The sequence below is a fragment of the Micromonospora lacuserhaii genome (assembly GCF_036902735.1).
GTDB lineage: Bacteria > Actinomycetota > Actinomycetes > Mycobacteriales > Micromonosporaceae > Micromonospora.
Genome location: NZ_JBAKHO010000040.1, coordinates 1 through 51,609, shown reverse-complemented (window position 1 = coordinate 51,609; position 51,609 = coordinate 1). Strand labels below are relative to the sequence as shown.

Sequence of the window (51,609 nt, the reverse complement as noted above, 5' to 3'; positions counted from 1 at the left end):
GTCCACCCGGCTGCGGGTGTCGCACGCGTTCCACTCGCCGCTGATGGAGCCGATGCTCGCGGACTTCCGGGCGGTCGCGCGGTCGCTGAGCTACGCCGCGCCGACTCTCCCCGTGGTGTCCACCCTCACCGGACGGCTGGCCAGCGCGGAGGAGCTGACCGACCCCGACTACTGGGTGCGGCACGTCCGGCACGCCGTCCGCTTCGCCGACGCGGTCACCACCCTGGAGGCCGCCGGGGTGACCCGGTTCGTCGAGATCGGACCCGACGGTGTGCTGACCGGGCTGGCCGCGCAGAGCGCCACCGGCGACCGGACCGTCACGATCGCCACCCAGCGCCGCGACCGCGAGGAGGTGGTCACCCTGGCCGCCGCCGTGGGCCGGCTCTGGGCCACCGGCGCGCCCGTCGACCTGACGGCCTGGTGCCCGACCGGCCGCCGGGTCGAGCTGCCCACCTACGCCTTCCAGCGCGAGCACCACTGGCTGCGGCACGCCACCCCGGCCGGTGACGTCGCCGCGGTGGGTCTCGCCGCCGTGGAACACCCACTGCTCGGCGCGGCCGTGCCGCTGCCCGACGGCGGTGTCGTCCTCACCGGCCGGCTCTGCCTCGACGCCCAGCCCTGGCTGGCCGACCACGCCGTGCACGGCACGATCCTGCTGCCCGGCACCGGCCTGGTCGAACTCGCCCTGCGGGCCGGCGACGAGGTCGGCTGCGACACCGTCGAGGAACTCACCCTGCTGGCGCCGCTCGTCCTCACCGCCGGCCGGACCGTGCACGTCCAGGTGATCGTGGGACCGGCCGACGCTTCCGCCGCCCGGGCACTGAGCATCCGGTCGCAGACCGTCGGGAGCGCCACGGCGTGGACGACGCACGCCGAGGGCCTGCTCGTACCGGGCCTCCCGACCCCCGCCGCCGTCCCGGCCGCCTGGCCGCCGCCGGGCGCGACCCCGCTCGACCTGGCCGGTGCGTACGCCCGGATGGCCGGGCAGGGGTACGCGTACGGGCCGGCCTTCCAGTGCCTGCACGCCGCCTGGCGCCTCGGTGACGACGTGTACGCCGAGGTCGCCCTGCCCGAGGCGGCCCGCGCCGACGGCGAGCGGTTCGGCCTGCACCCCGCGCTCTTCGACGCCGCCATGCACGCGGTGGTGCTCGGCGGCACCGACGGGGACACCGCCGCCCTGCCGTTCGCCTGGTCGGGGGTCACCCTGCACGCCGCCGGCGCGACGGCCGTCCGGGTCCACCTGACCCAGCCCGCGCCCGACACGCTGACCGTCACCGTCACCGATCCGGCCAACAATCCCGTCGCGTCGGTCGGCTCGCTGGCCCTGCGGCCCGTCTCCGCCGACCAGCTCGGCACCGCCGCCGACTCCACCCTGTACGCGGTCGACTGGGTCACCGCGCCCGCCCGCGCCGTCCCGGCGGGGGAGTGGCTGACGCTGGCCGCGACGGACGATCCGCTCGACGTCGCGGCCACCGCGAGCGGTTCGCCGCCCGCCGCCGTGGTGCTGGAGTGCGCCGCCCCCGACACGGCGGTACCCGCGGCGGTCCGGTCCGTGCTGGACCGGACGCTGACCGCGCTGCGGTCCTGGCTGGCGGCCGACCGGCTCGCCGAGTCCCGGCTCGTCGTGCTGACCCGTGGCGCGGTACCCGTCGACGGTGAACCCGTGGACGTGCGGCTGGCCCCGGTGTGGGGCCTGGTCCGGGCCGCCCAGGCGGAGCATCCCGGCCGGATCACCCTGGTCGACGTCGACGCGACCGGTGGCCTCGACGACGTGCGCGCCGCCGTCGCCCTCGACGAGCCGGAGGTCGTCGTCCGCGACGGCGTGGCCCGCGTACCCCGGCTCGTCCCGCTGCCGGCGGCGGTCGGGACCGGCGTGCGGTGGGAGGCCGGCGGAACCGTCCTGGTGACCGGCGGCACCAGCGGTCTCGGCGCCGTCCTGGCCCGGCACCTGGTGACGGCGCACGGCGTACGCCGGCTGGTTTTGGCCAGCCGCCGGGGCCCCCGGGCGCCCGGCGCGGCGGCGCTGCGCGCGGAGCTGCTGGCGGCGGGCGCGACCGAGGTGACCGTGCTGGCCTGCGACCTGGCCGACCCGGCCCAGGTGACCGCCCTGGTCGACGGCGTACCCGGACAGTGGCCGCTGACCGGTGTGCTGCACGCGGCCGGGGTCGCCGACAACGCGGTCGTGGAGGCGTTGACCCCTGGCCAGCTCTCCGCGACGCTCGGCCCGAAGGCCGACGCGGCCTGGCTGCTGCACGAGGCCACCCGGCGGCTCCCGCTCACCGCGTTCGTGGCGCTCTCCTCCGCCGGGGGTCTGCTGTTGGCCGCCGGGCAGGGCGGGTACGCCGCGGCCAACGTCTTCCTCGACGCCCTGATGACCGAGCGGCGGCGCGCCGGCCTGCCCGGCACCGCGCTGGCGTACGGGCTGTGGAGCGGAGCCGGGATGGGCCGCGACCTGACCGAGGTGGACCTGGCCCGGATGCGCCGCCAGGGCCTGCCCGCGCTGACCGTCGACGAGGGGGTCCGGCTCTTCGACGCCGGTGTCGGCGCCGGCCGGGCAGTGTCGGTGCCGCTGCGGCTCGACGTGGCGGCCCTCGCCACCGGGGACGTCCCGCCGATGCTGCGGGCCCTGGTGCCGGTGACCTCCCGCCGGGCCCGGGCGGCGGCGGCCGGGCAGGACGGGACGACCGAGCTGCTGCGCCGGCTGACCGGCCTGCCCGGCGCGGACCGGGAACGGGCCCTGGTGGAGCTGGTCCGCGAGCACGCCGCGGCGGTCCTCGGCCACCCGGACGGGACCGGGATCGACGTGGACCGTGGCTTCCTCGACCTGGGCTTCGACTCGCTCAGCGGCCTGGAGCTGCGGGACCGGCTGGCCCGGGCCACCGGCCGCCGGCTGCCGTCGATGCTGGTCTTCGACCACCCGTCGGTGGCCGCGCTCGCCCGCCACCTCGGCACCGTGCTGTTCGACGCCGAGCCGTCCACCCCGGCGCCGCCGGCTGCGGAGCCGGCGGAGGAGGACCTCAGCGACGCCTCGGCGGCCGAGCTGTTCGACATCCTCGACCGGGAGCTGGGCGCCGCCGACCCGGCGGAGTCGCGATAAGGGGAACGGCAGGGGTCCGGTTAGGGGATCCCGCCGCGCCCGGCCCGCATAGGTTCGGTGCCGGCACCGGATCCGCCGGTGCGACGCACCGCAGAGCCGTGGAGGTGGTCGACGTGTCGTACGCCGCGACGGCGAAGGGGACCGTGGAGTTCGGGCCACACCGGACCTGGTACCGGGTGACCGGTGACCTCCGCGCCGGCCGCCCGGCCCTGGTGGTCGTGCACGGCGGCCCGGGCATCACCCACGACTACCTGCTGAACCTCGCGGCGCTCGCCGGCGACGGCTGGCCGGTGGTGCACTACGACCAGCTCGGCAACGGCGGCTCGACGCACCTGCCGGACCGGGGGGCCGACTTCTGGACCCCGGAGCTCTTCCTCGCCGAGCTGGACAACCTGCTCGACAAGCTCGGCGTCGCCGACGACTACGTGCTCTTCGGGCACTCCTGGGGCGGCATGCTGGCCGCCCGGCACGCCGCCGCCCGACCTGCCGGGCTGCGCGGACTGGTGATCGCCAACTCGCCCGCGTCGTACCCGCTGTGGTTGTCGGAGATGAAGGTCCTGCGCGACCAGCTCCCGCCGGGCGTCAACGACACGCTGCTGCGGCACGAGGCCGCCGGCACCACCGACTCCACCGAGTACTTCGCGGCCACCCGGGTCTTCTACGACCGGCACGTCTGCCGCCGTACGCCGTGGCCCGGCGACTACATGGCCTCGTTCTACGAGCTCTACAACGATCCCACCGTCTACCACACCATGAATGGCCCCACCGAGTTCCACGTGGTCGGGTCGCTGCGTGACTGGTCCGTCGTCGACTGCCTGCCCGACATCGCGGTGCCGACCCTGCTGGTCTCCGGCCGGCACGACGAGGCGACGCCGGTGACCCTGCAGCCGTACCGGGGCCTTGTGCCGGACGTGCGGTGGGAGCTGTTCGAGGAGTCCAGCCACACCCCGCACCTGGAGGAGCCGGAGCGCTTCCGCTCGGTGCTCCACGGATACCTGGCCGGGCTACCGCGCTGACGCGGCAGGCCCGGCCGAAGGAGGACCGATGACCGCAGGAGTGTCCGAACGGGCGGCGGACGACCGGGCCGTGGCCGGGTTCCGCGACGCGATGGCCTCGTTCCCGAGCGGCGTGACGATCGTGACGACCACCGACGAGCGCGGCCGCTGGTGCGGGTTCACCGCCACGTCCTTCTGCTCGCTCTCGTTGGATCCGCCGCTGACGCTGGTCTGCCTGGCGCGGACGGCCCGGTGCCATCCCGGCTTCCTCGCCGCCAGCTCCTGGGTGATCCACATGCTGGCGCCCGAGCACGCCGGCCTCGCGATGCGCTTCGCCGACCGGGACGCGGACAAGTTCGGCGGTGGCGAGTTCGTGGCCAACGCCCAGGGCCACCCGGTGCTGCCGGGCGCCTGCGCGGTGCTCGAGTGCGAGGCGTTCGCCCGCTACGACGGCGGCGACCACACCATCCTGGTCGGCCGGGTGACCGCCGCAGCCGTACGCCCCGTCGACCCCGCGGTGTACTTCCGCCGCGGCTTCCACGCCCTGCCCGCCTGACCCGCCCGGCCGCCGTTGACGGGCCGGCGGCGTGGACGGCCGGTCAGGACACGGCGCTGGGCAGCGTCATCATCACGGCGGTCGGGCCACCGGCCGGGCTGATCACCGTCAGCGTCCCGTCGAACGCCTCCAGCCGCCGTCGTACGCCGGCGAGCCCGGTCCCGCCGTCCAGGCTCGCCCCGCCGACGCCGTCGTCGATGACCACCAGGGTGAGGCTCCCGTCCGCGTACGTCACGGTGACCGTCGCCTGCGCGGCCCCGCTGTGCTTGACCACATTGGCCAGCGCCTCGGCGATCGCGAAGTACGCGGCCGACTCGACCGGCGCGGGCGGCCGACCCGGCAGGTCCACCTGCACGGTCACCTCGGTCGGCAGGGCCAGCGCGAGGGCCTGCACCGCACCGGCCAGGCCGCGCTCGGCCAGCACCGGCGGGTGGATACCGCGGACCAGGTTGCGCAGGTCCGCCTGGGCGTGGTCGCTGGTCTCCCGCGCCTCGTTGAGCAGCTGCTGGGCGGCGTCCGGGTCGCGGGCCAGCAGGTCCGCCGCCATGCCCAGGCTGATCGAGAGGGCGACCAGCCGGGCCTGGGCCCCGTCGTGCAGGTCGCGCTCGATGCGCCGCAGCTCCGCCGCCTGGGTGTCGACCGCCGCCGACCGGGTGTCGGTGAGGTGCCGCACCCGCAGCGCCATCGACGCCCCGTACGTGGGGGCGAGCAGAACCTTGGCGAACCGGCCGTACACGGTCAGCAGCAGCGGCGCGAGCAGCGCCCCGCCGACGAGCAGCAGCACCCCCTGCGGCGGCGCGAGCAGCGCCTGCACGACATTCGTGATCGGCCAGAAGACGCCGTAGCCGAAGCCGGGGACGGCGATGCCGAGGATGAACCCGAGCAGGACGCCCTCCAGCCCGTAGACCACCATCATCGCCGGGAGCAGGCCGAGCACCAGGCCGGCCGGGAAGCCGACGAGCAGCCACGCCATGTCCCGCCAGGTCGACGCGTTGCGCAGCGCCCACAGGCAGCGCTGCCAGGCGGCGAGCAGCGCGTTGTCGGACCAGGCCGGCGGCTCGTGGTACGGCAGCTCGATCCGTACGCCGAGCCAGTCGCCGATCAGCCGCCGCTGCCACGTGGTGAGGTCCCGGACCGCGCCCATGGCGACCGGGGTGAGCACCACCCCGACGCCGGCCGCCGGGATCAGCAGCACCGACACCAGCCCGAGCACGAACAGCGCCAGCCCGAGGCAGCCGATGGTGGCCAGCCCCAGCCCGCGGAGGCACCAGGTGCCGGCCTGCCGGACCAGCTGCCCGACCGAGACCCGACCGGGCGTACCGAACGCCTCGTCGAGCGCCTGCCTGCCAGCTCCCATGCCGCACCCCCATCCGCCGAGGCCCGTCGCCGGCCGGTGATCCGCATCGGAGCTCACCCGGCCGGCGCCTCGCGCAAGGTCCATTCTCATCGACACCGCGACGTCACCGAGTAGTGCTAGGCCTACTTCCGGCAGCCCTCTGACCCGCCTCTTCGCCGGGGCGGCGTGAGCGGCTGGGCACGCAGCGTGGCCCCTAGCGGTGTCATTAGGGGTCCGGGCAGCGCCGCTAGTGGTTACCCGCGCCCACACGGGCCGGTTAGCGTCACCTCGCGCCCAGCCGTCGACCGTCCCCGTCGAACCGCGGAGGTTCCCGCATGCCGGAGCACGGTTCCGAGCCCGCCAGCACCCCGGTCTTCGACCCGGCCCTGCCGTACCGCCGATCGCCGCAGGTGGCCTTGCGGCCCGAGCCGTTCGGCGCGCTGGCGTACCACTTCGGCACCCGCCGACTCTCCTTTCTCAAGACGCCGGTCCTGGTCACCGTCGTCGAGTCGCTCGCCGGCCACGCCGACGTGCACGACGCGCTGGACCGGGCCGACGTGCCGACCGACCTGCGCCACAGCTATCTGGCCGCGCTCCGTGGCCTCGCCGAGGCCGGGACGATCGAGCCGCGCTGAGGGCGGGGCAGTGATGGAGGAAGAGCCGCGATGAAACTCGTCGACCACTTCGAGCGGGGGCTGGCCGCACCGATCTGCCTGACCTGGGAGCTCACCTACGCGTGCAACCTCGCGTGCGTGCACTGCCTGTCGTCGTCCGGCCGCCGCGACCCCGCCGAGCTCAGCTTCGACGAGTGCCGGTCGTTCCTCGACGAGCTCCAGCGCATGCAGGTCTTCTACGTCAACATCGGCGGCGGGGAACCGACCGTCCGCCCCGACTTCTGGGAACTGGTCGAGTACGCCACGGCGCACCAGGTCGGGGTGAAGTTCTCCACCAACGGCGTCCGGATCACCCCGGAGCGGGCCCGGTGGATCGCCGCCAGCGACTACCTGGACGTCCAGCTCTCGCTGGACGGTGCCACCGCCGAGGTGAACGACGCGGTCCGGGGCGCCGGCTCGTACGACACGGCCCGCACCGCGATGCGGTACCTGGCCGAGGCCGGCGTCCGCGACTTCAAGATCAGCGTGGTGGTGACCCGGGCCAACGCCGGCCAGCTCGACGCGTTCGCCGAGCTGGCCGATCAGCACGGCGCGCAGCTGCGGCTGACCCGGCTGCGGCCGGCCGGGCGGGGCGCCGACGTCTGGGACGAGCTGCACCCGACCGCCACCCAGCAGGCCCAGCTCTACGACTGGCTGGTCGCCCGGGGCGAGCGGGTGCTGACCGGGGACTCCTTCTTCCACCTCAACCCGCTGGGCGCGAGCCCGCTGCCCGGCCTGAACCTGTGCGGCGCCGGGCGGGTGGTCTGCCTCGTCGACCCGGTCGGCGACGTCTACGCCTGCCCGTTCGCGATCCACGAGCGGTTCCGGGCGGGCAACGTCCGGTCGCCCGGCGGCTTCGCCCGGGTCTGGCGCGACTCGCCGCGCTTCGCCGAGTTCCGGTCGCCGGAGGCGGCCGGTGGCTGCACCGGCTGCGCCGCCGCCGACAGCTGCCGCGGCGGCTGCATGGCGGCAAAGTTCTTCACCGGGCTGCCACTGTCCGGCCCGGACCCGGAGTGCGCCCTCGGCCACGGCGAGGCCGCGCTGGCGGCGGTCACCGCCGGCTCCGCGCCGAGGCCCAGCGTCGACCACTCGCGCCGGCCGGTGCCGGTGCGGATCGGCGGCCCTACCCCCGACGTCGCCGGGCGCGCCTGCGACAGCAGCCCGCTCGTCGGCTGCGGCGGATGACCACCGGGGGCATCGGCCCGACCGACCCGGTGGAGCTGGCCGGGCGCCGGGCGCCGAGCCGGGTGCTGTTCGGGCCGCACGAGACCAACCTCGGCCGGGGACGGGCGTTGTCCCCGGCGCACGTGGGCTACTACGCGCGCCGGGCCGCCGGTGGGGCCGGCGTGGTGGTGGTGGAGACGGCGAGCGTGCACGACAGCGACTGGCCGTACGAGCGGGCCCCGCTGGCCGCCGACTGCGGGCCCGGCTGGGCCGCCGTCGTGGCTGCCTGCCGTCCACACGGGACGCTGGTCCTCGCCGGGCTCGGGCACGCCGGTGGGCAGGGCTCCTCCGCCTGGTCGCAGGGCGCGCTCTGGGCGCCGTCCGGGGTGCCGGACGTCATCACCCGCGAGATGCCGATGGCGATGGAACAGCCGGAGATCGACGCGCTGACCGCGGGCTTCGCGTCCGCGGCGGGGCTCGCCGTCCGCGCCGGGGCCGACGGCGTGGAGATCGACGCGGGGCAGCACAGCATCCTGCGTCAGTTCCTCTCCGCGCTCACCAACGTCCGCACCGACAGGTACGGCGCCGACCGGTCCCGGCTGGTGCGCGAGGTGCTGTCGGCGGTCCGCACGGCGATCGGCGGGGACGCCGTGCTCGGCCTTCGGCTGTCCTGCGACGAGCTGGCCCCGTGGGCCGGCATCACCCCGCAGGCCGCCGCCGAGCTGGCCGTCGAGTTCGCCCCGGCGGTCGACTACCTGGCCGTGGTGCGGGGTTCCGCGTACGGCGTGCCGGCCACCCGGCCGGACCTGCACACCGAGCCGGGCTTCAACCGGGACCTCTGCGGCAGCGTCCGCAAGGCGGTGGCTGACGCCACCCCGGTGGTGTTCCAGGGTTCGGTCGTCGACCCGGCGCGGGCGCAGGAGGCGCTGCGCGACGGCACCGCCGACCTGGTCGAGATGACCCGCGCGCAGATCGCCGACCCGGACCTGGTCGCCAAGTGGCGGGCCGGCCGTCCGGAACGGATCCGACCGTGCGTGCTGTGCAACCAGCGGTGCCGGGTGCGGGACAGCCGGAACCCGGTGGTGAGCTGCCTGGCCGAACCGGCCAGCGGGTACGAGTCCGAGGACGTGCCGGCCACCGAGGGCCGCGACCGGACGTCCCGCGACGTGCTGGTGGTGGGCGGGGGGCCGGGCGGCCTGGAGGCGGCCCGGGTGCTGGCCACCCGCGGCCACCGGGTGGAGCTGGCCGAGCGCGCCGGACGCCTCGGCGGGGCGCTGCGGCACGCCGCGGCGGTCGGCGGCCGGTCCCGCCTCGGCGAGCTGGTCGACTGGTGGGAGCGGGAACTCGGCCGGCTCGGCGTGACCGTGCGGACGGGCGTCACCGTCACCGCGACCGACCTGGACGCCGCCGTGGCGTCGGGACGCGCCGTCCTGCTGGCCACCGGCGGCGTCCCGGGCCCCCGGGACTTCCCGGCCGCGGTCGACGTCGCGGACCTGCTCGTCGCGACGCCCGACGGCGGTACTGTCGGCGCCGCGCTGCCGCCCGGCCCGGTGGTGGTCTCCGACGAGGTGGGCGACGCCGTCGGGGTGGGGGTGGCGGAGCTACTCGCGGCGGCCGGCCGGCCCACCGCGCTGGTCACCCGGGACCCGGTGCCCGGCGTCCAGTTGGCGCTGACCGGCGACCTCGCCGACGCGAACGGCCGCCTCCAACGGGCCGGCGTGCGGCTGCTGCGCCGTTCCCGGGTCCGCGCCGTCGAGTCCGGCCGGGTCGTCGTGGAGGACGTGTACACCGCCGAACGGACCTCGCTCGACTGCGCCGTCCTGGTGCACTGGGGGCACCGGCTCCCGCAACCCGAGCTGGCCGACGTGCACCCCGACGCGCCCCGGGCGGGCGACTGCGTCGCCCCGCGCACCGTGCACGAGGCCGTACGCGAGGGGCGCCGCGCCGCCCTCGCGCTCGTCGGGGCCGGCTGATGGCCACCCGGTTCCCGCACCTGTTCTCGCCGCTGCGCATCGGGCCGGTGGTGGTGACCAACCGGGTGGTCAGCTCCGCGCACCTGACCAACTACGCCGAGGACGGCCTGCCCAGCGCCCAGCACGCCGCCTACTACGCGGCCCGGGCGGCCGGCGGGGCGGGACTGGTCATCACCGAGGAGCAGTCCACCCACCCGACGGACTGGCCGTACGAGAAGCTGATCCACGGCTTCCGGCCCGAGGTGGTGCCCGGGTACCGGCGGATCACCGAGGCCGTGCACGCCCACGGCGTGCCGGTCTTCGCCCAGCTCAACCACAACGGCGGCCAGGGCACCGGGATGTACTCGCGGCGGCCGGTGTGGGCCCCGTCGGCGGTGCCGGACCCGCTGTTCCGGGAGGTGCCCAAGGCGGTCACCGGCGCGGAGATCCGCGAGGTGGTCGACGGCTACGGGGTGGTCGCCGGGCACTGCGCCGAGGGCGGCTTCGACGGCGTGGAGCTGCAGTGCTCGCACTCGTCGATCGTCCGGGGCTTCCTCTCTCCGGCGACGAACCTGCGGACCGACCGCTACGGCGGCCCGCTGGCCAACCGGGCCCAGCTGCTGCTGGAGATCATCGACGCGGTCCGCGAGGCGCTCGGCCCCGACCGGGCGCTGGGGGTACGGCTCTGCGGCGACGAACTCGTCGAGGGCGGCATCGTGCTGGACGAGGCGGTCGAGGTGGCACGGATGGTGGAGGCGACCGGCAAGGTCGACTACGTCAACACCTCGATCGGCGTCGCCACCGCCACCCTGTACATGATCGAGGCCTCGATGGCCGTTCCCCCCGGCTACGGCCTGTTCGTGGCGAACGCGCTGCGCCGGGCGGTCCGGCTGCCGGTCGTCGGGGTCGGCCGGATCAAGGACCCGGTGCAGGCCGAACGTGCCCTCGCCGCCGGCCACTGCGACCTGGTCGGTGTGGTACGCGGGCAGATCGCCGATCCCGGCTTCACCGCCAAGGCCCGCGCCGGGCGGTCGGCGGAGATCCGGGCCTGTCTCTCCTGCAACCAGGAGTGCGTCGGCCGGATGGGGCTGAACCGCTGGCTGGGCTGCGTGGTCAACCCGCGCGCCGGCCGCGAGTCGGTGCCGCTGCCCGCGCCGGGCCTGCCGGGCCGCCGGGTGCTGGTGGTGGGCGGGGGGCCGGCCGGGCTGCGGGCCGCGGCGACCGCCGCCGAGCGGGGCCACCGGGTGACCCTCTACGAGCGGGCGCCGGAGACCGGCGGGCAGGTCGGGGTGGCGGCCACCGCGCCGGGGCGCGCGGAGTTCGGCGACCTGGTCCGCAGCCTGTTCGCCGAGTGCCGACAGCACGGCGTGGAGATCCGCACCGGTGTCACGGCGACGGCGGCGACGCTGCGCGCGGCGCGGCCGGACGCGGTCGTGCTGGCCACCGGCGCCCGCCCGCAGCTGCCACCCTGGGCCACCGGGCTCGACCGGGTCGCCGAGGTGCGCGACGTGCTGGAGGGCCGGGTCGCGCCGCACGGTGACGTGCTGGTCGTGGACGAACTGGGCTTCCACCAGGCCACCTCCGTGGCGGAGTTGCTCGCCGACCGGGGCTGCCGGGTCCGGGTGACGACGCCCGGGATGATCGTCGGCCAGGATCTCGGCATCACCCTGGACATGGAGATGTTCCTGGTCCGGGCGCACGCCCGGGGGATCCGGCTGGAGACCGACGAGGTGGTGCTGGCCGGCGCGGCGGTCTCCGACGGCCTGGAACTGCAGATGCTGCGGCACACCACCGGGGTCACCTCGCCGCTGCGGGTCGACTGGGTGGTCTGCGCGACCCACCCGGCGCCGGAGGACGAGCTGTGGCGGGAGTTGCGCGACGTCCCGTTCGAGGTGCACCGGGTGGGGGACTGCGTGGCGCCCCGCCGGGCGCACGCCGCCGTGGTCGAGGGACACCGGGTGGGGGTGGCGCTGTGACGCCGGAGGTGGGTGCGCCGATCGCGGTGGTGGTGGCCCGGGCGGGCCGGCTGCCGCTCGGCGCGGCCGAGGCTGCGGCGGAGGCCGGCGGCCGGGCACTGGTGATCGGCTCCGGCGCCGCCGAGGCTGCCGGCGCGCTCGCCGGCGCGCACACCGTCCACTGGACCGAGCAGGACGGCTTCCGGCCCGGGCACTGGTCCGCGCAGCTGGCCACCGTCCTGGCCGGCAGCGGCCCGATCCTGCTGCCCGCGTCCCCGGACGGCCGTGACCTCGCACCCCGGCTCGCCGCCGTTTTGCGTCGGCCGCTGCTCGCCGGCGCGACCCGGCTGCTGCCCGACGGCGCCGAGGTGCTGCGCTGGGGTGGCCGGCTCGGCGTGGAGCTGGCGGTGGACGGCCCGTTCGTCGCCACCCTGCAACCCGGCGTACGCGGCGTCGACGCGGACCACGGTGCCGGCTGCCTGCACCCGCTCACCCTGCCGCCGCCCCCGGCGACGCCCGAGGTGACCACGGTGTCCGTGGCGGATCCCGAACCAGCCACCGTGGCGCTCGCGGAGGCGCCCCGGATCCTCACCGCGGGGGCCGGGATCGGCCGGGGGGAGCTGACCGGCCCGCAGGCCGTCGCGCTGCTGGGCCGGGTCGCCGCCGGGCTGGGCGCCTCGCTGGGCGCCACCCGCGTGGTCACCGACGCCGGCTGGGTGCCGGCCGCCCGCCAGATCGGCACCACCGGCGTACTGGTCGACCCCGACCTCTGCGTCGCCTTCGGCGTCTCCGGCGCCGCCCAGCACCTCGGCGGCCTCGGCCAGCCACGGCACCTGGTCAGCGTCAACCCGGACGCGTCGTGCCCGATGACGACGGCCGCCGACCTCGCCCTGGTGACCGACGCGGCGGCCCTGCTGGCGGAGCTGGCGGCGCGACTCGACCCGGGCGTCCGGCCCGGAGCAAAGGAGCACGATGACTGACCAGCCCGCCGGCACGCCACCGCGGTTCGACGTGGTCGTGGTCGGCGCCGGACCGGCCGGCTCCGCCGCGGCGCTGGAGGCCGCCCGCGCCGGCCGGTCGGTCGCCCTGGTGGAGCGGGGACCGTTCCCGGGCGCCAAGAACGTGTACGGCGGGGTCGTCTACGGACGCGTCCTCGACGAGCTCGTGCCGCGCTGGTGGGAGCAGATGCCGGTGCAGCGCTGGGTGACCCGGCGCGCCACCATGGTGATGACCCCGACGCAGGCGATGACGGTCGACTTTCGGACCAGCGACTGGGGTCGCCCGCCGTACAACGGGGCGACCGTGCACCGGGCGGATCTCGACGGCTGGCTCGCCGGGCTCGCGGTGGCGGCCGGCGCCGTGCTCGTGCCGTCGACCGTGGTCACCGGGCTGCTGCGCGACGCCACCGGCGCGGTCGTCGGGGTCCGCACCGACCGGCCCGACGGTGACCTGCGCGCCGGCGTGGTGATCGCCTGCGACGGGGTCAACTCCTTCCTCGCGAAGGAGGCGGGGCTGTACCGCGAGGGCGCGGCCGGTCGGCACGTCGCGCTCGGCGTGAAGGAGACCCTGGCGCTGCCGCGCGAGGTCATCGACCAGCGGTTCGGGCTCAGCGGCCAGGAGGGTGCCGACATCGAGGTGCTCGGCTGTACCCGCGGCCTGCCCGGCGGCGGGTTCCTCTACACCCAGCGGGATTCGGTGAGCGTCGGCGTGGTCGTCGGCCTCTCCGGCCTGGCCACCGGCACGGTACGTCCCGAGGAGCTGATGGGCGACCTCAAGCGGCACGGTGCCGTCGCCCCCCTGCTGCGCGGCGGCACGCTGGTCGAGTACTCGGCCCACCTGCTACCTGAGGGTGGCTACCGGAGCATGCCGGACCTGGTGGGCGACGGCATCCTGGTCGCCGGCGACGCTGCGGCGATGTGTCTCGCCGCCGGCGTCTGGCTGGAGGGGGTGAACTTCGCCATCGGTGCCGGCATGTACGCCGGACGGGCCGCCGCCGCCGCGGTGGCAGCCGGCGACGTGAGCCGGCCGGGGCTGGCCGGGTACCGGCGGATGCTGCGCGACTCGTTCGTCCTCGCCGACCTGCGCCGGCTGCGCCGGGTGCCGGATCTCGTTCTCTCCGACCGGGTGCAGCAGCGGTATCCGGGCCTGCTCTGCGACCTCGTCCAAGGAGTGTTCCAGGTGGACAATCCCCGTCCGAAGCCCGGGCTGCGCCGGTTGCTGCGGCGCAGCGCGGCGACCCACCAGGTCCGGGTCCGCGATCTCGCCCGGGACGCGCTCGTGGCGCTGCGGGCGTTCCGGTGAGCCGGCCCGACCCGCCGGGTCCGCACCTGGAGACCGGCTTCGACGAGCGGATCGCGACCACCGAGTTCCGGGTCGGCGCCCGGGCGCACATCACGGTGGACACCCGGGTGTGCCGGTCCTGCACCACCCAGGCGTGCGTGCGCTGCTGCCCCGCCGACCTGTTCACCCCGACCGCCGACGGCGGGATCCTCTTCAGCTACGAGCAGTGCTTCGAGTGCGGCGCCTGCTACCAGGTCTGCAACACCGGGGGTGCCATCTCCTGGAGCTACCCCGATGGTGGCCAGGGCGTCGTCTTCCGGAAGGGGTGACGGGGATGCTGGTGGTGGCCGCGCTGCGCTGGGTCGACAACCGACCGGGCGTCGACCCGCTCACCGGTGCGGTCCGCACCGACGTGCGGACCAGCGGCCCGAGCGCGGCCGACCGCTGCGCCCTCGAGTACGCGCTGCGGCTCGCCGCGGCGGGCGGCGGCCGCTGCGTCGCGGTGAGTGTCGCACCCGAGGCGGCGGACGCCATGCTGCGGCAGGCGCTCGCCGCCGGCGCCGACGAGGCGCTGCGGGTGGCCGTACCCGAGGGCGGGCCGGACCTCGACGACGGTTCCGCCACGGCGGCGCTGCTGGCCGGCGCGCTGGGCGCGCGGTACGGCCGGGTCGACGTCGTGCTCTGCGGGGACCATTCGCTGGACCGTGGCACCGGCGCCACCCCGGCCTTCCTGGCCGACCGGCTCGGCGCCGCGCAGGCGCTGGGACTGCGCGACCTCACCCTGGACGGCGCCGACCGGCTGCGGGCGGTGCGCCGGCTCGACGGTGGGCGACAGGAGTTGCTGAGCGTGCCGCTGCCGGCCGTCTGCTCGGTGGAGGCCGGCGACACCCGGCTGCGCACCGCCGCCCTGCCCGCCCTGCTGGCCAGCGGTAGCGCCACCATCCCCTGGGTGCCCGGGGACACCGCGCCCGGTCCGGTGGTGCGGGTGCGGCGGTCGGGCCCGTACCGGCCGCGGCCGCGGGTGCTGGACGCGCCGGGCGGATCCGACCCGCGCGACCGGTGGATCGCGCTGACCGGGACGCTGACCGGCCATCGGGCGAGCCGGGTGGTCCGGCCGGCCGACGCCGGCGCGGCCGCCGACGAACTGCTGGCGTACCTGGGCGAGCGCGGCTACCTGGAGCGCCCCGGTGAGCGGTGAACGGGTGGCGGTGGTCAGCGGTGCGGCCCGCGGGATCGGCGCGGCCGTCGTCGCGGGTCTCGCCGATCAGGGCTGGCGGGTGGTCGCCACCGACGTCTGCCGGGACCTGCCCGGGGTCGACTACCCGCTGGGCACCCGGGCGCAGCTGCGCGAGCTCGCGGACCGCTGGCCGGGCGCGGTGCGCGACGTGGTGGCCGACGTACGCGACCCGGCCGCCCTGGCCGAGGCGGTCGGGCTGGCCGAACGGGAATTCGGTGGCCTCGACGCGGCAGTCGCCGCGGCTGCGGTGATCGCCGGCGGCCGACCGCTCTGGGAGTCCGACGGCACCGAGTGGGACACCCTGTTCGGGATCGGCGTGCACGGGGTGGCGAACCTGGCGCGGGCGGCCGTACCCGCGCTGCTGCGCCGTCCGCCGCCCCGGTCGGGCCGGTTCGTCGCCCTGGCCTCCGCCGCCGGGCACCGAGGCCTGTGGCAGCTGGCCGGCTACACGGCGGCCAAGCACGCGGTGGTGGGGTTGGTCCGCGGGCTGGCGGCCGACCTGCGCGGGACGGGGGTCACCGCGACCGCCGTCTCGCCCGGCTCGACCCGCACCGAGATGCTGGCGGCCAGCGCCGCGCTCTACGACCTGCCCGACGTGTCGGCCTTCGCCCGGCACCAGTTGGTCGACCGGTTGCTGGAGCCGGTCGAGGTGGCGGCGGCCGTGTGCTGGCTCTGCGGCGTCGGGTCGTCGGCGGTGACGGGCAGCGTCCTGCACGCCGACGGCGGCTTCGTCGGGTAAGGGCAGCCGCTTTTAGGGGTCGTCGTGCCCGAGGGCGGCCACTACAGTCGAGACAACGGATTGTCTTATTTGTCACCACAAGGGAGTATCGTGAGCGCCGACGGACGTTGGAATGTCGTGGTCAAGGCCCCGGGAAGCAAGCAGGAGCTGACGGTCGTCCTGCAGTCGGACGGTCAGCAGCTCAACGGCACCATCACGCAGAACGGCAAGACCTCGGCGATCGTCGAGGGCACGGTGAACGGCGCGGAGCTCAAGTGGGCGCTGCCGGTCACCACGCCGGTGCCGATGAAGCTGCGCTTCACGGTGACGGTGGACGGCGACGAGATGAGCGGCAAGTTCAAGCCGGGCATCCTGCCGTCGTCCCCGGTGACCGGCCGACGCGCCTGACGCGTGCCGCCCGCCTTCCCAACGGAAGGCGGGCGCCCAGGTCCACCGGCGGCGGATCGTCCGTCGCCGGTGGTCGATCAGCTGGCCTCCGCGACGTGCAGTTGCTGGAAGACCGGCAGGTCTGCGCGCCGGCTGATGCTGAGCTTGCGGTAGACCCGGGTCAGGTGCTGCTCGACGGTGCTCACCGTGATGAACAGCGCCTTGGCCACCTCCCGGTTGGTGTGGCCCAGCGAGACGAGTTCGGCGACCCGGCGCTCGGCCTCGCTGAGCACGGCCGCGTTGCCCGCGGCGGTCGCCTCCGGCTCGGCCGGTGCCGGCTTCTCCCGCGGCTGCGGATGTTGGCGCAGCAACGATTCGTGCAGGGCCGCCGCCCGGCACTCGTCGGCGAGCTGCAGCGCGTGGTGCGCCATCGCCCGGGACCGCCCCAGCTCGCCCAGCACCTGGTAGGCGTGGCTCATGTCCGCCACGGTGTGCGCCAGCTCGAACCGGTCGCCGCAGGCCTGGAGCCCCTCCATCGCCTTGCGCAGCAGACCGGGCCGGTGCCGGGCGTCGCTCGCCGCCGCGAGCAGCCGCAGCGAGGAACCGTACGTCCGCGGATGCGTGCCGCCGGGGCGGGCCAGTTGCTCCTCGATCAGCTTGCGGGCCCGCTCCGGGTCACCGGCGCGCAGGTGCACGGCGGCGACCCCGCTGCGCCACGGCACCAGCGACGGGACGTCCATCCCCCAGTCGCGCATCCGCTGGCCGCAGGCCTGGAAGTCGGCCAGCGCCGGTTGCAGCCGGTTCTCGGCGAGCTGGTGGTGCCCCCGGGCGTTCAGGTAGAGCAGGCCGTGCCGGGTCCGGAACATCGCCTCGGGCACCGGCTGGGCGAGCTGGTCGGCCGCCTCCGCGTGCCGGCCGGTGGCGGTGAGGACGCGGACCAGCGTGGACCGCGGGGACCCGACCGCGACGCCCCAGCCGCGGGGCGGCAGCAGTTGCAGCGCCTCGCGCGCGGCGCGTTCCGCCCCGGCCATGTCGCCGCCGCGCAGCGCCACCTCCGCCTGAAGGGCCAGCAGACCGGTCCGCCGGGTGACGGCCTGCCCGGCGGAGATGCCCTCGATGATGCGCGCGCAGTGCGGGGCCGCCAGGTCGGGCCGGTCGGCGTACAGCAGGGTGAGCAGCGCCGCCTCGATCGACTCCAGGTCGGCGCGTTCCAGCGCCGCGTCGCGGAGCACCTCGGTGGCCACCGCGATCGACTCCTCGCCGGCCCCCCGGGTGAGCACCGCGGTGAGCGCCGACGCCGCGCGCAACTGCTGACCGAGGCGGGACCGGGGCGGCGTACGACCCTGCAGGGCGGTGGGCAGCACCTCCGGGTACGTCGCCCGCAGCTGCTCACGGACCACGTGCACGCGTACGGCGGCGTCGGCGCCACCCTCCTCGGCGGCGACCGTCAGCACCTCCTGCGCGGCGTGGTGCTCGCCGTGCCAGAGCAGGGCGCGGGCCACCGTGCCGACGTGCCCGCGGTCGAGGTCGCCGGCGCGCAGCGCGTCGACCAGGCCGTCGAAGTGCCGGGCCGCCGACGCGGGATTGCGCTGCCATTCCGCCCGGGCCAGTTGCAGGGTCACCGCGGACTCCTGGGCGCCCGCGCCGCAGGCCTGGGCGGCCAGTTCGAGGCAGGCGACGGCGAAGTCGACGTCCTGGGCGACCTCGGCGAGCTCGGCCGCCTCCCGCAGCACGGAGACCGCCCAGGTCTCGTTCGCGTGCCCGGCGGCGACGAGGTGCCGGGCCACCACGGTGGCCGGCGGCCCGTCGAGATGCAGCAGCCGGGCCGCCTCGCGGTGGCCGGCCATGCGTTCGGCGCAGGGGATGTCCCGCAGCACGGCCGCCTCGGCCGCCGGGTGCCGGAAGCGACCGTCGCCGAGCAGGCCGGCGAGCTCCATCTCCCGGATGTCGTCGGTCACCGCGTCGACGTCGAGGTCGAGCAGTGCGCTGAGCCGCCGTGGCGAGGCGGCGTCGCCGAGCACCGCGATGCCCCGGGCGATGGCGAGCATGGCGGGCCTGACCCGGTGCAGGCAGGAGACGATCGCCTGGCCGTACGCCCGGCCGATCGCCGGTTCCTGGTCGTCGCGGGTGGCCCCGGGGCGGGCGGCCTGCCGGTGGTCGGCGAGCAGCGCCCGGACGAGCAGGGGATTTCCGCCGGTCGCGTCCACCACCGCCGGCGCCGCGCGGGAGTCCAGCTCCGGCTGGACCATCGCCGCGACGCCGTCCGCGCTCAGCGGCCAGAGGTGCAGCCACCGGCAGCGGGACTGGCGCAGCAGCTCGGTCCGGAACCGGGGGTGCCGGTCGGCGGCGTGGTCGGACTCCGCGAAGATCAGCAGGATCCGGGTGGAGCGCAGGCTCTGCACGAAGTGGGTCAGGCAGTGCACCGATGCGGCGTCCGCGTAGTGGCAGTCGTCCACGGTGATCAGCAGCGGTCCCTGCGCGGCGAGGTCCTGGAGGAGTTCGGTCAGCCCGTGCATCAGGCGCGGCGGCGGCGTGGTGCCGGACTCGCCGAGGGTCCCCCCGGAGCCCGCGTCGTCCAGCAGCTCCGCCACCCGCCGGGCCGCCTGGCGCAGCTCGGTGGAGTGGAAGAGCTCGGTCAGCACACCGAGCGGCACCAGCGCGTCGGCCTTCCGGCCGGTGGCCCTCAGGTGCAGAACCCCGGCCGACGCCGCCTTGTCGGCCAGGTCGTCGAGCAGCTCGGTCTTTCCGCTGCCCACCGGCCCGCTGACCACGGCAACCCCTCCGGTCCCGGAGTAGCAGCCGGCCAGCAGGGACTCCAGACTGGACAGCTCGCCGTAACGTTCCTGTAATGTCATGCACTTTCCCCCGATGAACTTTCGCACAGCGGCGGCCCGCTGAAACACGCCTGAACCGTTCCGTCAACTGCAGCCGAGGATGTTGCAGTGCATAAAGCCATGCGCCGTTCAACCTTCCGAGCCCAATGCTCGCTATAGGTTGGGGCTTCCTGAGTGGAGCGTCAACCCCTCATCGTTTGAGCAAGGTAGGAACATAGCCGCCGGCGGCACTTCGGCATAGATGCTTCTGATCACGATGTTGTGTAGCCGGGTGGCATTTCGGTGATCACCCGGTGTCGAAGCGGAGACGCGCGGGGGCGGCCCGGCCGATGATCGCCGACGGCCGTTCACCCGCCCCGGCCCGACGCGGCCGGCGCTGCTCGCCGCGCCGCGGTGGCACCGCACGATGGACGCCGCGATCGGGCCGTCCACCTGGGTCGACGCGGCTCTCGGGTGGGCCCGCGCAGCCTCCGGCGCTCTGTCCGAAGGCGCCGGTCGGGCGGATCCCCGGGTAGGGGTAGACCTACCTGGATGCGCGGAATAGGTCGGTTCTGCCCACCCGTTGGCCGCCCTAGTGTTCTCGGTGCGGTCGCGGGCGGCGTCACGGCCCGTGCACGTCGCTCCCCAGACCGACCGCCGAGAGGAGACGCCCGATGTTCCCGACCCGTGTGTGCGACCTGGTCGAGGCCCCGGAATCCCGGGAGCGGCTCGGCGAGCTGCGACCGGCGGCGTCCACGTCGGCGCTGCGCCTGCGGGGCCTGTGCAAGCAGTTCGGCGACCAGGTCGTGGTCGACCACCTCTCGTCGTCCCTGCCGGCGGGCGCCGTGCTGGAGATCGTCGGCGGGCGGAGTGCGGGCAAGTCCACCCTGGTCGCCATGGTCGGTGGCCTGCTTCCTCCGGACGAGGGTGTGGTCGAGGTCTTCGGCATCGACATCTGGGCGGCGCCGGCGCTGCCCGCGGGCCTGGTGGGGCTGCTGTCCGACGACGCCGGGCTGCCCGGGGACGTGGTGGGTCGGGACTGGCTGAGGTGGGTGGGGCTGTCAAGGGGAATGGCCGCCGCCACCCTGGCCCGCCGGATGGAGACCGTGGTGCGGCAGTGCGGACTGCGCGGGCTCGACGGGGGAGTGGTCGGCCGGTACACCCCGGGCATGCGCAAGCGGCTCCAGTTGGCGGCGGCGCTGCTCGACGGGCCTCGGCTTCTTCTCCTCGACGAGCCGTTCGCGCAGGTGGACGCCCTGTCGGCGGCCCTGATGCAGACCGTCCTGACGCGGTACCGCGCCGACGGCGGCACGGTCGTCCTCACCAGCCCGGCCGTCGCGGAGGTCGGGCCCCGGCTCGTCGCACCCCGCTCCGCGCCGGCCCGCCTGCTCACGCCGGACGCCATCTTGGACCTCGACGCGGCGGCCGCGCGGGGTTAGCACGATCCGTGCGCCGGTGTCGAGCCCGCCGGGCCGGTGTGGCAACTTGCGGACAAGTTATATGTCTGTATGGAACGTTCGTCTATGGTTTTCTGGAGGATCGGATGATGGGGTGGCGACAATGTGACCGGGCTCTTGCGGGCGGTCGGGGAAGTGTTCTAAAGAGCCAACCTGTCATTTTCACAATTACTGTTCGGTAATAAGCGTTGACGAAATGGAAACATTGCGCCAAGCTTCGGCGGCGATCGATGGGTGCTCGCTGGAAAGTCCCGTCGTCAACAATCCCTCGTCGGATCGGCGCCACCCGTCATGTCGGAGTGTGATCCCAGATTTCGGAATTGGGCCGGTCACCGCCGTTGTAGAGCAGCGGATCGGTAACGGAAAGTCACGGCCCCCGGGCGGCAGGTCCGCAACGGCGCGGGCCGGGGTTGCCCTCCGCACGGGCGAGCGCACCATCATCCACCGCAGGACGTACCAAGGAGGACCATCATGCGCGAATTCGACACCCCGCACCCGATCTCCGTCTCGCTCGATCTGCCGGCCGGCGACGCCCGGTTCGTCGCGGGCAGCCGGCGGGACACCGTCGTCGAGGTGGCGCCGGCCCTGTTCCTGAGCCCCGCCGACCAGCGCACCGCGAAGCAGACCGAGGTGAGCTTCGCCGACGGTGTGCTCACGGTGCGGGTCCCGCGCGAGTCCGGGCTGTTCGGGCGCAACGGCGCCGTCCACGTGACGATCTCCCTGCCGGCCGGCTCGCACGTGACCGGCCGCACCTCCTCGGGTGACTTCCACGCCGAGGGAAGGTTGGGCGACTGCACCTTCCGGGCCGGCTCCGGCAACGTCAAGCTGCACGACACCGGCACGTTGAACGTCGAGGCGTCCAGTGGTGACGTCACCGTCCGGAACGCGTACGGCGACGTGGACGTGACCGCCCGTTCCGGGAACGTGCGGATCGGCGACATCGACGGGTCGGCGGCCGTCCAGATCAGCTCGGGCGACGTCCGGCTCGGCGAGGTGGCGGGCCCGCTGCGGATCGACGGCGCCAACGGCAACGTCTCCGTCGAGCAGGCCGCCGACGACGTCACGGTGAAGGTCCGCAGCGGCAACATCGACGTCGGCGAGGTCGTCGGCGGCTCGGTACGGATCGAGTCCACCTCCGGTGACCTCCAGGTCGGTGTCCGGGAGGGCTCGGCCGCCCGGGTCGACGCCTCGACCCGCTCGGGCAACGTCCGCAACGCCTTCACGGACTCCGGGGACGGTGACCGCTCGGGCGCGACCGTCGCGGTGTACGCCCGCACCACCTCCGGCGACATCCGGGTTCGACGGTCCGGAAAGGTCGGTGCGCGACCCGAGGCCCGCTGAGCGGTCCCGAGCCCGGGCGGCGCGAGGCTCCTCAGCCGAGGGGCCTCGCCCCGTCCCGGGGGTGGCGGCGAGGCCCGGGCTGCCCGGGGAGGCCGGAGACCGGGTCGGAGGTGGCGTCCCGTCCGGACGGCGGGAAGTGCCAGGCGGCGATGATGCGCAGCGCCCGGGTGATCCGGGCGCCGTCGGGGGAGTGGTCCGGGTCGACCATCCACTGCACCATCAGGCCGGTGAGCAGGGCCTGGTAGAACGAGCCGACGGCCTGCGCGGTCCCGGGGTCGTCGTCGGCGCCGGTCTCGGACAGGGCCCGGAAGAGGTACGCCAGCCCCTGGCGACCCTGTTGCATGCCGGTGGCCAGCGCGGCGCGCACCTCCGGCGCGCGGTCGGACTGGGCGAACACCTCGAAGCTGGCCCGGTAGAGCTGGCGGTGGGTGGTGAACTGCTCGATGATCCGGGTCCAGATCATCTCGAAGCGCTCGATCGGCGCGGCGCCGGGCTCGACGTCGTTGACCAGCGTGGCGGCCAACTCCTCGCCGATGTCCTGGAAGGCGCTGATCAGGGCCTCGTTGAGCAGGGCCTCCTTGGAGCCGTAGTGGTAGCCGATGGAGGCGAGGTTGGTGCCGGACGCGGCGACGATGTCCCGGCTCGTCGTCCGGGCGTAGCCCTTCTCGACAAGGCAACGCTTGGCCCCGACCAGCAGTTCCGCACGATGTCCCATGGGCCACAGCCTACACGTCCACGATGTACAAACGTATAGGACGAGCGTCAAATCGGTGCCGTGCCGGCCGGCGGGCGGGTGCGCCGGAGGGTCAGGCGGCCGGCCGGACCAGCCCGGCGTCCCAGAGCTCCGCCGCCCAGCTGCGCAGCTCGGCGCGGACGTCGGCCGGATCTGCCTCCCAGATCCGGGCGAGCATGTCGGCCGCGGCATCGCAGTGCCCGTCGTGCTGCCGCAGCGCCAGCCACATCGCGGCGCCGGCGCCGCGGCACCGGAACCGGTCCCCGGTCGCTCCGGAGCGCAGCACGAGCTCGCCGTCCTCCCGCAAGGACGCGGTCACCTCGGGCCAGGGTCGCATTCGCACGGTGCACATCCACTTCTGGCGTCTGCCGGTCACGGGCCGGGGCCCCGAACGCCCCGGTGCCGGCCGGTGGCCGACAGGGTGGGATCGGTCGTCCCTGGGTTGCTATGGAGGAGCCGATCTGCCGGCCGAATGGAGCCGAACGGCCGATCAACGGTGACTCCGGATCCACTATGGCGGAAGCGCGGCGTCGGTGGAAGTGGTGGACCCCTACCGACGGGCGATTAGGGGTGCGGCACGGCCGTCCGGAGCCGATACCGTCGGGACGTCGCCGGCCGGCGTACCGGCCGCGGGACCAGGGAGAGGACGGCCGCCATGACCGAGATCCGTACCGCCGCCGGCACCGAGGGCGTCGTTGACACCGCCGCGCCGGAGGCCGACCCGCACCCCGACGTCGACGAGGACCTGCTCGTCGAGGAGGTCTCGATCGACGGGATGTGCGGCGTCTACTGAGACGGCCGCTCCCGCCGCACCCCCGACGGAGGGAGTCGTCAGATGACCGGGGACATCCTGTACCTCGACGCCGACCCGGGGGTGCGCCGCCTCGGCGACGGTCGGGTGCTGCTCGGTGGCTCGCCGCTGCGGGTGCTGCGGCTGTCCGACCCGGCGGCGCGGCTGGTCCACGGCTGGTGGGCCGGCGACCCGGTCGGTCCGGCACCCCGGCACCGCGCGCTGGCCGACCGGCTGGTCGACGCCGGCCTGGCACACCCCCGCCGGGAATCCGGGGGCCCGACGGCCGCCGACGTGACGGCGGTCGTCCCGGTACGCGACCACGCCGCCGCCCTCGCCCGGCTGCTGCCTGCGCTCGACGGGCTGGCCACCGTGGTGGTGGACGACGGCTCCCGGACCCCGCTGCCCGGGGCGACGGTACGACACGACCGGCCGCGCGGCGCGGCGGCGGCCCGCAACACCGGCTGGCGGCTGGCCGGCACCGACCTGGTGGCCTTCCTGGACGCCGACGTCACCCCCGAGCCGGGCTGGCTCGACCCGCTCCTGCGGCACTTCGCCGACCCGCGGGTGGTCGCGGTCGCCCCCCGGGTGTGCAGCACCGCCGGCCCGACCCTCCTGCAGCGGTACGAACGGGCCCGGCCCTCCCTCGACATGGGCGAGGTCGGCGCGGTGGTGCGGCCGTGGAGCCGGGTGCCCTACCTGCCCACGGCCACCCTGCTGGTACGCGTGTCGGCGCTGAAGGAACTCGACGGCTTCGCCGAGGACATGCTGGTCGGTGAGGACGTCGACCTGGTCTGGCGGTTGGTCGCCGGTGGTGGCCGGGTGCGTTACGAGCCCGCCTCCCGGGTCCGGCACGCCACCCGCCCGGACTGGCGCGCCTGGGCCCGGCAACGGTTCACCTACGGCAGTTCCGCCGCGCCGCTGGCGCTGCGGCACGGGACCGCGGTCACCCCGGTGAAGGTGTCGCCGTGGAGCGGGGTCGCCTGGGCGGCGATCGCGTTGGGCCGTCCGCGTGCCGGGCTGGCCGTGGCGGGTGTCACGGCGGCGCTGCTGCCCCGCAAGCTGGCGGCGGTCGGCGTACCGGCCGGGGAGTCGCTGCGCCTCGCGGTCCTCGGCCACCTCGGCGCCGGCCGGCTCCTCGCCGACGCCCTGGTCCGGGCGTGGGGGCCGGTGGCGGTGCCGGGTCTGCTGGCCAGCCGGCGCGGCCGGCTCGTGCTCGCCGCGGTGCTCGCCCGGCACGTCCGCGACTGGCAGCGGCAGCGCCCCGACGTCGACCTGCTCCGCTGGGTGGCGCTGCGGCTGGCCGACGACCTGACCCACGGCGCGGGCGTGTGCTGGGGCGCGCTGCGGCACCGGACCCTCGCCCCGCTCCTGCCGGACCTCGCCGGCTGGCCGGGCCGCGACGGTGTGGACGAGCGCCCGGCCGATCCCCGCGCCGCCGGCGAGTCGGGCCGGTGAGCGGCACCGGTCCGGCGGGCCGGGACGCCGAGGGTCCGAACCACCTGGCGGACCTGGCCTGGCCCGAGGTCGCGCGGCGGGCGGCCGGCAGCCTGCTGGTGGTGCCCCTGGGCGCGACCGAGCAGCACGGCCCGCACCTGCCCGGCACGGTGGACACCGAGGTCGCGGTCGCGCTCGCGGTCGGGCTCGCCGCCGCGCGCCCCTGGGTGACGGTGGCGCCCGCCCTGCCGTACGGGTCGAGCGGGGAGCACGCCGGATTCCCGGGCACCCTGTCCATCGGCCCCGAGGCGGTGGAGTTGGTGCTGGTGGAGCTGGCCCGCTCCGCCGACGCGTTCGCCGGCGTGCTGGTGGTCTCCGGCCATGGCGGCAACGCCGTCCCGCTGCGGCGGGCAGTGGGCCGGCTGCGCCGGGAGGGACGCCGGGCGTACGCCTGGGCGCCGGCCGGCACCGGGCACGACAGCCATGCCGGGCGGACCGAGACCTCGGTGATGCTGGCCCTGCGCCCGGCGAGCGTGCGCCGCGCCGCGCTGCGCCCCGGCGACCGTCGGCCGCTCGCCGAGCTGATGCCGGTGCTGCGCCGCGACGGGGTGCGCGCGGTGAGCCCGAGCGGGGTGCTGGGCGATCCGACCGGCGCCACCGCGGACGAGGGGCGGGGGCTGCTGCGGCAGTGGACCGGGCAGCTCGTCGCGGCCGTCGACGGGTGGTGGCCCGGCCCCGCCCCGGACCGATCCGCCCCCGCGACGCCCGTCGTCGGGCGCGGCGCCTAGGGGTGCGTCTAAGGGTATCCAGGCACCTGTGACATGGATAACGTTCCCCGCAGATGAGGAGCGCTTATCGAAGAGCGTAGATCTCGCCCCGGATCCGCCGGCGATCGTCCGTGCGGTGTCACCGGACCTGCCGGGTGCGCCTCATCGTCGACAAGGGAAGGGAGGCGCGCGATGGGTTCGGGGGGATTCCCGTCATGCCACCGGCTGTCGGTACCCGACAGCGCGGCGGCGATCGCGTTCTACGCCGACGTCCTCGGTGCCACCGAGACGCGCCGCGAGTGCCTGCTCGACGGCCACGTCCTCGGCGCCGAGCTGCAGCTCGGCCCGTACCGGCTGGAAGTGACCGAGACCGTCGACGCGGCCCCGGACGACGCGGTGCTGCTCACCCTGCGCTGCGACGACCCGGACGCCGTGCTGGCCCGGGCGGTCGCCGCCGGCGGCACGGTCGAGCGGTGGGGCGACACCCGCCCGACCGCCGGGATCAGCGGCGTGGTCCGTGACCCGGCCGGCCACCGGTTCGCCCTGGTGGGTGTCGAGACCGACGCCACGGCACCGGCCCACACCCGGGCGGTGCCGGCATGACCACCGTGGAGCCGGTGACCCGGCCCGGCTGGCCCAGCTCGCCCTTCGGCGGCGGGGAGGACGACTGGCTGCGCTGCGCGGGCTGCGGCGAACTCCAGTACCGACTGCGCTGGGAGAACAACCTGCGGGTCTGCCCCGACTGCCAGCACCACGCCCGGCTGGACCTGCCCACCCGGCTGAACATGCTGCTCGACCCGGGCAGCCTGGCGGAGTTCGGCACCGAGGTGGAACCCCGCGACATCCTCGGCTTCGTCGACGCGAAGCCGTACCCCCGGCGGCTGGCCGAGGCCCGGGCGCGCACCGGCCGGGCCGACGCCGTGGTGGCCGGCACCGCCCGGATCGAGGGCCTGCCCCTGGTCGTGGCGGCGCTCGACTTCGCCTTCATGGGCGGCAGCGTCGGCAGCGTGGCCGGTGAGCTGATCGCCCGGGCCGCCCGGCGGGCGCTGGCCGACCGGGTGCCGCTGCTGCTGATCTCCACCTCCGGCGGGGCCCGGATGCAGGAGGGCGCGGTCTCGCTGATGCAGCTCGCCAAGACCAGCCAGGAGCTGCGCCGGCTGCACGACGCCGGCGTGCTCACCGTCAACCTGAACACCGACCCCACGTACGGCGGGGCGACCGCCTCGTTCTCGATGCTCGGCGACGTGATCGTCGCCGAGCCCGGCGCCCGGATCGGCTTCGCCGGGCCGGAGGTGGTCCGCCAGACGATCCGGGTGGAGCTGCCGGCCGGGTTCCAGAGCGCCGAGTTCCTCGCCGAACACGGCCAGGTCGACCTGGTCGTACCCCGGGAGAGCCTGCGGGCGACGCTGGCCCGGCTGGTCCGGCTGCACGCCCCGGCCGCCCCGGTGACCCCGGCGGCGCGCTCCCCGCACCTGCTCACCGAGCCGGCCCGGGTGCCGGCCGTCGAACCGACCGCGTTGGTGACCACCGCGCGCAACCTCGACCGGCCGACCACCCTGGACTACTGCCGGGGCGCGTTCGACGAGTTCGTCGAGCTGCACGGCGACCGGCTCGGCGGCGGCGACGACCCGGCGCTGGTCGGCGGGCTGGCCCGGATCGGCGACCGGACGGTGGTGGTGCTCGGGCACCAGAAGGGGCACGACACCGCCGAGCTCGTCCGGCGCAACTTCGGCATGCCGCAGCCCTGGGGCTACCACAAGGCGCACCGGTTGATGACCCACGCCGCCCGCTTCGGCCTGCCGCTGGTGACCCTCATCGACACCCCGGGCGCCTACCCCGGCATCGAGGCCGAGCGGCGCGGGCAGGGCTACGCCATCGCCCGCAGCATCGAGCACATGTCGGGCCTGCCGGTGCCGGTGGTGTCGGTGGTCACCGGCGAGGGCGGCAGCGGCGGGGCGCTCGCGATCGGGGTGGCCAACCGGGTGCTGATTCTGGAGAACGCGTACTTCTCGGTGATCAGCCCGGAGGGCTGCGCCACGATCCTGTTCAAGAACGCCGCGCTCGCCCCCCGGGCCGCCGCCCAGCTCGGGATCACCCCGGGCGACCTGCTGCGGCTCGGCGTGGTCGACGGGGTGGTGGCCGAACCGCCCGGCGGCGCGCACGCTGACCGGCCGGGCACGGTGCAGCGGGTCCGCTCGGTGCTCGCGGCGACCCTCGACGAGTTGGTGGCGCTGTCCCCGGAGGAGCTCATCGCCCAGCGCTACGCGCGCTTCGCGGCCTTCGGCGACGCGGAACGGCAGGCGGTCCTGACGGTAGGGGAGAAGCGGTGACGACAGTGGTGAAGGACGGCGGGTGGAACGCTGGCGAGCTGGGCTCGGCCATCCAGGCGGTGGTGAGCCGGCTGCCCGGGCCGCTGAGCCGGGTGATGGTGCAGCTCGACGGCGCCACCATCGAGGTCGAGTGGCACGCCGCCGGGGAACCGGCGGTCGCCGTGGTGGCGACGCCGGTCGGCGAGCCGGTGGACCGGGTGGACGAGGGTCGGAGCGCGATCGTCGCCGACCTGGTCGGCACCTTCTACGGACGGCCGTCGCCGGACGCCGCGCCGTTCGTGGAGGTCGGCGACCTGGTCGAGGGCGGCCAGCAGGTCGGGATCATCGAGACGATGAAGCTCTTCACGCCGGTCGTGGCCGACCGGGCGGGCCGGATCGCGGCCTTCAACGTGAAGGACGGGGAAATGGTGGAGTTCGGGCAGCCCCTGCTCGACCTGGTGACGGAGAGCTGAGACCGTCGAGGACGGATGGCGCAATGTTCGGAAAGATTCTGGTCGCCAACCGCGGTGAGATCGCGGTGCGGATCATCCGCGCCTGCCGCGAGTTGGGCACCCGCACGGTGGCCGTCCACTCGACGGCCGACGCCGACTCGCTGCACGTCGCCCTGGCCGACGAGGCGGTCTGCGTGGGGCCCGCCCCGGCCCGGCAGAGCTACCTGCGCATCCCCAACGTGGTCGGGGCGGCGCTGCGCAGCGGCGCCGACGCGATCCACCCCGGCTACGGGTTCCTCTCGGAGGACCCGTACTTCGCCCGGATCTGCGCGGAGAACGGCATCACCTTCATCGGGCCGACGCCCGAGGTGATGAGCGCGGTCGGCGACAAGACCACCGCCCGGCACCTGATGGCCGCGGCGGGGCTGCCCCTGCTCCCCGGCACCACCGCGCCGGTCGCCTCGTTCGAGGAGGCGGCGACGGTCGCCCAGGAGATCGGCTACCCGATCATCATCAAGGCGGTGGCCGGTGGCGGCGGCCGCGGGATCGCCGCCGTGCACGAGCCGGGCCAGTTGCTCTCCGCGTACCACGAGGTGCGGGCCAGCGCCCAGGCCGTGCTCGGTGACAACCGGGTCTACCTGGAGCGGTACCTGCCGTCGGTGCGGCACATCGAGATCCAGGTGCTCGCCGACGCGTACGGCAACGCGGTGCACCTGGGGGAGCGGGACTGCTCCGTCCAGCGGCGGCACCAGAAGCTGGTCGAGGAGGCCCCCTCGCCGGCGCTCGACGAGGCGCTGCGCGACGAGATGGGCGAGGTGGCCCTGCGCGGGGTCAAGGCGCTCGGCTACCGGGGCGCCGGCACGGTGGAGTTCCTGCTCGACGACGACGGCGCGTTCTGGTTCATGGAGATGAACGCCCGGATCCAGGTCGAACACCCGGTCACCGAGCTGGTCACCGGGATCGACGTGGTCCGCGAGCAGATCCTGGTGGCGGCGGGCGAGCGGCTCGGCCTGGAGCAGGCCGACATCACCCTCACCGGCCACGCGATCGAGTGCCGGGTCAACGCCGAGGACCCCGAGCGTGACTTCGCGCCGACGCCTGGCCGCCTCGACGTCTACCGCCCGCCGGGCGGCCCGGGCATCCGGGTCGACTCGCACTGCCAGCCCGGCGCGGTCATCCCGCCGCACTACGACTCGATGATCGCCAAGCTGATCGCCTGGGCCCCGGACCGGCCGCGCGCCCTGGCCCGGATGCGGAGCGCCCTCGACGAGCTGCGGATCAGCGGCCGCGGCATGCGGACCACCGCCGAGTTCCACCGCGAGATCCTCGACGACCCGGACTTCATCGCCGGTGAGGTGCGCACCAACTTCCTGGCCCGGCGCGGCGGCGCGGCCGGGTGATCGAGCGGATCCTGCCGTCCGGCGTGGCCGTCGCCGAGGCGTTCGGCGACCCGGCCGGGGCCGTCCTGCACCCCGAGGAGGCGGCCCTGGTCGCCCGCTCCGTCGACAAGCGGCGGCGGGAGTTCACCACCGTGCGGCACTGCGCGCGCCGGGCGCTGGGCGACCTCGGGTACGCCCCGGCGCCCATCCTGCCCGGCCCGCGCGGCGCACCGAGATGGCCGGCCGGGGTGGTCGGCAGCATGACCCACTGCGACGGCTACCGGGCCGCGGTGCTCGGCCGGGTCGACGCCTTCGCCGCCATCGGGGTGGACGCCGAGCCGCACGCCCCGCTGCCCGACGGGGTGCTCGACGCGGTCGCGCTCCCCGCCGAGCGGGCCCGCACCGCCCAGGTCGCCGCCGAGCGCCCCGGGGTGTGCTGGGACCGGCTGCTGTTCAGCGCCAAGGAGGCCGTCTACAAGGCGTGGTTCCCGCTGACCCGGCGCTGGCTGGACTTCGCCGAGGCCGACATCACCTTCGACCCCCGCGACGGGGTGTTCGCCGCCCGGCTGCTGGTGCCCGGTCCGCTGATCGCCGGCCGCCCGGTCGGCACCTTCCACGGTCGGTACACCGTGGACGGTGGGCTGGCGCTGACCGCGATCGCCCTGCGCCACGAGCAGCGCTGACCGCCGGGTCAGCCGTCCGCGGCGTCCAGCAGCTCGCGGATCGCGCCGGCGAGCACCGGATGCACGGCGAAGCGCTGCTCGAGCCAGGCCAGGGTGACCGCCGCCGCGGCCCGGTTCCCCGCGTACCCGGGGGCCATTGCGGCCAGCGGCAGCAGCTCCGGCGGGTACGCCTGCTCGACCCGGCGACTCGGGTCGAACGGGTCCCGCCGGTGCGCCCCGCCCTCCCCGGTGAGCCGGAGCAGATTGATCACCCGGTCGACGGCGTACGACTGGATGAACCGCGCCGCGGTGAGCCGCTCGCCGCGCAGCTCCCGGTGCAGGCCGACGTAGAGGTTGGTCAGCGCCTCGTTCAGGTGGAACTCGACGGTGTCGTACGGCGGGCCGGCCGGGGGCAGCCCGCGGTCGGCCAGCCCGGGTGGGGCGTCGTCGCGCTGCCAGACGACCCGCGCGCCGGTGAACGGCAGCCGGGCCAGCTCGGCGACGGTGAAGACCGCGTACTCGACGAAGACCCCGTCGGCGTAGCGCGCCTTGCGGCCGTTGCGCTCGTTGGCGAAGCTGTACGCCACCGGGCAGGGGGCCTCCAGCCAGTCGATCGACTCCACGTACCGGTGCGTCGCGCCGTCGGCGACGACCAGGAAGAAGTCCAGGTCGGAGTGTGCGTCGAGCCGGTCGTTCGCGACGCCGGCCGAGCCCAGGCCGAGCAGCGCCACGGTGTCGGGCCGGGTGGACAGGTGGGCGGCGAGCGCGTCGAGCCGCCGCAACAGGGGATGCACGGACGTCGTCCTCTCGGTCAAGAGTCGACGTTTCAGCCCGCACGGCCCGCTCGCCGCCGGGGTCGCGACACCGGTCGGAGGTGATTGTGCCCGCCGGCGGCCACCACCGGAAGACCTGCTCCGGACCGGGGAGGCAACTCCCCCCGCCCCCGCTACGGTACGGCGATGACGATCACCGTACGGCCGCTGACCGAGGGCGACTGGCCGGCGCTGTGGCCGATGCTGCGCGACATGGGCGTCACCGACGAGCCGCCCGAGGTGCACCGCGGCCGGTATGCCACCCTGCTCGCCGACCCGCGCTGGGTGATCCTCGGCGCGGAGGCCGGTGGCGAGCTGCTCGGCTACGCGGCGGCCCAGGATCACGGCCCGCACCTGCGCGGCGGCGACGACCACCGGACGGCCCGGCTGCACGACCTCTACGTCCGGCCGGAGCTGCGCCGGGGCGGGGTGGGCCGGGCGCTGCTGGCGGCGGTGCGGCAGTGGGCCGGCGAGCGGGTACGGCACCTGGAGTGGCAGGCGCACCACGAGCGGGCGGCGCCCTTCTACGAGCGGCTCGGCCACCGCGGCGACCCCTGCCCCCAGCCCGACTACCCCACCTTCCAACTCGACCTAAACCCCCACCCCTGACCCGCCCCCACTACCACTGCCCCCGGTTCCGCCTCGTTGATTAAGAGGCTTCGGTCCCTTTCGGGGCCTGATCCGTGCCCAAACTCCTTGGTCAACTCGACCAGGGGGGTGGGGTCAGGGGGGGTGGGGTGGTCAGGGGAGGGGGTGGGAGATGTTGCGGGCGTGGTCGGCGAGGGCGGCGCCGACCACGGTGGCCTCGATCGGCAGCACCTCCAGACAGCGGCGGACGGCGGCAGCCATCAGCGTGTTGGGCACCCGCATGGAGAGCGTGCAGTGCGGCACCCACCGCCCCGGCCGGTAGTGCTCGAGCAGCTCGACGCCGGCCCGGCTCAGCCGGTCGTGCACCAGCGCGTGGTGGGCGAGCAGCTCGGCGGTGGGCGTCACGCCGAGCCACAGCACCCGGCCGACGAACTGGCCGGCGTGCTGGAAGCTGAGCCGCAGTGGCGCGGCCACCACCGTTCCCGCCAGCGCCTCGGCCACCCGGGCGGGGTCGAAGCGGGGTGCGACGGCGAGCGAGACGTGCGGCCGGTGCCGCTGCGCCAGCAGGGAGCGCAGGCTCTGCACCCCTTCGGCCTCCAACGCGTCCCAGAGCACCCGGATGCGCCGGGTGGCGTCGGTGTCCAGATACAGCTCCAGGGCCGCGACCACGTGATCACCCTACGGCCGGGTTTGCCGGCCCCGGTCCGCGGTACCAGAGTCGGGTCCGCTTGAGAAGGAGTGGCTGGTGAACGTCGACGACCTGCTCACCGAGATCTACGACCGGCTGCCCGCCCTGGTGCGGGCGGCGGTGGAGGGGCTCAGCCCGGACGAGCTGCGCCGGGCGCCCGGGCCGGGTGCCAACCCGGTCGGCTGGCTGGTCTGGCACCTGACCCGGATCCAGGACCACCACGTCGCCGATCTGCTCGGCGCGGAGCAGATCTGGATCACCGGTGGCTGGCCGGCCCGTTTCGGCCTGCCCGCCGACCCCGACGACACGGGTTACGCCCACGGCCCCGAGCAGGTCGCCGCGGTACGCCCGCAGAGCGCCGAGGCGCTGGTCGGGTACCACGAGGCGGTGGCCGGCCGGACCCGGAAGTTCCTGTCCGGCCTGACGGCGGCGGACCTGGACCGGGTGGTCGACGAGGCCTGGGATCCGCCGGTGACGCTCGGCGTCCGGCTGGTCAGCGTGGCCGAGGACGACCTCCAGCACGTCGGCCAGGCCAGCTACGTCCGCGGTCTGATCCGCTCCTGAGGGCGCTCCGCCCGGCGCAACGGTGCCGGCCCGTCCCGGCGTCAGCCGCCGGCCCGGCGTCGGGCCGCGTGGGCGAGCAGGTGGAAGGCCTGCGCCTCGGCGGAGGTGCCCGGGTGCGTGAAGTCCGGCGCGCCGCTGACCGGGGTTACCAGCCCGTACCGGTCGACCTGCCGGTCTGCGGTGGCCAGCAGGTCCCGCCCGGTGTCCGCGTACGACGGGGGGAGCCAGCCGTCGGCGGCGCCGGTCAGCGCGGTGTAGGCCAGCATCTGGGCGACGTTGGTCTCGACGTGGCTGGCCGGGTCGTCCAGGACGTCGTGGAAGAGCCCGTCGGGCCGCCGGTGGGCCAGCGTGGCGTCGAGCACCGCCCGGGCGTGCCCGACCAGCTCGTCCCGCCGCCCGGCCGGCCAGTCGGCGCGCAGCCGGAGCGCCCGGGCGATGCCGGCGACTACCCAACCGGCCCCGGTGCCCCAGTGCTGAGGGTGCTCCAGCCGCCCCGAGTCCTCGTCCCAGCGGGCGGCGTAGAGGCCGCTGGGCTCGTCGTACAGCCGGCGGCGGTGGCCGTCCAGCTGGTCCGCCGCCGCGTCGGGGTGTCCGCAGAGAGCGAGCAGCGGCACCACCATGTAGACGGTGTCGGCCCAGACCTGCCGGCTGCCGAGCAGGTGGAACAGGGTCCCGTCGGCGGCCCGGGGCGCCCGGGTGAGCAACCAGTCGAGCTGCCGGTCCAGCGCCGCCGACCAGCGGCCGCCGGGATCGGTCCGGGCGGCGTGCCGGACCGCCTCGCCGCAGGCTGCCCCGTTGACGGCGCCCGGTTCGCCGGAGACGTCGCCGAGCCGGCCGTCGGGGTGCTGTCGGGTCACCGCGGCGTCGGCCAGCAGCACCGCCTCCTCGGGGCGACCCAGGTCGAGCAGGGCGTGCCCGGTCACTCCCTGCTCCCACGACTGCCGCTGCATGGCCAGCAGCGCCGTCAGCACCCGGTCCAGCCGGGGATCGTCCAGTGCGCGCATCCCGCCCTCCCGCTCCTGCCGTACCCCGGATCGAACCGGTTCCCACCCCCGGCCCGGCGGCCGGTTCACCCGATCCGGGTGAGCCCCGCTCACCCCGGTGGCTGCGATCGTGCCGGACGGGAACCGCGAGGAGGGAGGGCGGCCGTGGCGACATCGGCGGTGGAACAGCTGGAGCAGCTCGGCCCGGAGCGGCGTCCGGAGCTGCCCGAGGCGATTCCCGGCACGCTGCGCCTGGACATGCGCGAGGAGAACGGCCGCACCGAGCACTGGTACCTCACCGTGCACGACCAGCGGGTGGACGTCACCCGCTCCGCCGCGGACGCCGAGCTGGTCATCCGTGCCGACCGGGAGGTCTTCGACCGGATCGCCGGCGGGCGGACCCACCTGGCCGCGGCGCTGCTGCGCAACGAGCTCACCGTGCAGGGCGACATGCGGCTGCTGACGCTGCTGCGCCGGATCTTCCCCGGCCCGGCCGAGGCGCGGCATCCCCGGGAGGTCGGCCGGGATCGGGACGTGCACCGGTGAGGCAGGAACTGGTCCACGTCGTCGCCGGCAACGCCTTCGCGGTCAGCGACGCCCAGGGCGACATGGAGATCGACCCGCACGCGCCGGTGGGACTCTTCTCCTTCGACACCCGGTTCATCTCTCGCTGGGTGCTCACCGTCGACGGCGAGCGGCTGCACGCGCTGTCCCGCGACGACATGACCTACTTCGAGACCCGGTTCTTCCTCGTCCCCGGTACGGCCAGCCACTACGTCGACGCGAACGTCACGGTGATCCGGCACCGCTCCATCGACGACAGCTTCAACGAGCGGATCACCGTGCTCAACCACTCCGCGGAGCCGGCCGACCTCCTGGTCCGGATGGAGATCGGCGCCGACTTCGCCGACACGTCGGAGATCCGCAGCCCGGTGCCCCGGCTGACGACGATGAGCGCCTCCTCCGCGGACGGGATGCTGCGGCTGCGCTACGAGCGCGAACGGTTCGCCCGGGAGGCGATCGTCTCCACCACCGCCCCCGGCAACGTCGACGAGGGTGGCATCTCGTTCCGGATCACCGTCCCGCCGCGAGGGCAGTGGATCACCGACCTGCACGTCGGGATGACCATCCGCGGCGAGGCCGGGCGCGACCTGCGGTCCAGCCTGGAGTCGCACCGGGAGCAGGCCCGCCACGACATGCGCGCCGAGCTGGGGGAGTGGCTGGGCCGGGCGCCGCACCTGGTGGCCGAGCGGGACATCCTCCCGACGGTGTACGAGGGCGCGCTGACCGACCTGGCCGCGCTGCGGTACGTGCCGCTGACGTACCCCGGGCGGGTGCCGGTCGGCGGCATGCCCTGGGCGATGGCGCTCTACGGCCGGGACGCCATGGTCACCTGCCTGCAGACGCTGCCGTTCACCCCCGAGTTGACGCCGACCACCCTGCGCCTGCTCGCCCTGCTGCAGGGCGGCCGGTTGGACGACTACCACGACGAGGAGCCCGGCAAGATCCTCTGCGAGCTGCGCTACGGCGAGTCCGCCGCCTTCGACGACCAGCCCACCGCGGTCTACTACGGGGCAGCCGACACCAGCCCGCTCTTCGTGATCCTGCTCGACGAGTACGAGCGGTGGTCCGGGGACGTCGAACTTGTCCGGGAGTTGTGCCACCCGGCCCGGATGGCACTGGACTGGATCGACGGCTACGGCGACCTGCTCGGCGACGGCTACCTGCGCTACCAGCGGCGCAACCTGCGCAACGGGCTTGTCAACCAGACCTGGAAGAACTCGCCTCGCGCGATCGTGCACCGCGACGGCCGCGAGCCGGGTTTCCCCCGGGCGACCTGCGAGCTCCAGGGGTACGCGTACGACGCGAAGATCCGTGGCGCCCGGCTGGCCCGGGAGTTCTGGGGCGACCCCGCCTACGCCGACCGGCTGGAGCAGGAGGCGGCCGCGTTGAAGGAGCGGTTCAACCGGGACTTCTGGCTGCCGCACCGGGAGCACTACGCGCTGGCGCTGGAGCGGGACGGCACGCCGGTCGAGACGCTCACCTCCAACCTCGGCCACCTGCTGTGGAGCGGGATCGTCCCCGCGGAACGGTCGGCGGCGCTCGCCGCGCACCTGCTCGGGCCGGAGCTCTTCTCCGGCTGGGGGGTACGCACCATGGCCGACGGGCAGCTCCCGTACAACCCGGTGGGCGCGCACCTGGGTGCGGTCTGGCCCTCGGACAACTCGCTGGTCGCGGCGGGGCTGCGTCGCTACCACCACGACGACGAGGCGGCCCGGGTCGCGGCCGGCATCTTCGCCGTGGCGGAGCGGCTCGGCGACTCGCTGCCCGAGGTGATCGCCGGCTACCCGCGCCCGGTGACCAAGTATCCGGTGCGGCTGCCGGCCGCCGGCCGGCCCCAGTCCTGGTCCGCCGGCGCGCTGCTGATGCTGCTCGGCACCATCCTCGGGCTGCGGCCCTGCGGGGAGAACCTGCTGGTAAAGCCCGCTCTGCCGGAGGGCTTCGGGTGGATCGAGCTGCTGGACATCCCCGGCCGGTGGGGGCACTCCGACGCGTACGGCCGGGACCGGTCCGCCGCCGCCGACGGCGGCCACCGCGGCCGGTTGCGCTGACCGGTCGGCCGCCGACGGCGGTCAGGAAGGCGTGCCGACCGGGTGCCCGCCGGTCAGCGCTGCCCGACCGGGGCGTCCGTCGCGCTGCCGGCGGCGTCCTCGGGCGCCGCGCCCTGACCGGGCACCATGGCGTTCCCGGGGACGGCTGCCGGCGCGGGTCCGACGCTCGGGCCCGGCGCGGGCCCGTCGGCCGGCCGGGCCGCGCCCCGGCGGGGCAGGCCGCGGTCCAGGCCCACGAAGAGGAGGCCGAGCAGCCAGAACGTGAAGGCGAAGAACACCGCGCTGACCGAGACGCCGTCGTAGCCGAGCTGCCCGGCGTCGATGAACGGGTACGGGTAGCGGTGCACGACCAGGCCGCGCAGCAGCGCGAAGCCCAGGTACGCCAGCGGGAACGCCAGCCACCAGGCGGCGTGCCGGAACCGCAGCCGGCCCCGCTGGTCGAACAGCGCCCAGTCAGCGATCGCGAGCACCGGCACGACGGTGTGCAGGAACTGGTTGCCCAGCGCCTCGCCGAGCGCCCGCTCGGGCTGGGTCATCGCGAACGGGCTGGCGGGGTTGGCGAGCACCAGGTGGTACACCACCCCGGTGATGGTGATGTAGAGGGTGACCGCCCCCTTGAGCGCTGACGGCGGTTCGGGCTGCCGCTGCCAGGCCCGCCAGGCGGCGTAGCCGGCGAAGAGCCCCACCGCCACGTTGCTCTGGATGGTGAAGTACGGCAGCAGGCCGGTGATCGTGGCCGGGCCGAGCGCGGTGAGCACGATCCCGGCCAGCACGCTGACCACGATCGCGATCCGGCAGGCCACCGCGAGGCGTCGACGCCGCAGACTCATCGGGGCAAGCTATCAGCCCCACCGCCCGGGCTCACCAACCGGCGGTGCCCGGGGCGCCCTTGAACGGCCCGGTGACGTCGCTGGTGATCCACCCGCCGTAGAAGTCGCCCGGCTGGACCGCGACCCGCTCACCGTCGACCTGGCACTCGTCCACCCGCCCGGGATAGAAGGCGACCGCGCCGGTCAGGTCGGCGTACGCCGGGGTGGGGTGCTCGTACGACCAGGCCGCCTCGCGGACCCGGACGTCACCGACGACCAGGTCCCAGTAGCTGGCCTCGCCCTTCCATTCGCACCAGGTGCGCCCGGCCGACGGCGCCAACCGGCCGCCGGTGAAGTCAGCCCGGGGGACGTAGTAGACCGGCGGGTGCGACGTCTCCAGCACCCGCCAGCAGCGCTGTCGACCACCGTCACCCCGGCGTGCCGGATCACGACCCGGCGCGGGGTCCGCTCCAGCCGGGGCGGACGCGGGTAGTCCCAGACCGATTCCATCCCGCCACGGTATCCAGCCCCCGCCGTCCGGCCCGGAGAGCCGGCCGCTCCCCGGCTCAGCGCGGGCCGGGATTGGTCGGGCGGGCGGGCGTCGACGCCGAGGAGATGGAGGCGCGGGAGGGCCGGGCGTCCGGCCGGGCGGTCGCGGTCGCCGGCGGGCGGGTGCTCTCCGGGGCGCTCGGCCTGGTGGGGCTCGCCGCCTCGCCGGTGACCTGGTCGCAGTACCCGGCCACCTTCTCGCGACCGCCGGCGTCGCGGATCAGGTCGGAGAAGACCGGGTTGTCGAGGGTCCGGCCGGGGTTGTCCCCCGCGCCCGCCCGGTAGGCCCGGCACAGACCGACGCTCGGTGCGCTCGCCCTCGGCCGGGTCGGGTCCATGGTGGACGGCGTGCCGGCGGGGGAGGGGTGGCTGGTGGCGGAGGCGCCGCCGGTGGGTCCGACGGACGGGGCCACGGGGCGGACATCGGGGCGGTGCAGCGGCCCGGGCAGGGCGCCGGTGGCGGCGGCGAGCGCGACCCCGCCGGTGGCGGCCACGGCGAGGCCCGCGACGGCGATCTTCAGCCCGGCCACGCGGCCGAGCACGCCCGGGCGTCCGGCGCGGGCGGTCACGGGTACGGGTACGGGTACGGCCAGCGGTGCGCCGGCGCGGGCGAGGCGGAACGCCTGCATCGCGGCGTGCTCCCCCCGCAGCTCGGCGGGGCGCGGCGCGGCGCGGACCGCGGTCAGCAGCGCCGCGAGCGGCTCCCGCCCGTCCCTGGGGTCCACGACCGGCCCGACGAGCAGCCGCTCGACGGTTTCCTGGTCCATCCGATGTGCCTTCATCTCGTGTCCCTCAGCGCCAGCGGACCTTGAGACGTCACATCACGGCCGGCGGCGTGGCGCCGATCACGCCCGGTCGGCCGGTCACGCAGCCGAGGGCAGCGTCGGGCATCCTGGCGCTGTGTGGCCGCCCGGGTTCGTTCGGTGCCCGACTCCCCACGGGAGGAGGCGCGGGCGACGCCGGGTGACCGGGTGGGGACCGAGGACGGCCGTTCCTGTTCGGGCTGACCCACACCGTGGTCGACCGCCCCCGCTGATCCGCCGCCCTCAGCCCATCGTCTTCTGGCCGTCGATCGACTCGCGCAGGATGTCGGCGTGCCCGGCGTGCTGCGAGGTCTCGGCGATGACGTGCAGCACCACCCGGCGGAACGACCAGCTCGCGCCCGGCTCGAACCAGGGCGCGGCCGGCAGCGGCCGGGACGCGTCCAGGTCGCGGGTGGCGATCAGCTCGTCGGTGCGGGCGGCGACCTCGGCGTAGCGGTCCAGGAGGCCGGCCAGGGTGTCGCCCTCGGTCATCCGGAACACCGCCTCCCAGTCGACCTGCTCGCTCTGCATGGCCTCGGCGCCGCCGACGGCGAACCGCATCCAGCGTTCCTCGACCAGCGCCACGTGCTTGATCAGCCCGCCCAGGCAGAGCGCGCTGACCGTGCTGCGGGTCGCCGCCTGCTCGTCGGTCAACCCGCGCACGGTGTGCCGCAGGAAGCCGCGCTGCTGGGTGATGGTCTGCAGAAGATCGGCCCGCTCATCGGTGCGGACCTGCTCCGAAGTGGTCATCCGCCCACCCTTCCTCGATTCGTCGGCCTCACGATGCCACGGGTCACCGACAGTTCCGGGCCGCCGCGCCCCCGCCAGCGGTTGCCGATCCGGCCGTACGGCGGTGCACTGAATGACATGGCTGTGATTAAGGTCGGCACCTCCTCCTGGGCGGACCAGACCCTGCTCCGCTCCGGCTGGTATCCGAAGGCGGCCCGGACTCCGGCCGACCGGCTGGCGTTCTACGCCCGGAACTTCCCACTGGTCGAGGTGGACACCTCGTACTACGCGGTGCCGGCGCCGGAGACCACGCACGGCTGGGTGGACGCCACCCCGCCCGGCTTCACCTTCGACGTCAAGGCGTTCAGCCTCTTCACCGGCCACCCGACCCCGGTGACGATGCTGCCGAAGGAGCTACGTCCCGCCGCCGGCCCGACCCGGATCCGCTGGCGTGACCTGCCCGAGTCGTCGTACGAGGAGCTGTGGGACCGGTTCCGCGCGGCGCTGGAACCGCTCGCGGCGGCCGACCGGCTCGGTGCCGTGCTGCTGCAGTTCCCGCCCTGGCTGGCCCGGAGCGAGGGCGCCCGGCGCCGGATCCTCGACCTGGCCGACCGGTGCCGGCCCTGGCGGGTCGCGGTCGAGCTGCGGCACGGCTCCTGGTTCGACGGTGACGCGGCGGCCGAGACGGTGACCTTCCTGGCCGACCGCGACCTCTCGATGGTCTGCGTGGACATGCCGCAGGGGCACCCGTCGTCGGTGCCGCCCATCATGATCGCCACGGCCGAGCCGGCGGTGGTCCGGTTCCACGGGCACAGCCCGCACTGGGCGGGCGGCAGCAAGGAGGACCGGTTCCGGTACGCCTACTCCGACGGCGAGCTGCGCCGGTGGGCGGAGCTGCTGACCGACCTGGGCGACCACTCCGGTGAGCTGCACGTGTTGTTCAACAACTGCTGCGAGGGGCAGGCCCAGCGCGACGCCGGCCGGCTGGCCGAGCTGCTCGGGGTGGCCCCGGTCCCGCAGCACGCCCCGGTCTGACCGGTTTGTCGCCCAACGGCGCGGGTACCGCCCGGGGGACGGACGGAGGAGCGCATGACGCACGAGGAGCAGCGGCCGGGTGTGCCGGACGACGCGCGGGCCCGGCGGGTCCGCGAGGCCGAGGAGGCGCACGGCGGCAGCATGGCCCCCGGGTTGGTGGACGAGACCGGTCGCCCGGTCGCCGAGCCGCCACCCCCGCCCGCGGACGAGGTGGACGGCACCGGCTCCTGAACCGGGCCGGGGCCGGATGACGCCCGGGGCGCCGCGTCGGCGGCGCCCCGGGCGTCAATGAATATGGATGCGCGCGTGCCGGTCGTCAGGTCGTACGCGTCGCGGCGGCCCGGAGGATCCGGACCGCCGCGTGGTCGTTCGTCGTGGCAGACGCGGGCCGCCGCCGGCCCGCGCAGGGTATGTGTCGCCCGGGTGCGAGCGGGCCATGGCCCGTCTCCGGCCCCGGACCCGACCGGTCACACCGGCCGGATCACTCCCTGCTCACCCCCTCCGGGTGCATCCCGGTCGATTCCTCCAGGGAGTTGTCCGGCAGGTCGCCGCCGGCCGTGTCGTCCGGGAACGACCGCAGCGAAGGCGCCGGATCCGGCGGTGCGCCCGGCCCGGCCTCGGTGGTCCGGGTCGGTTCCACCGAGCCGAAACCGTGCCGCCCGGCGCGCCCGGACGGTCCCGGCGTCGCGCCGGCGCGACGCTCACCGCGGTGGCCCTCCGGTACGGCCGTCTCCTCGCTGCCCTCGTCCATCGGGTCGTCCCCGCCGGTGCCCCAGGGCGGGTCCGCGTCGAAGCCGTCCGTGGTGCCCCACGGGGCGACCGACTCCGGCCCGCGTCCGCCGTCGCGCCTCGGTCCCTTGTTCGCCGTCATCGCCACCTCGCTGCTCATGTCCCGCCCGGGGCGTCCCCACCCAGGGCAAGGCTCGCGTCCCACCGGCGCGGGGCCCGCCGTCGACGTCGCGACGGCCGGGCCCCGTACCGGCCGGTCCCGGCGGGCCGGTCAGCCGGCCATGGCCATCCGGCGCTTGCTCGCCCCCATCGCCATCATCTTTCCCATCGCCCCCGGCGCGCTCATCAACCCGCCCGCGCGCCCCAGCATCCCGCGGAACACCTGGCCGGGCTTCTGCTGCTCGCCCATGTACGCCGAGACCACCACCAGCGCCCCGGTCAACGCCGGGATCGTCCACTGCAGCACCTTCATCTGCCGCTGCTGGGACGCCACGTCCGAGGGCGTCTGGTAGTTGGGCTCGGTGGTCCCCTCGACCGGCGCGTTGCCGGCCTTCTCCAACCTCATTCCGAGCAACCGGCTGTAGCCGGTCACCGCGAGTGCGCCGACGGTCAGCGCCGTCTTGACCGCGCTCATCTTGGCCACCCCCGACTGGGCCATCACCCGCGGGCTCTCCGTGGCCAGTTCACCGACCGCGCCGGCCAGGTGCGCGCCGATCGCCGCCGCGTTCACCGGCGTCCACCGGGACCACCCGGCCGAGGCGGCCGGGAGTCGTTGGGTCGAGTCGCTGATCTTCGCCGCCGCCCCGTTCACGCCAAACGCTCCCATCAGGGAGCCACCGAACCAGGCCGCCAGGCCCAGATCGTGCATCGAGCGCAGTGCGGTGTGCCGTTCGGACATCTGATGATCCCCCTCCACCTGTTCGGGCGCAGCGGCATACCCACCGATCGCGCGGTTACGCACCGAAGCCCGGGACGCCCGTCCCCACGTCGTTCGTGCCGGGGTGCGGCGTGCCGGCCAGGCGTCGATCGGCGGTCGCGGGGTAGGCCACGGCACGGAGACCGACCGTGAGGAGGCGACATGTCCCAGCCGGACGAGAGCCGCGAGAAGACCGGGTCCACCGACGCGGTGTTGATGCACCCGGGCAACGACCCACGCCGGGAGACCGCCGAGCAGAAGCCGCCCGCCAAGCGCGGCGAGACCCGCGTCGAGCGGAACGGCAAGATGATCCCCGTGGACCAGGTGGAGTGATTCCGGCGGTCGGGCGGCTCTCGCCGTCCGACCGCGCACCACACCATGAGGATCCGCGCCGGTCGACGCGGAGGGCGTGGGTCAGCGGCGGGGCAGGGCCGCGGTGAAGGCGGCCACCCGGGCGGCCAGGGGTGCGCCGGCGCGGATCCAGCTGAAGTGGTCCAGCGAGGCGCCGGCCTCGGTGGCGGTGTAGCGCTGCCGGGTCACCCGGGCGGCGGTGAGCTTGGCGCAGAGGTGGTCCAGGGTGCCGTGCGGGGTGTACTGGTCGTCGTCGACGCTGACCGCGAGCACCGGCAGGTCCAGCCGGCGCACGGCGGCCTCGGCGTCCACCCCGTCCAGCACCGGGAACCGGCCGGTCCGGGCGGTGTACGCCCAGTCCCGGATCACCCCGCGGGCCTGCCGGCCGCCGAAACCCCAGCCCGGCCAGACGCCGAGCGCCCGGGCGACCGCCGCGATCCCCTGGGTGTACGGCAGCACGCCGTAGCCCCGGGCGCCCGGGTAGCCCCGCCAGTACGGCACGCCGACCGCGAGCAGGGCGAGCCCGTCGACCGCGTCGGCGCCGTGCACCGCCAGGTGCAGCAGGGCCGCCTGCCCGCCGAGGGAGTGCCCGAGCAACAGCCGGGTCCGCCCGTCCAGCCGGGGCTTCAGCGCGTCGAGGACCGCGCCGACGTCGCCGGCCAGCTCGGCGTAGCCGTACCGGCAGGCGCGCGAGGGCGGGGGAGTGCTGGCGCCGGTGCCGCGCAGGTCGGCGACGACCACGGCGAGGCCGGCGTCGCGCAGTGCGGCGGCGAACGGACGGTAGTAGCGGGCCCGCACCCCCATCGCCGGCCAGATCACCACCACCGGCGCGCCGGCCGGGCCGTCGGGCTCGGGGTACACCTGCACCCCGATGCGCGCCCCGTCGACGTCCACGAACTCCTGGATGTACTCGATCTCCCCGCTCACCGCCCCAGCCTACGGCCGGAACCTACCGGCGGGTAGCCAAGGGGGTGGGCCGGGCCGCCGCGCCGCGTTCCACCCGTCGCACCGCGGCCAGCACCGCCGGCACGTCCAGCGCGGCCAGCGCGGGATGCACGCTCCCGTCGTCGACCGGCCGGCGCTGCCCCACCCAGAGCGCCTGGTGCCAGGGCCGGTCCGGCGGCGGCCCCCACTGCGCCGGCGGCACCGGGCCGAAGAGCAGCACGGACGGGGTGCCGTACCCGGTGGCCAGATGCCCGATCCCGGTGTCGCCGCTGATCAGCAGGCGGGCGTGCGCGACCAGCGCGGCGAGCTCGCCGAGGTCGGTCCGCCCGGCCAGCACCGCCTCGGCCGGCAGCCCGGCCAGGACGCGGACCTGCTCGGCGATGCTCCGCTCGCCCGCGCTGCCGGTGACCACCACCCGGTGGCCCCGGGCGGTCAGCTCCCGGGCCACCTGGGCGAAGCGGGCCGGCGGCCAGCGCCGCTGCGCCGCCTTCGCCCCCGGGTGCACGATGCTCACCCCGGTCGGCAGCCGGCCCGGCACCGGGCGGCGTAGCGCCAGATCGGTGCGGTCGGCGGGGATGCCGTACCAGGACAGCAGCCGGCACCACCGGTCGATCTCGTGCTCCTCGGCGAACCAGTCCGGCCCGTCGTGGTGGCCGGCCTCGGCGTTGGCGAAGGCCAGCAGCCGGCCCGGCCGCACGCCGGCCAGCATCCGGTGCGACTGCGGGCCCCGCCCGTGCAGGTTGACCGCCAGCTCCGGCGGCGGGCCGGACCACCCCAGGTGGCCAAGCCCGTCCGCCTCGACCAGCCGGTCGACGCCGCCGACCAGGTCGACCAGCGGCCTCAGCCAGCGCGGCGCGACCAGCGCCAGCTCCTCGCCGGGGTACGCGGCCCGCACCGCGCGCAGCGCCGGCACCCCGGTCGCGAGGTCGCCGACGCCGAGCGCCCGGAGCACCAGGATCACGGGTACGACGACTCCTGCTCGGCGCAGACCACCAGCTCGCGGACGGCACACCCGGCCGGCTGCGACAGCGCGAACATGACCGCGGCGGCGGTGTCGGCCGGGTCGTTGAGGATCGCGTCCGGCCCCGGCTTGTACTGCGCGTCGCGGTCGTCGAAGAAGGCGGTGCGCATGCCGCCCGGGATCAGCAGGGTCACCCCGACCTTCCCGGCCAGTTCGGCGGCGAGCGCCCGGGTGAAGCCGACCACCCCGAACTTCGCCGCGCAGTACGCGGTGGCGTCACTGACCGCCTTGATGCCCAGCGTGGACGCCACGGTGACCACCGTGCCGTGCGACCGCTCCAGCTCGGGCAGCGCCGCCCGGATCACCGCGGCCGTGCCGAGCAGGTTGATCCCGACGATCCGGTCCCAGGTCTCCCCGGGCACGTCGGCCAGCTTCCCCGGCACGTCCATGCCGGCGGCGGTGACCAGGCCGTCCAGCCCGCCCGCCTGCTCGGCGATCCGCCGGGTGGCCTCCTCGGCGGCCCGGGTGTCGGCCAGGTCGCACTCGACCCACGGCACCCCGTCGGCCGGTGCCTGCCGGTCCAGCACGTACGGCCGGCCGCCGGCCTTGGTCACCGCGGTCACCACCGCCGCGCCGAGCCCGCTCGACCCGCCCGTGACGAGTACCGCTGATCCGTTCAGGTCCCTGCTCATCTCGCTCCCTTGACCAGTCGTGCGCCGCGCGACCGCGCGGCGGTGATCGTGGCGGTGGTGGACCGGCCCGCCAGGTACGGGACGGTCACCACCCGGCCGCCCCAGCCGCGTACCAGCTCGGCCTCGGGCAGCTCGGGGGCGCCGTCGCCGGCGTAGTCGCCCCCCTTGACCCAGACGTCCGGGCGCAGCCGGGCCAGCGCGGTCGCCGGGGTGGGCTCGTCGAAGACCACGACCGCGTCCACGCAGTCCAGCCCCGCCAGCAGCCGGGCCCGGTCCGCCTCGCCGTTGACCGGGCGCTGCGGCCCCTTGAGGGCGCGCACGCTGCGGTCGGAGTTGAGGCAGACCACCAGGCAGTCACCGAGCCGGCGGGCCGCCTGGAGGGTGGCCAGGTGCCCGGCGTGCAGGATGTCGAAGCAGCCACCGGTGGCGACCACGGTGCCGCCGTCGGCGCGTACCCGGGCGACGAGGTCTTCGACGGCGGAGGCCGGGCGGCGCGACCGGGCCGGCTCGCCGTCGGCCCGGGCCAGCCCGGCGGCCCCGCCGGCGGCCACGTACGCCGATGCGGCGGCGACCGCCTCCTGCACCGCCTCGGAGGTGACCGCCCCGGCGGCCAGCGCGGTGGCGGCGGTGGCGGCGAACCGGTCCCCGGCGCCGCAGGTGTCCTCGACGTGTGTCACGTCGGACGGCGGCGGCACCACCAGCGGGGTGCTGCCGGAGTGGCAGAGCACCGCGCCGTCCGGGCCCATGGTCACCGCGACCGCGCCGACCCGCCACCGCCGGCGCAGCTCGTGCCCGGCCCGGGTGGCGGTGGACAGCGCCGTTCCGGCGCCGGCGTCGCCGGTGAGCTGACGCAGCTCGGCGAGGTTCGGCGTGGTCAGCCGGGCACCGGGCACGGCCGCCGGCCCCAACGGGTGCGGATCCCAGACCACCGGCGCGGTCGCGTCGGCCAGCGCGGCCCGCAGCGCCGACTGCCGGAGCAGCCCCCGGCCGTAGTCACTGACCAGGATGGCGCCGGCCGAGGCGAGCACCTCCAGCGCCGCCTCCGGCGGCTCGCCGGGGGCCTGCGGGTCGCCGCCGCGGTCCAGCCTCAGCAGGGTCTGCCCGCCGGCCCGCAGCCGGATCTTCTCCGGCGTCGCCCCGGGCAGCCGCAGCGGGTAGAGGCGGACTCCCGCGTTGGTCAGCAGCTCGGCGATCCGGGCGCCCGCCGCGTCGTCGGCGAGGGCGGTCACCAGCGCCACCTCGGTGCCCTGGGCGGCGGCGAGCAGCGCCGCCAGCCCGGCGCCGCCCGGCCGGTCGGTCGCCGACCGCTCGTCGAGCACCGGCACCGGCGCGTCCGGGCAGATCCGGTTGACGGTGCCGAGCACGTCCCGGTCGAGCAGCGCGTCGCCGACGACCACCAGCGGCCCGCTCACGACGGACACCCCCGCCGGCCCGGCCCGTGCCCGTTGGCGGCAGGCCCGTTGCCGCCGGTTCCGTTGGCGGCGTGCCCGTTCGGGCCGTGGCCGTTGGCGCCGTGCCCGGCGAGGCCGTGGCCGGCGAGGCCGTGGCCGTGGCCGTTGAGCGGGTAGCCGTTGACGGCGACCGCCAGGGCCCGGTCGTCCGCCCCGGCAGTCAGCCGGCGGGACACCGCCGCGCCGCGCGGGCGCGGCGCCGACGCCCGCGGCAGCTGGCGGACCAGCGGCAGCGCCTCGTCGACGTACTCGCAGAGCAGGTGCAGCGAGACCAGGTGCAGCTCCTGCACCACCTGGCTGTCCGGCGAGGGCACCGCCAACGCGTCGTCACAGACCTCGGCCAGCGGGTTCGGCGCCGGGCCGGTGAACGCCCAGCAGCGCACCCCGGCCTCCCGGGCGGCCTCCACCGCCCGCAGCAGGTTCGGGCTGCTGCCGCTGGTCGACATCAGCAGCAGCACGTCGTGCTCCCGGCCGTGCGCGCGGACCTGCCGGGCGAAGACCTCCTCGTAGCCGTAGTCGTTGCCGATCGCGGTCAGTGCCGAGGTCTCCGCGTGCAGGGCGATCGCGGAGAGCGGCTCCCGGTCGTCGCGGAGCTTGCCGACCAGCTCCGCGGTGAGGTGCTGGGCCTCGGCGGCGCTGCCCCCGTTGCCCGCCGCCAGCAGCCGGCCACCGTTGGCCAGCGTCCAGGCCAGCTCGGTGCCCCAGTCGGCCAGCCGCTCGGCGGCCCGCCGGTACGGCAGCAGCGCGGCGGCCAGCCCGGCCAGGTGGCTGTCGAGGGTGGACATGCCAGTGTTCATCAAGCCACCGCCGGTACGACGCGTCCGACCGTGCTGACCGCCGTGTAGACCGCGCTCAACTGTTCGGCGCAGCGCTTCCAGGAGTACCGGCTGCGGATCCGGTCCAGCGCCGCCGTGGCGTACGCGAAGCGGCGCACCTTGTCGGCGAGCAGCCGGCGGATCGCGACGCCCAGCGCGCGCGGGTCGCGCGGCGGCACCAGGTCCCCGGTCAGCCCGTCGACGACGGTGTCGGCGATGCCTCCCACGTTCGTGCCGATCACCGGCACGCCGCAGGCCATCCCCTCCAGCGGGGTCAGCCCGAACGGCTCGTACCAGGGCGCGGCGACCAGCACGTCGGCGGAGCGGTACCAGGCGCCCATCTCCTCGCGGGGCACCGCGCCGACCAGCTTGACCCGGTCGGCCACCCCGCACGACTCGGCGAGCGCCCGCAGCCGGCGGGCGAACGCGTCGGCCGGCAGCAGCTCGGCCGACGGCCCGCCGACCACCACGCACTCCGCGTCCGGCACGGCGGGCAGCGCGCGGACGACCTCCTGGAAGCCCTTGCGCTCCACCATCCGGCCGACGGTGAGGATCCGCTTGCGGGCCGGGTCGCGCGGCGCGACCGGCCCCTCCGGGCGGAACATCCGCTCGTTGACCCCGGACGGGACCAGCGCCATCTTCGACCGCGGCACCCCGAGCCGGACCAGCTCGCCGATCTCGTCCTGGCACTGCACGATCACCCGGTCGGCGGCCCGGCCGATCGCCCGCTCGTAGCCGATCCGGCCCGGTGGGCTCGTGTCCCGGGCACCCTGGTGACGCCGCTTGACCGTGCCGAGGGCGTGGTACGTCAGCACCACCGGGGTGTTGGTGCGCCGCCCCGCGTGCAGGGCGGCCAGCCCGCTCATCCAGAAGTGGGCGTGCGCCACGTCGGGGCGCCAGTCGCCGCGCCCCCACTGCTCGGCCAGCCAGCGCCCGAACTCGCCCATGTGCGGCAGCAGATCGTCCTTCGGCAGCCGCGACGCGGGGCCGGCCGGCACGTGCCGCACCTGGTACCCGGCGGAGGCGGACACCACGTCCGGCAGTTCGGCGGCGTCGCGGCGGGTGTAGACCCGCACGTCGTGCCCCTCGCCGACCAGTGCCGCCGCCAGCTCCGCGACGTGGGTGTTCTGCCCGCCGGCGTCCTCCTCGCCGAGGACGGCGAGGGGGCTGGCGTGCTCCGAGATCATCGCGATGCGCATGTTTCCTCCTCAAGGATCCGGTCCCAGTCGGCGAGGAACCGGTCGAGCCCGAAGCGTTCCTTCGTCACCTCCCGCGCCCGCGCGCCCAGCCGGTACGCGGCGTCGCGGTCCTCGGCCAGCCAGCGGGCCGCCTCGACCAGCGTGTCGACCCGGGTGGAGAGCACCCCGGCGTCGCTCGGCACCGCGTCGACGGCTTCGGTGGTGGCCAGCGCGACGACCGGCATGCCGATCGTCATGGCCTCGATCAGGCTCAGCCCGAGCGAGGTCCACCGGCACAGGTGCAGGTACGCCCGCCGGCGGGCCACCTCGGTGTGCATGACGTCCTGGGGCAGGTCGTCGTGGCTGGTCACCCGCTCGCCGGGCAGGCCGAACCGGTCGGCCAGCCCGGTCACCCCCATCCCGAAGACGTCCAGCGGGGCGACGTCGGCGAAGCGGGGCATCAGGTCGGTGCCGGTGACCCGCCACCGGCGGATCGGTTCGTTCGTCACCACGGCGAGCCGGTCCAGCTCACCGGTCCACTCCACGGCCGGCGGGACGATGCCGTGCTCGACGACGGTGGTGCGGGTGCCGCCGTTGTTCCAGAACAGCTCGTTGAAGTGCGTGACGTGGGTGAGCAGCAGGTCGTCCCGGTCGGCCATCGGGTGGCGGGTGTTCGGCACGTCGCCCCTGGGGGTGTTGTGCTCCACGTAGATCGCCGGCAGGTCCCGGCCCGGACGGCGGCGCAGCCACCGCTCGGCCAGCTCCAATTCCTCGGGGCGTTGCAGGACGACCAGGTCCACCTCGGCGTCGACCAGCTCCTCGGGGGTCACCTCGACCGCGCTGTGCGGCCACGGGTAGGTGCGGGCCCGGCCCAGCCCGTACGGGCCGCGGTCGGGGGTGACCGGGACCAGGTAGCGGTGCGGACCGTGCACGAAGGACGTGGTCCAGGACCCGTGCACGTGCCAGAGCAGGATGTTCATGACCCTCCTTCAGCTGTTCGACGGTGGGTGGGGGAGAGCAGCCGGACCGCCTCGACCACCTGGGTCGGGTCGATCCCGGCGGTGAGGCAGGGGTGTCCGGGGACGGGGCAGACGGCGGCGCGGGTGTCGCGGCAGGGCGCCTCGGTATCGCCGAGGCGGACGGTGGGCACCCGGTAGGGCCCCCACTGTCCGAACGGGACGGTGGGCGCGAAGAGGCTGATGACCGGGGTGCCGACCGCGGCGGCGAGGTGGGCCGGGCCGGTGTTGCCCACCACCACGCAGCGCGCCCCGGCGAGCACCCCGGCCAGTCCGGCGAGGTCCGTCCGCCCGCCGAGGTCGGTGCCGCCGGCTGCGGCCACCCGGGAGGTCAGCGCGGTCTCGGCCGATCCCCCGGTGACCAGTACCCGATAGCCGGCGGCGGTAAGCGCGGCGACGATCTCGGCGCACCGCTGGGGTGGGCAGGCCCGGGCGGGCACCGACGCGCCGGGGTGCACCACCACGTAGCCGGGGTCGGCGGGCGGCGGGACGGCCGGCAGGTCGGCGCGCAGCCGCAGCACCGGGTCGTCTCCCGCCGGCAGCCCGAATCCGGCGGCGGCGGCGAGGGAGAGCGCCCGCTCCGGCTCGGGCACGCCGACCGGCACCCGGTGCCGGACGTCGAGCAGGGAACCGGGGTAGTCGTCGCTGATCGCGCTGATCCGGGGCACCCCGGCCATCCGCAGCAGCAGGGCCAGCGGGAGCGGGGACTGGTGGAAGGAGGTGAAGACGACGGCCTCGTCGGCGTGGACCCCGGCGAGGCGGTCGGTGAGCCGGCGGATGTCGTCCGGGTCGACGGCCTCGGGATCGCCGTCGATCCAGGGCAGCCGCCACTCGATCAGCTCGTCGACGCCGGGCAGCAGGGCCGCGGCGGCGCGTCCGCGCGGGCCGTGCAGCAGCACCACCCGCTCGGCGCCGGCGGCGACGGCCCGGACGGCCGGGCCGGTGACCAGCACGTCGCCGGCGGAGTCGCTGCGGACCACCAGCACCGTGCCGGCCCGCTCGGGGCGGGGGGCGGCGGGTCGTACCACCGCCTGCCGGCGGAGGATCTCCGCGACCGCCGCCGGCAGGTCGCGGGCGACGTGCGGGGCGGCGGCCACCTCCTCGGGCCGGGTGACCGGGGTGGGCACCAGGAAGCCGGTGGCGCCGGCGGCGAGCGCGGCGGTGACGTCGCGGCCGATGTCGCCGACCATCACGCAGCGGGCGGGGGTGGTGCCGAGCGCGGCGGCGGCCCGGTGCACCAGGCCGGGGGCGGGCTTGCGGCAGGCGCAGCCGTCGCCGTCGTCGTGCGGGCAGATCTGCCAGGTGTCGAAGGGGCCGAGCAGTTCCTCGACCCGGGCGTGCACCGCCCGCATCTGCGCGGCGGTGAACAGCCCCTTGGCCAGGCCGGACTGGTTGGTCACCACGCCGAGGCGCAGCCCGGCGGCGCGCAGCCGGTCCAGCGCCTCGCGGGCGCCGGGCATCGGGCGGACCTTCTCCGGGTCACCGTTGTAGGGCACGTCCTCGATCAGCGTGCCGTCCCGGTCGAGCAGCACCGCGTCGAAGAGCGCAGGACCGGTCGACGCACCCCCGTTCATGGCAGAGCAGTTGCCCCGAGCAAGAGGAGTAAACATCAACTTCCCGCCACCGCACGCCGACTGTCCGTAACGGACGCTCGGGTGCGCCACCAGCCGCGCATCCAGTGGGTGACCGCGAGCGGCGGGATGAGGGCGCTGGTGACGAGCATGCTCGTCACCTCGTCGCGGGTGCGCGGGCCGGGCGCGATCCGGGCCCGGGCGAACTCCGCGGTGCCGGTCACCCAGCCGAGCGCCCCGGCGGCGGCCAGTACGCCGAGCGCCCGGCGCGACGCGTCACCGTAGCGCAGGGGCAGGCAGACGCCCGCGTCGCCGGCCAGCGGCACGGTCACGTTGTCGCAC

Annotated in this window: 51 protein-coding genes and 1 pseudogene; 30 read left to right on the top strand and 22 right to left on the bottom strand. The window is 75.4% G+C overall.

Translation table 11 applies throughout. From position 1 onward, the window contains the following. The 3 genes from V6U81_RS21840 to V6U81_RS21830 all read left to right on the top strand — a co-directional run. On the top strand, positions 1-3,097 hold a 3,097-nt coding region (locus V6U81_RS21840), incomplete at its 5' end, for a type I polyketide synthase (RefSeq protein ID WP_334491740.1). Between the two features lie 98 nt (positions 3,098-3,195). Further along, the gene (locus V6U81_RS21835) at positions 3,196-4,113 is read left to right on the top strand and encodes a proline iminopeptidase-family hydrolase (RefSeq protein WP_420884059.1); all 918 of its coding nucleotides are present in this window, start codon (positions 3,196-3,198) and stop codon (positions 4,111-4,113) included. 28 nt (positions 4,114-4,141) lie between these two features. Beyond that, entirely contained in the window at positions 4,142-4,648 is a 507-nt protein-coding gene (locus V6U81_RS21830) for a flavin reductase family protein (RefSeq protein ID WP_334491739.1), read from the top strand. Between the two features lie 43 nt (positions 4,649-4,691). On the opposite strand, the gene V6U81_RS21825 is transcribed toward V6U81_RS21830, so the two are convergent. Beyond that, on the bottom strand, positions 4,692-6,005 hold the full coding sequence (locus V6U81_RS21825; protein WP_334491738.1) for a sensor histidine kinase: 1,314 nt from the start codon (positions 6,003-6,005) through the stop codon (positions 4,692-4,694). A 314-nt stretch (positions 6,006-6,319) separates the two neighbouring features. Here V6U81_RS21825 and mftB point away from each other — a divergent pair, with 314 nt between their 5' ends. The 10 genes from mftB (at position 6,320) to V6U81_RS21775 (ending at position 16,351) form a co-directional block, all read left to right on the top strand. Beyond that, on the top strand, positions 6,320-6,619 hold the full coding sequence (mftB, locus tag V6U81_RS21820; RefSeq protein ID WP_334491737.1) for a mycofactocin biosynthesis chaperone MftB: 300 nt from the start codon (positions 6,320-6,322) through the stop codon (positions 6,617-6,619). Between the two features lie 30 nt (positions 6,620-6,649). Then, a complete protein-coding gene (mftC, locus tag V6U81_RS21815; RefSeq protein ID WP_334491736.1) occupies positions 6,650-7,822 on the top strand; it encodes a mycofactocin radical SAM maturase in 1,173 nt (390 codons plus the stop codon). Beyond that, a complete protein-coding gene (locus tag V6U81_RS21810; RefSeq protein ID WP_334491735.1) occupies positions 7,819-9,774 on the top strand; it encodes a mycofactocin system FadH/OYE family oxidoreductase 1 in 1,956 nt (651 codons plus the stop codon). The genes mftC and V6U81_RS21810 overlap by 4 nt, the downstream gene beginning before the upstream one ends. Further along, entirely contained in the window at positions 9,774-11,729 is a 1,956-nt protein-coding gene (locus V6U81_RS21805; protein WP_334491734.1) for a mycofactocin system FadH/OYE family oxidoreductase 2, read from the top strand. The genes V6U81_RS21810 and V6U81_RS21805 overlap by 1 nt, the downstream gene beginning before the upstream one ends. Then, positions 11,726-12,688 (top strand): mycofactocin-associated electron transfer flavoprotein alpha subunit, encoded by a 963-nt coding sequence (locus V6U81_RS21800; RefSeq protein ID WP_334491733.1) that lies wholly within the window; start codon positions 11,726-11,728, stop codon positions 12,686-12,688. Before V6U81_RS21805 ends, V6U81_RS21800 begins: the two co-directional genes overlap by 4 nt. Next, positions 12,681-14,009 carry an FAD-dependent oxidoreductase gene (locus V6U81_RS21795; protein ID WP_334491732.1) on the top strand — a complete coding sequence of 443 codons (1,329 nt, stop codon included), beginning with the start codon at positions 12,681-12,683 and terminating at the stop codon, positions 14,007-14,009. The genes V6U81_RS21800 and V6U81_RS21795 overlap by 8 nt, the downstream gene beginning before the upstream one ends. Next, positions 14,006-14,317, top strand: a complete 312-nt coding sequence (locus V6U81_RS21790; RefSeq protein WP_334491731.1) for a ferredoxin family protein — start codon at positions 14,006-14,008, stop codon at positions 14,315-14,317. Before V6U81_RS21795 ends, V6U81_RS21790 begins: the two co-directional genes overlap by 4 nt. Before the next feature lie 5 nt (positions 14,318-14,322). After that, positions 14,323-15,186: a mycofactocin-associated electron transfer flavoprotein beta subunit gene (locus tag V6U81_RS21785; protein WP_334491730.1), complete on the top strand. Its 864-nt coding sequence runs from the start codon at positions 14,323-14,325 to the stop codon at positions 15,184-15,186. Continuing rightward, positions 15,176-15,964, top strand: coding sequence for a mycofactocin-coupled SDR family oxidoreductase (locus tag V6U81_RS21780; protein WP_334491729.1), 789 nt, complete (start codon positions 15,176-15,178; stop codon positions 15,962-15,964). The genes V6U81_RS21785 and V6U81_RS21780 overlap by 11 nt, the downstream gene beginning before the upstream one ends. Before the next feature lie 90 nt (positions 15,965-16,054). After that, positions 16,055-16,351, top strand: a complete 297-nt coding sequence (locus V6U81_RS21775; protein ID WP_334491728.1) for a hypothetical protein — start codon at positions 16,055-16,057, stop codon at positions 16,349-16,351. A 77-nt stretch (positions 16,352-16,428) separates the two neighbouring features. On the opposite strand, the gene V6U81_RS21770 is transcribed toward V6U81_RS21775, so the two are convergent. Then, entirely contained in the window at positions 16,429-19,185 is a 2,757-nt protein-coding gene (locus tag V6U81_RS21770; RefSeq protein ID WP_334491727.1) for a helix-turn-helix transcriptional regulator, read from the bottom strand. A 632-nt stretch (positions 19,186-19,817) separates the two neighbouring features. On the opposite strand from V6U81_RS21770, the gene V6U81_RS21765 reads away from it, so the two are divergent. Both V6U81_RS21765 and V6U81_RS21760 read left to right on the top strand, forming a co-directional pair. Then, entirely contained in the window at positions 19,818-20,582 is a 765-nt protein-coding gene (locus V6U81_RS21765) for an ATP-binding cassette domain-containing protein (protein WP_334491726.1), read from the top strand. A 489-nt stretch (positions 20,583-21,071) separates the two neighbouring features. Further along, positions 21,072-21,941, top strand: a complete 870-nt coding sequence (locus V6U81_RS21760; RefSeq protein WP_334491725.1) for a DUF4097 family beta strand repeat-containing protein — start codon at positions 21,072-21,074, stop codon at positions 21,939-21,941. A 31-nt stretch (positions 21,942-21,972) separates the two neighbouring features. On the opposite strand, the gene V6U81_RS21755 is transcribed toward V6U81_RS21760, so the two are convergent. Together V6U81_RS21755 and V6U81_RS21750 are read right to left on the bottom strand one after the other, a co-directional pair. Further along, a complete protein-coding gene (locus V6U81_RS21755) occupies positions 21,973-22,656 on the bottom strand; it encodes a TetR/AcrR family transcriptional regulator (protein WP_334491724.1) in 684 nt (227 codons plus the stop codon). Positions 22,657-22,747: 91 nt separating this feature from the next. Beyond that, positions 22,748-22,993 (bottom strand): PqqD family peptide modification chaperone, encoded by a 246-nt coding sequence (locus tag V6U81_RS21750; protein WP_334491723.1) that lies wholly within the window; start codon positions 22,991-22,993, stop codon positions 22,748-22,750. Between the two features lie 336 nt (positions 22,994-23,329). Between V6U81_RS21750 and mftA the strand changes: the two genes are divergently transcribed. The 8 genes from mftA (at position 23,330) to V6U81_RS21710 (ending at position 30,491) form a co-directional block, all read left to right on the top strand. Then, a complete protein-coding gene (mftA, locus tag V6U81_RS21745) occupies positions 23,330-23,467 on the top strand; it encodes a mycofactocin precursor MftA (protein WP_334491722.1) in 138 nt (45 codons plus the stop codon). A 42-nt stretch (positions 23,468-23,509) separates the two neighbouring features. Then, a complete protein-coding gene (mftF, locus tag V6U81_RS21740; RefSeq protein ID WP_334491721.1) occupies positions 23,510-24,922 on the top strand; it encodes a mycofactocin biosynthesis glycosyltransferase MftF in 1,413 nt (470 codons plus the stop codon). Continuing rightward, positions 24,919-25,689, top strand: coding sequence for a mycofactocin biosynthesis peptidyl-dipeptidase MftE (gene mftE / locus V6U81_RS21735; protein ID WP_334491720.1), 771 nt, complete (start codon positions 24,919-24,921; stop codon positions 25,687-25,689). The genes mftF and mftE overlap by 4 nt, the downstream gene beginning before the upstream one ends. Positions 25,690-25,860: 171 nt before the next feature. After that, complete coding sequence (locus tag V6U81_RS21730) at positions 25,861-26,271, top strand: VOC family protein (RefSeq protein WP_334491719.1); 411 nt, start codon at positions 25,861-25,863, stop codon at positions 26,269-26,271. Then, positions 26,268-27,998, top strand: coding sequence for an acetyl-CoA carboxylase carboxyltransferase subunit alpha (locus tag V6U81_RS21725; RefSeq protein WP_334491718.1), 1,731 nt, complete (start codon positions 26,268-26,270; stop codon positions 27,996-27,998). Before V6U81_RS21730 ends, V6U81_RS21725 begins: the two co-directional genes overlap by 4 nt. Further along, on the top strand, positions 27,995-28,450 hold the full coding sequence (locus V6U81_RS21720; RefSeq protein WP_334491717.1) for an acetyl-CoA carboxylase: 456 nt from the start codon (positions 27,995-27,997) through the stop codon (positions 28,448-28,450). The genes V6U81_RS21725 and V6U81_RS21720 overlap by 4 nt, the downstream gene beginning before the upstream one ends. A gap of 23 nt (positions 28,451-28,473) precedes the next feature. Further along, positions 28,474-29,829, top strand: coding sequence for an acetyl-CoA carboxylase biotin carboxylase subunit (gene accC / locus V6U81_RS21715; RefSeq protein ID WP_334491716.1), 1,356 nt, complete (start codon positions 28,474-28,476; stop codon positions 29,827-29,829). Then, complete coding sequence (locus tag V6U81_RS21710) at positions 29,826-30,491, top strand: 4'-phosphopantetheinyl transferase family protein (RefSeq protein ID WP_334491715.1); 666 nt, start codon at positions 29,826-29,828, stop codon at positions 30,489-30,491. The genes accC and V6U81_RS21710 overlap by 4 nt, the downstream gene beginning before the upstream one ends. A gap of 8 nt (positions 30,492-30,499) precedes the next feature. Here the strand turns inward: V6U81_RS21710 and V6U81_RS21705 are convergent, their stop codons facing one another. Continuing rightward, positions 30,500-31,264, bottom strand: a complete 765-nt coding sequence (locus tag V6U81_RS21705) for a hypothetical protein (protein ID WP_334491714.1) — start codon at positions 31,262-31,264, stop codon at positions 30,500-30,502. A 165-nt stretch (positions 31,265-31,429) separates the two neighbouring features. Between V6U81_RS21705 and V6U81_RS21700 the strand changes: the two genes are divergently transcribed. Continuing rightward, entirely contained in the window at positions 31,430-31,891 is a 462-nt protein-coding gene (locus V6U81_RS21700; protein WP_334491713.1) for a GNAT family N-acetyltransferase, read from the top strand. A 132-nt stretch (positions 31,892-32,023) separates the two neighbouring features. Here V6U81_RS21700 and V6U81_RS21695 read toward each other — a convergent pair whose 3' ends face one another. Continuing rightward, positions 32,024-32,539 (bottom strand): 2'-5' RNA ligase family protein, encoded by a 516-nt coding sequence (locus tag V6U81_RS21695; protein ID WP_334491712.1) that lies wholly within the window; start codon positions 32,537-32,539, stop codon positions 32,024-32,026. Between the two features lie 76 nt (positions 32,540-32,615). Between V6U81_RS21695 and V6U81_RS21690 the strand changes: the two genes are divergently transcribed. After that, positions 32,616-33,122 carry a mycothiol transferase gene (locus V6U81_RS21690; protein WP_334491711.1) on the top strand — a complete coding sequence of 169 codons (507 nt, stop codon included), beginning with the start codon at positions 32,616-32,618 and terminating at the stop codon, positions 33,120-33,122. A 41-nt stretch (positions 33,123-33,163) separates the two neighbouring features. On the opposite strand, the gene V6U81_RS21685 is transcribed toward V6U81_RS21690, so the two are convergent. Further along, positions 33,164-34,126 (bottom strand): glycoside hydrolase family 88 protein, encoded by a 963-nt coding sequence (locus V6U81_RS21685; protein WP_334491710.1) that lies wholly within the window; start codon positions 34,124-34,126, stop codon positions 33,164-33,166. Between the two features lie 144 nt (positions 34,127-34,270). Between V6U81_RS21685 and V6U81_RS21680 the strand changes: the two genes are divergently transcribed. Together V6U81_RS21680 and V6U81_RS21675 are read left to right on the top strand one after the other, a co-directional pair. Continuing rightward, positions 34,271-34,651: an SCP2 sterol-binding domain-containing protein gene (locus V6U81_RS21680; protein WP_334491709.1), complete on the top strand. Its 381-nt coding sequence runs from the start codon at positions 34,271-34,273 to the stop codon at positions 34,649-34,651. Further along, positions 34,648-36,717 carry an amylo-alpha-1,6-glucosidase gene (locus V6U81_RS21675; RefSeq protein ID WP_334491708.1) on the top strand — a complete coding sequence of 690 codons (2,070 nt, stop codon included), beginning with the start codon at positions 34,648-34,650 and terminating at the stop codon, positions 36,715-36,717. Before V6U81_RS21680 ends, V6U81_RS21675 begins: the two co-directional genes overlap by 4 nt. Before the next feature lie 53 nt (positions 36,718-36,770). On the opposite strand, the gene V6U81_RS21670 is transcribed toward V6U81_RS21675, so the two are convergent. The 4 genes from V6U81_RS21670 to V6U81_RS21655 all read right to left on the bottom strand — a co-directional run bounded on the left by V6U81_RS21670 (position 36,771) and on the right by V6U81_RS21655 (position 39,628). Beyond that, positions 36,771-37,547 carry a Pr6Pr family membrane protein gene (locus V6U81_RS21670; RefSeq protein ID WP_334491707.1) on the bottom strand — a complete coding sequence of 259 codons (777 nt, stop codon included), beginning with the start codon at positions 37,545-37,547 and terminating at the stop codon, positions 36,771-36,773. 31 nt (positions 37,548-37,578) lie between these two features. Further along, on the bottom strand, positions 37,579-37,929 hold the full coding sequence (locus tag V6U81_RS21665) for a DUF427 domain-containing protein (RefSeq protein ID WP_334491705.1): 351 nt from the start codon (positions 37,927-37,929) through the stop codon (positions 37,579-37,581). 163 nt (positions 37,930-38,092) lie between these two features. Beyond that, entirely contained in the window at positions 38,093-38,857 is a 765-nt protein-coding gene (locus V6U81_RS21660; protein ID WP_334491704.1) for a hypothetical protein, read from the bottom strand. A 264-nt stretch (positions 38,858-39,121) separates the two neighbouring features. Continuing rightward, positions 39,122-39,628, bottom strand: coding sequence for a DinB family protein (locus V6U81_RS21655; RefSeq protein ID WP_334491703.1), 507 nt, complete (start codon positions 39,626-39,628; stop codon positions 39,122-39,124). Positions 39,629-39,745: 117 nt separating this feature from the next. On the opposite strand from V6U81_RS21655, the gene V6U81_RS21650 reads away from it, so the two are divergent. Next, positions 39,746-40,642 (top strand): DUF72 domain-containing protein, encoded by an 897-nt coding sequence (locus V6U81_RS21650; protein WP_334491702.1) that lies wholly within the window; start codon positions 39,746-39,748, stop codon positions 40,640-40,642. A 54-nt stretch (positions 40,643-40,696) separates the two neighbouring features. Next, the gene (locus V6U81_RS21645; RefSeq protein WP_334491701.1) at positions 40,697-40,873 is read left to right on the top strand and encodes a GTPase activator; all 177 of its coding nucleotides are present in this window, start codon (positions 40,697-40,699) and stop codon (positions 40,871-40,873) included. 250 nt (positions 40,874-41,123) lie between these two features. Here V6U81_RS21645 and V6U81_RS21640 read toward each other — a convergent pair whose 3' ends face one another. Together V6U81_RS21640 and V6U81_RS21635 are read right to left on the bottom strand one after the other, a co-directional pair. Continuing rightward, a complete protein-coding gene (locus tag V6U81_RS21640; RefSeq protein WP_334491700.1) occupies positions 41,124-41,531 on the bottom strand; it encodes a hypothetical protein in 408 nt (135 codons plus the stop codon). 111 nt (positions 41,532-41,642) lie between these two features. After that, on the bottom strand, positions 41,643-42,269 hold the full coding sequence (locus V6U81_RS21635) for a hypothetical protein (RefSeq protein WP_334491699.1): 627 nt from the start codon (positions 42,267-42,269) through the stop codon (positions 41,643-41,645). Positions 42,270-42,449: 180 nt separating this feature from the next. Here V6U81_RS21635 and V6U81_RS21630 point away from each other — a divergent pair, with 180 nt between their 5' ends. Next, positions 42,450-42,620, top strand: a complete 171-nt coding sequence (locus V6U81_RS21630) for a hypothetical protein (RefSeq protein ID WP_334491698.1) — start codon at positions 42,450-42,452, stop codon at positions 42,618-42,620. An 81-nt stretch (positions 42,621-42,701) separates the two neighbouring features. Here the strand turns inward: V6U81_RS21630 and V6U81_RS21625 are convergent, their stop codons facing one another. The 9 genes and pseudogenes from V6U81_RS21625 to V6U81_RS21585 all read right to left on the bottom strand — a co-directional run. Next, entirely contained in the window at positions 42,702-43,565 is an 864-nt protein-coding gene (locus V6U81_RS21625) for an alpha/beta hydrolase family protein (RefSeq protein WP_334491697.1), read from the bottom strand. A gap of 22 nt (positions 43,566-43,587) precedes the next feature. Next, entirely contained in the window at positions 43,588-44,544 is a 957-nt protein-coding gene (locus tag V6U81_RS21620) for a glycosyltransferase family 9 protein (protein WP_334491696.1), read from the bottom strand. Further along, positions 44,541-45,236 (bottom strand): SDR family oxidoreductase, encoded by a 696-nt coding sequence (locus V6U81_RS21615; RefSeq protein WP_420884058.1) that lies wholly within the window; start codon positions 45,234-45,236, stop codon positions 44,541-44,543. The genes V6U81_RS21620 and V6U81_RS21615 overlap by 4 nt, the downstream gene beginning before the upstream one ends. Further along, entirely contained in the window at positions 45,233-46,648 is a 1,416-nt protein-coding gene (locus V6U81_RS21610; RefSeq protein ID WP_334491695.1) for a PfkB family carbohydrate kinase, read from the bottom strand. The genes V6U81_RS21615 and V6U81_RS21610 overlap by 4 nt, the downstream gene beginning before the upstream one ends. After that, positions 46,645-47,484, bottom strand: a complete 840-nt coding sequence (locus V6U81_RS21605) for a D-sedoheptulose-7-phosphate isomerase (protein WP_420884057.1) — start codon at positions 47,482-47,484, stop codon at positions 46,645-46,647. Before V6U81_RS21605 ends, V6U81_RS21610 begins: the two co-directional genes overlap by 4 nt. Next, positions 47,484-48,701: a glycosyltransferase gene (locus V6U81_RS21600; protein ID WP_334491694.1), complete on the bottom strand. Its 1,218-nt coding sequence runs from the start codon at positions 48,699-48,701 to the stop codon at positions 47,484-47,486. Before V6U81_RS21600 ends, V6U81_RS21605 begins: the two co-directional genes overlap by 1 nt. Then, a complete protein-coding gene (locus tag V6U81_RS21595) occupies positions 48,686-49,660 on the bottom strand; it encodes a glycosyltransferase (protein ID WP_334491693.1) in 975 nt (324 codons plus the stop codon). Before V6U81_RS21595 ends, V6U81_RS21600 begins: the two co-directional genes overlap by 16 nt. Continuing rightward, positions 49,657-51,306 (bottom strand): HAD-IIIA family hydrolase, encoded by a 1,650-nt coding sequence (locus V6U81_RS21590; protein ID WP_420884056.1) that lies wholly within the window; start codon positions 51,304-51,306, stop codon positions 49,657-49,659. Before V6U81_RS21590 ends, V6U81_RS21595 begins: the two co-directional genes overlap by 4 nt. After that, positions 51,306-51,609, bottom strand: a pseudogene (locus tag V6U81_RS21585) (hypothetical protein); the annotation flags it as partial. The gene V6U81_RS21590 and the pseudogene V6U81_RS21585, both read right to left, overlap by 1 nt.

What these genes read in the sequence shown, in the direction of transcription:
- V6U81_RS21830 (WP_334491739.1), top strand. Translation starts at nt 4,142, where the DNA reads ATGACCGCAGGAGTGTCCGAACGGGCGGCGGACGACCGGGCCGTGGCC.
- V6U81_RS21825 (WP_334491738.1), bottom strand. Translation starts at nt 6,005, where the DNA reads ATGGGAGCTGGCAGGCAGGCGCTCGACGAGGCGTTCGGTACGCCCGGT.
- mftB (WP_334491737.1), top strand. Translation starts at nt 6,320, where the DNA reads ATGCCGGAGCACGGTTCCGAGCCCGCCAGCACCCCGGTCTTCGACCCG.
- mftC (WP_334491736.1), top strand. Translation starts at nt 6,650, where the DNA reads ATGAAACTCGTCGACCACTTCGAGCGGGGGCTGGCCGCACCGATCTGC.
- V6U81_RS21810 (WP_334491735.1), top strand. Translation starts at nt 7,819, where the DNA reads ATGACCACCGGGGGCATCGGCCCGACCGACCCGGTGGAGCTGGCCGGG.
- V6U81_RS21805 (WP_334491734.1), top strand. Translation starts at nt 9,774, where the DNA reads ATGGCCACCCGGTTCCCGCACCTGTTCTCGCCGCTGCGCATCGGGCCG.
- V6U81_RS21795 (WP_334491732.1), top strand. Translation starts at nt 12,681, where the DNA reads ATGACTGACCAGCCCGCCGGCACGCCACCGCGGTTCGACGTGGTCGTG.
- V6U81_RS21785 (WP_334491730.1), top strand. Translation starts at nt 14,323, where the DNA reads ATGCTGGTGGTGGCCGCGCTGCGCTGGGTCGACAACCGACCGGGCGTC.
- V6U81_RS21770 (WP_334491727.1), bottom strand. Translation starts at nt 19,185, where the DNA reads ATGACATTACAGGAACGTTACGGCGAGCTGTCCAGTCTGGAGTCCCTG.
- V6U81_RS21765 (WP_334491726.1), top strand. Translation starts at nt 19,818, where the DNA reads ATGTTCCCGACCCGTGTGTGCGACCTGGTCGAGGCCCCGGAATCCCGG.
- V6U81_RS21760 (WP_334491725.1), top strand. Translation starts at nt 21,072, where the DNA reads ATGCGCGAATTCGACACCCCGCACCCGATCTCCGTCTCGCTCGATCTG.
- V6U81_RS21755 (WP_334491724.1), bottom strand. Translation starts at nt 22,656, where the DNA reads ATGGGACATCGTGCGGAACTGCTGGTCGGGGCCAAGCGTTGCCTTGTC.
- mftA (WP_334491722.1), top strand. Translation starts at nt 23,330, where the DNA reads ATGACCGAGATCCGTACCGCCGCCGGCACCGAGGGCGTCGTTGACACC.
- mftF (WP_334491721.1), top strand. Translation starts at nt 23,510, where the DNA reads ATGACCGGGGACATCCTGTACCTCGACGCCGACCCGGGGGTGCGCCGC.
- V6U81_RS21730 (WP_334491719.1), top strand. Translation starts at nt 25,861, where the DNA reads ATGGGTTCGGGGGGATTCCCGTCATGCCACCGGCTGTCGGTACCCGAC.
- V6U81_RS21725 (WP_334491718.1), top strand. Translation starts at nt 26,268, where the DNA reads ATGACCACCGTGGAGCCGGTGACCCGGCCCGGCTGGCCCAGCTCGCCC.
- accC (WP_334491716.1), top strand. Translation starts at nt 28,474, where the DNA reads ATGTTCGGAAAGATTCTGGTCGCCAACCGCGGTGAGATCGCGGTGCGG.
- V6U81_RS21700 (WP_334491713.1), top strand. Translation starts at nt 31,430, where the DNA reads ATGACGATCACCGTACGGCCGCTGACCGAGGGCGACTGGCCGGCGCTG.
- V6U81_RS21685 (WP_334491710.1), bottom strand. Translation starts at nt 34,126, where the DNA reads ATGCGCGCACTGGACGATCCCCGGCTGGACCGGGTGCTGACGGCGCTG.
- V6U81_RS21670 (WP_334491707.1), bottom strand. Translation starts at nt 37,547, where the DNA reads ATGAGTCTGCGGCGTCGACGCCTCGCGGTGGCCTGCCGGATCGCGATC.
- V6U81_RS21660 (WP_334491704.1), bottom strand. Translation starts at nt 38,857, where the DNA reads ATGAAGGCACATCGGATGGACCAGGAAACCGTCGAGCGGCTGCTCGTC.
- V6U81_RS21655 (WP_334491703.1), bottom strand. Translation starts at nt 39,628, where the DNA reads ATGACCACTTCGGAGCAGGTCCGCACCGATGAGCGGGCCGATCTTCTG.
- V6U81_RS21650 (WP_334491702.1), top strand. Translation starts at nt 39,746, where the DNA reads ATGGCTGTGATTAAGGTCGGCACCTCCTCCTGGGCGGACCAGACCCTG.
- V6U81_RS21645 (WP_334491701.1), top strand. Translation starts at nt 40,697, where the DNA reads ATGACGCACGAGGAGCAGCGGCCGGGTGTGCCGGACGACGCGCGGGCC.
- V6U81_RS21640 (WP_334491700.1), bottom strand. Translation starts at nt 41,531, where the DNA reads ATGAGCAGCGAGGTGGCGATGACGGCGAACAAGGGACCGAGGCGCGAC.
- V6U81_RS21635 (WP_334491699.1), bottom strand. Translation starts at nt 42,269, where the DNA reads ATGTCCGAACGGCACACCGCACTGCGCTCGATGCACGATCTGGGCCTG.
- V6U81_RS21630 (WP_334491698.1), top strand. Translation starts at nt 42,450, where the DNA reads ATGTCCCAGCCGGACGAGAGCCGCGAGAAGACCGGGTCCACCGACGCG.
- V6U81_RS21615 (WP_420884058.1), bottom strand. Translation starts at nt 45,236, where the DNA reads ATGAGCAGGGACCTGAACGGATCAGCGGTACTCGTCACGGGCGGGTCG.
- V6U81_RS21605 (WP_420884057.1), bottom strand. Translation starts at nt 47,484, where the DNA reads ATGAACACTGGCATGTCCACCCTCGACAGCCACCTGGCCGGGCTGGCC.
- V6U81_RS21600 (WP_334491694.1), bottom strand. Translation starts at nt 48,701, where the DNA reads ATGCGCATCGCGATGATCTCGGAGCACGCCAGCCCCCTCGCCGTCCTC.
- V6U81_RS21595 (WP_334491693.1), bottom strand. Translation starts at nt 49,660, where the DNA reads ATGAACATCCTGCTCTGGCACGTGCACGGGTCCTGGACCACGTCCTTC.
- V6U81_RS21590 (WP_420884056.1), bottom strand. Translation starts at nt 51,306, where the DNA reads ATGTTTACTCCTCTTGCTCGGGGCAACTGCTCTGCCATGAACGGGGGT.